The organism is Chloroflexota bacterium (assembly GCA_013152435.1).
Classification (GTDB): domain Bacteria; phylum Chloroflexota; class Anaerolineae; order DUEN01; family DUEN01; genus DUEN01.
Window position 1 is genome coordinate 1 of record JAADGJ010000018.1, and the last position, 56,115, is coordinate 56,115.

The 56,115-nt window shown below is 64.9% G+C and carries 51 protein-coding genes; 27 read left to right on the forward strand and 24 right to left on the reverse strand.

The genetic code is table 11. The features are described 5' to 3' along the window. The 3 genes from GXP39_02430 to GXP39_02440 all read left to right on the forward strand — a co-directional run. Window positions 1–158, forward strand: a 158-nt coding sequence (locus tag GXP39_02430; protein NOZ26892.1) for a hypothetical protein, incomplete at its 5' end; no start/stop codon positions are given. Window positions 159–542: 384 nt separating this feature from the next. Further along, the gene (locus tag GXP39_02435) at window positions 543–1,784 is read left to right on the forward strand and encodes a tetratricopeptide repeat protein (GenBank protein ID NOZ26893.1); all 1,242 of its coding nucleotides are present in this window, start codon (window positions 543–545) and stop codon (window positions 1,782–1,784) included. Between the two features lie 8 nt (window positions 1,785–1,792). Continuing rightward, a complete protein-coding gene (locus GXP39_02440; GenBank protein NOZ26894.1) occupies window positions 1,793–2,572 on the forward strand; it encodes a hypothetical protein in 780 nt (259 codons plus the stop codon). A gap of 25 nt (window positions 2,573–2,597) precedes the next feature. On the opposite strand, the gene GXP39_02445 is transcribed toward GXP39_02440, so the two are convergent. From GXP39_02445 to rpsB, 7 genes are all read right to left on the reverse strand, one after another. Beyond that, window positions 2,598–3,866: an MFS transporter gene (locus GXP39_02445; protein NOZ26895.1), complete on the reverse strand. Its 1,269-nt coding sequence runs from the start codon at window positions 3,864–3,866 to the stop codon at window positions 2,598–2,600. A gap of 145 nt (window positions 3,867–4,011) precedes the next feature. Then, entirely contained in the window at window positions 4,012–4,797 is a 786-nt protein-coding gene (locus GXP39_02450; protein ID NOZ26896.1) for a phosphatidate cytidylyltransferase, read from the reverse strand. A 24-nt stretch (window positions 4,798–4,821) separates the two neighbouring features. Next, complete coding sequence (locus GXP39_02455; protein ID NOZ26897.1) at window positions 4,822–5,610, reverse strand: isoprenyl transferase; 789 nt, start codon at window positions 5,608–5,610, stop codon at window positions 4,822–4,824. 218 nt (window positions 5,611–5,828) lie between these two features. After that, window positions 5,829–6,386 carry a ribosome recycling factor gene (gene frr / locus GXP39_02460; GenBank protein NOZ26898.1) on the reverse strand — a complete coding sequence of 186 codons (558 nt, stop codon included), beginning with the start codon at window positions 6,384–6,386 and terminating at the stop codon, window positions 5,829–5,831. 144 nt (window positions 6,387–6,530) lie between these two features. Further along, window positions 6,531–7,244, reverse strand: coding sequence for a UMP kinase (locus GXP39_02465; GenBank protein ID NOZ26899.1), 714 nt, complete (start codon window positions 7,242–7,244; stop codon window positions 6,531–6,533). A 23-nt stretch (window positions 7,245–7,267) separates the two neighbouring features. Further along, on the reverse strand, window positions 7,268–7,864 hold the full coding sequence (tsf, locus tag GXP39_02470; GenBank protein NOZ26900.1) for a translation elongation factor Ts: 597 nt from the start codon (window positions 7,862–7,864) through the stop codon (window positions 7,268–7,270). Window positions 7,865–7,935: 71 nt separating this feature from the next. After that, window positions 7,936–9,000 carry a 30S ribosomal protein S2 gene (rpsB, locus tag GXP39_02475; GenBank protein NOZ26901.1) on the reverse strand — a complete coding sequence of 355 codons (1,065 nt, stop codon included), beginning with the start codon at window positions 8,998–9,000 and terminating at the stop codon, window positions 7,936–7,938. 562 nt (window positions 9,001–9,562) lie between these two features. Here rpsB and GXP39_02480 point away from each other — a divergent pair. Beyond that, window positions 9,563–9,808, forward strand: a complete 246-nt coding sequence (locus GXP39_02480) for a Trm112 family protein (GenBank protein NOZ26902.1) — start codon at window positions 9,563–9,565, stop codon at window positions 9,806–9,808. 101 nt (window positions 9,809–9,909) lie between these two features. Here GXP39_02480 and GXP39_02485 read toward each other — a convergent pair whose 3' ends face one another. Both GXP39_02485 and GXP39_02490 read right to left on the reverse strand, forming a co-directional pair. Then, window positions 9,910–10,872 (reverse strand): ribonuclease Z, encoded by a 963-nt coding sequence (locus GXP39_02485; GenBank protein NOZ26903.1) that lies wholly within the window; start codon window positions 10,870–10,872, stop codon window positions 9,910–9,912. Then, window positions 10,860–11,900, reverse strand: coding sequence for an RNA 3'-terminal phosphate cyclase (locus GXP39_02490; GenBank protein ID NOZ26904.1), 1,041 nt, complete (start codon window positions 11,898–11,900; stop codon window positions 10,860–10,862). The genes GXP39_02485 and GXP39_02490 overlap by 13 nt, the downstream gene beginning before the upstream one ends. A gap of 603 nt (window positions 11,901–12,503) precedes the next feature. Here GXP39_02490 and GXP39_02495 point away from each other — a divergent pair. The 10 genes from GXP39_02495 (at window position 12,504) to GXP39_02540 (ending at window position 23,449) form a co-directional block, all read left to right on the forward strand. Further along, window positions 12,504–13,064, forward strand: coding sequence for a Rieske 2Fe-2S domain-containing protein (locus tag GXP39_02495; GenBank protein ID NOZ26905.1), 561 nt, complete (start codon window positions 12,504–12,506; stop codon window positions 13,062–13,064). A 34-nt stretch (window positions 13,065–13,098) separates the two neighbouring features. Next, a complete protein-coding gene (locus tag GXP39_02500) occupies window positions 13,099–14,658 on the forward strand; it encodes a cytochrome bc complex cytochrome b subunit (protein ID NOZ26906.1) in 1,560 nt (519 codons plus the stop codon). 33 nt (window positions 14,659–14,691) lie between these two features. Continuing rightward, window positions 14,692–15,498 carry a c-type cytochrome gene (locus tag GXP39_02505; protein NOZ26907.1) on the forward strand — a complete coding sequence of 269 codons (807 nt, stop codon included), beginning with the start codon at window positions 14,692–14,694 and terminating at the stop codon, window positions 15,496–15,498. Window positions 15,499–15,507: 9 nt separating this feature from the next. Next, entirely contained in the window at window positions 15,508–15,816 is a 309-nt protein-coding gene (locus GXP39_02510; GenBank protein NOZ26908.1) for a c-type cytochrome, read from the forward strand. Continuing rightward, window positions 15,758–16,129, forward strand: coding sequence for a c-type cytochrome (locus tag GXP39_02515; protein NOZ26909.1), 372 nt, complete (start codon window positions 15,758–15,760; stop codon window positions 16,127–16,129). Before GXP39_02510 ends, GXP39_02515 begins: the two co-directional genes overlap by 59 nt. Continuing rightward, the gene (locus GXP39_02520) at window positions 16,093–16,314 is read left to right on the forward strand and encodes a hypothetical protein (GenBank protein ID NOZ26910.1); all 222 of its coding nucleotides are present in this window, start codon (window positions 16,093–16,095) and stop codon (window positions 16,312–16,314) included. The genes GXP39_02515 and GXP39_02520 overlap by 37 nt, the downstream gene beginning before the upstream one ends. A 717-nt stretch (window positions 16,315–17,031) precedes the next feature. Then, entirely contained in the window at window positions 17,032–18,489 is a 1,458-nt protein-coding gene (locus GXP39_02525) for a CAP domain-containing protein (GenBank protein ID NOZ26911.1), read from the forward strand. A gap of 497 nt (window positions 18,490–18,986) precedes the next feature. Continuing rightward, window positions 18,987–21,707 carry a hypothetical protein gene (locus GXP39_02530; protein ID NOZ26912.1) on the forward strand — a complete coding sequence of 907 codons (2,721 nt, stop codon included), beginning with the start codon at window positions 18,987–18,989 and terminating at the stop codon, window positions 21,705–21,707. 138 nt (window positions 21,708–21,845) lie between these two features. Continuing rightward, window positions 21,846–22,625, forward strand: a complete 780-nt coding sequence (locus tag GXP39_02535; GenBank protein ID NOZ26913.1) for an alpha/beta fold hydrolase — start codon at window positions 21,846–21,848, stop codon at window positions 22,623–22,625. Next, window positions 22,622–23,449, forward strand: coding sequence for a hypothetical protein (locus tag GXP39_02540; protein NOZ26914.1), 828 nt, complete (start codon window positions 22,622–22,624; stop codon window positions 23,447–23,449). The genes GXP39_02535 and GXP39_02540 overlap by 4 nt, the downstream gene beginning before the upstream one ends. A gap of 95 nt (window positions 23,450–23,544) precedes the next feature. Here GXP39_02540 and tatA read toward each other — a convergent pair whose 3' ends face one another. From tatA to GXP39_02615, 15 genes are all read right to left on the reverse strand, one after another. Continuing rightward, complete coding sequence (gene tatA / locus GXP39_02545) at window positions 23,545–23,754, reverse strand: twin-arginine translocase TatA/TatE family subunit (protein NOZ26915.1); 210 nt, start codon at window positions 23,752–23,754, stop codon at window positions 23,545–23,547. Between the two features lie 740 nt (window positions 23,755–24,494). Beyond that, entirely contained in the window at window positions 24,495–25,307 is an 813-nt protein-coding gene (locus tag GXP39_02550) for a nucleoside/nucleotide kinase family protein (GenBank protein NOZ26916.1), read from the reverse strand. 8 nt (window positions 25,308–25,315) lie between these two features. Then, a complete protein-coding gene (locus GXP39_02555) occupies window positions 25,316–27,247 on the reverse strand; it encodes a glycoside hydrolase (GenBank protein ID NOZ26917.1) in 1,932 nt (643 codons plus the stop codon). Window positions 27,248–27,301: 54 nt separating this feature from the next. After that, window positions 27,302–28,711 (reverse strand): hypothetical protein, encoded by a 1,410-nt coding sequence (locus GXP39_02560; GenBank protein ID NOZ26918.1) that lies wholly within the window; start codon window positions 28,709–28,711, stop codon window positions 27,302–27,304. 624 nt (window positions 28,712–29,335) lie between these two features. Beyond that, a complete protein-coding gene (locus GXP39_02565; protein NOZ26919.1) occupies window positions 29,336–31,606 on the reverse strand; it encodes a hypothetical protein in 2,271 nt (756 codons plus the stop codon). After that, window positions 31,603–32,364: a TIM barrel protein gene (locus GXP39_02570; GenBank protein ID NOZ26920.1), complete on the reverse strand. Its 762-nt coding sequence runs from the start codon at window positions 32,362–32,364 to the stop codon at window positions 31,603–31,605. Before GXP39_02570 ends, GXP39_02565 begins: the two co-directional genes overlap by 4 nt. A gap of 38 nt (window positions 32,365–32,402) precedes the next feature. Continuing rightward, window positions 32,403–32,891, reverse strand: coding sequence for an NUDIX domain-containing protein (locus GXP39_02575; protein NOZ26921.1), 489 nt, complete (start codon window positions 32,889–32,891; stop codon window positions 32,403–32,405). A 472-nt stretch (window positions 32,892–33,363) separates the two neighbouring features. Further along, complete coding sequence (locus tag GXP39_02580; protein ID NOZ26922.1) at window positions 33,364–34,263, reverse strand: GNAT family N-acetyltransferase; 900 nt, start codon at window positions 34,261–34,263, stop codon at window positions 33,364–33,366. 252 nt (window positions 34,264–34,515) lie between these two features. Then, window positions 34,516–34,911: a Neelaredoxin gene (locus GXP39_02585; protein ID NOZ26923.1), complete on the reverse strand. Its 396-nt coding sequence runs from the start codon at window positions 34,909–34,911 to the stop codon at window positions 34,516–34,518. Window positions 34,912–34,993: 82 nt separating this feature from the next. Next, on the reverse strand, window positions 34,994–35,881 hold the full coding sequence (locus GXP39_02590; protein ID NOZ26924.1) for a carbon-nitrogen hydrolase family protein: 888 nt from the start codon (window positions 35,879–35,881) through the stop codon (window positions 34,994–34,996). Between the two features lie 120 nt (window positions 35,882–36,001). Then, window positions 36,002–37,069, reverse strand: coding sequence for a hypothetical protein (locus GXP39_02595; protein ID NOZ26925.1), 1,068 nt, complete (start codon window positions 37,067–37,069; stop codon window positions 36,002–36,004). Next, window positions 37,066–38,004, reverse strand: coding sequence for an ROK family protein (locus GXP39_02600; GenBank protein NOZ26926.1), 939 nt, complete (start codon window positions 38,002–38,004; stop codon window positions 37,066–37,068). The genes GXP39_02595 and GXP39_02600 overlap by 4 nt, the downstream gene beginning before the upstream one ends. A gap of 239 nt (window positions 38,005–38,243) precedes the next feature. After that, window positions 38,244–38,990 (reverse strand): hypothetical protein, encoded by a 747-nt coding sequence (locus tag GXP39_02605; GenBank protein ID NOZ26927.1) that lies wholly within the window; start codon window positions 38,988–38,990, stop codon window positions 38,244–38,246. 79 nt (window positions 38,991–39,069) lie between these two features. Continuing rightward, window positions 39,070–40,020, reverse strand: coding sequence for a prolyl oligopeptidase family serine peptidase (locus GXP39_02610; GenBank protein NOZ26928.1), 951 nt, complete (start codon window positions 40,018–40,020; stop codon window positions 39,070–39,072). A 31-nt stretch (window positions 40,021–40,051) separates the two neighbouring features. After that, the gene (locus GXP39_02615; protein NOZ26929.1) at window positions 40,052–40,843 is read right to left on the reverse strand and encodes a TIM barrel protein; all 792 of its coding nucleotides are present in this window, start codon (window positions 40,841–40,843) and stop codon (window positions 40,052–40,054) included. Window positions 40,844–41,776: 933 nt separating this feature from the next. On the opposite strand from GXP39_02615, the gene GXP39_02620 reads away from it, so the two are divergent. The 13 genes from GXP39_02620 (at window position 41,777) to GXP39_02680 (ending at window position 55,732) form a co-directional block, all read left to right on the forward strand. After that, window positions 41,777–42,973: a methyltransferase gene (locus tag GXP39_02620; GenBank protein ID NOZ26930.1), complete on the forward strand. Its 1,197-nt coding sequence runs from the start codon at window positions 41,777–41,779 to the stop codon at window positions 42,971–42,973. Between the two features lie 113 nt (window positions 42,974–43,086). Further along, a complete protein-coding gene (xylB, locus tag GXP39_02625; protein ID NOZ26931.1) occupies window positions 43,087–44,631 on the forward strand; it encodes a xylulokinase in 1,545 nt (514 codons plus the stop codon). 63 nt (window positions 44,632–44,694) lie between these two features. Next, window positions 44,695–45,597, forward strand: a complete 903-nt coding sequence (locus GXP39_02630; protein ID NOZ26932.1) for a sugar phosphate isomerase/epimerase — start codon at window positions 44,695–44,697, stop codon at window positions 45,595–45,597. Window positions 45,598–45,627: 30 nt separating this feature from the next. After that, the gene (locus tag GXP39_02635; protein ID NOZ26933.1) at window positions 45,628–46,770 is read left to right on the forward strand and encodes a hypothetical protein; all 1,143 of its coding nucleotides are present in this window, start codon (window positions 45,628–45,630) and stop codon (window positions 46,768–46,770) included. 85 nt (window positions 46,771–46,855) lie between these two features. Further along, window positions 46,856–47,503, forward strand: a complete 648-nt coding sequence (locus GXP39_02640; protein NOZ26934.1) for a cobalamin-binding protein — start codon at window positions 46,856–46,858, stop codon at window positions 47,501–47,503. Further along, window positions 47,496–48,881 carry a galactokinase gene (gene galK / locus GXP39_02645; GenBank protein NOZ26935.1) on the forward strand — a complete coding sequence of 462 codons (1,386 nt, stop codon included), beginning with the start codon at window positions 47,496–47,498 and terminating at the stop codon, window positions 48,879–48,881. Before GXP39_02640 ends, galK begins: the two co-directional genes overlap by 8 nt. Beyond that, a complete protein-coding gene (locus GXP39_02650) occupies window positions 48,875–49,945 on the forward strand; it encodes a Gfo/Idh/MocA family oxidoreductase (GenBank protein ID NOZ26936.1) in 1,071 nt (356 codons plus the stop codon). Before galK ends, GXP39_02650 begins: the two co-directional genes overlap by 7 nt. A 9-nt stretch (window positions 49,946–49,954) precedes the next feature. Continuing rightward, window positions 49,955–50,746: an SDR family oxidoreductase gene (locus GXP39_02655; GenBank protein ID NOZ26937.1), complete on the forward strand. Its 792-nt coding sequence runs from the start codon at window positions 49,955–49,957 to the stop codon at window positions 50,744–50,746. A gap of 54 nt (window positions 50,747–50,800) precedes the next feature. Next, the gene (locus GXP39_02660) at window positions 50,801–51,673 is read left to right on the forward strand and encodes a sugar phosphate isomerase/epimerase (GenBank protein NOZ26938.1); all 873 of its coding nucleotides are present in this window, start codon (window positions 50,801–50,803) and stop codon (window positions 51,671–51,673) included. A gap of 70 nt (window positions 51,674–51,743) precedes the next feature. Continuing rightward, entirely contained in the window at window positions 51,744–52,583 is an 840-nt protein-coding gene (locus tag GXP39_02665; protein NOZ26939.1) for a sugar phosphate isomerase/epimerase, read from the forward strand. A gap of 10 nt (window positions 52,584–52,593) precedes the next feature. Further along, complete coding sequence (locus GXP39_02670; protein NOZ26940.1) at window positions 52,594–53,274, forward strand: D-arabino 3-hexulose 6-phosphate aldehyde lyase; 681 nt, start codon at window positions 52,594–52,596, stop codon at window positions 53,272–53,274. Between the two features lie 18 nt (window positions 53,275–53,292). After that, the gene (locus GXP39_02675; protein NOZ26941.1) at window positions 53,293–54,327 is read left to right on the forward strand and encodes an alcohol dehydrogenase catalytic domain-containing protein; all 1,035 of its coding nucleotides are present in this window, start codon (window positions 53,293–53,295) and stop codon (window positions 54,325–54,327) included. A gap of 100 nt (window positions 54,328–54,427) precedes the next feature. Next, window positions 54,428–55,732: a DUF2088 domain-containing protein gene (locus GXP39_02680; protein NOZ26942.1), complete on the forward strand. Its 1,305-nt coding sequence runs from the start codon at window positions 54,428–54,430 to the stop codon at window positions 55,730–55,732. Window positions 55,733–56,115 lie beyond the last annotated feature (383 nt).

Genomic DNA, 56,115 nt, shown 5'->3' on the forward strand with positions numbered 1-56,115 from the left:
TGCTGTTGGAGCAGTGGAGCACGCCGACGGGCGGCTTCATCCTGTCCGACTACGGCGACGGCCAGGCGATCGGCGTGCCACTGGAGAAGAAGGAGGCCATGCTCCGGGCCTTCCTGGACGCGGACGCCGCGCTGCGCCGAGAACGCGCGTCGGCCTGACGCCCATAGTAGACACAGCGCAAGGAACACGTCATCTCGGGAAGGGGGGACATCGCCGTCTCCTACCTTCCTTTTCCACCCATGAAGCCCACGCCGATCCCCCAACTCCCCCACGAATTCGCCTCTCGATCCACCGGGATCCCCCGCCCGAAGGCGGGAGACCAACGCTCGGCGCAACGGCTAGGCCATCCGGACACTGGTAAAGCGCGAGAAAACGAGCTAAATTGAAAGCAATGGGGCACGTATGGACGCGCCCCCCGAAAGGTCGTTCGGCCGCCAGCAACCAGCCGATAAACCACCGGGGGGACAAGAGGGCTCGGCAGAAGCCCGCCCAAGGCACGGCTGCCGCGCTACATGAGCGATATGGGCTGTCAGATGAGCGAGATGGACACCCTACTGACACAAGGGGTCGCCGCGGCTCAGGCCGGCGACCTGCAGAGGGCCAGGAGCCTGTTTGAAGCGATCCTGGAGAAAGATCCCCACAACGAGGAGGCCTGGCTGTGGCTCAGCGCGATCACGGATGACGTGGAGGAGCGAAAGGCCTACCTCCGCCGCGTGCTGGAGCTTGATTATGACAACGAAAAGGCCTGGCGGCAGTTCAACGCCCTGACCCTCTCTCCCCCAAAGCCAGAGGCGGCTTCTCCTATCCACACGGAAGCTCGGGATTTCACCTGTCCCGGCTGTGGATCGGACGTGCGCTACGATCCCAGACAGGAAGCCCTGGTCTGCCCCCACTGCGGCCAGGCGCAGGACATCCCCAGGGACACTGGCTCCCCGGAGAGCATGCCGCTGGGACACGTATCCACCACGCGGGCGGCACAGGAGGAGTGGATCGGCCAGCGAGTATACCACTGTCAGGACTGCGGGGCCACCACGACCATCTCGGCCCGGCAGGGGAGCCTGCAATGCCCATTCTGCGGCTCGACCTTCGTCCTGGAGCCGCAACCCAATGCTCCCCTCATCGCTCCCCAGGCGATCCTGCCCTTCCGGCTGGACGAGCAAGAGGCGGAGGAGGCGCTTCGACACTGGCTGTCCAGCGATCGGTTATGGCCGGATGAGCTCGGCCGCCAGGTGACCATCGAGCGGCTCCGCGGGGTGTACATCCCCTTCTGGATATTCGACGGCCTGGCCCGATTCCGACGCCGGGACCCGGACAACGCCGACTATCTCTCAAGCCGCGTATACGCGAACGTGCCGGTCTGCGGATCGCTCAGCCTGAAGGAGGAGATGGCACAGGGCATAGAGCCCTTCGACCTGGAGGCGCTGAAACGATACCGGCCGGAGTACACGGCGGGATGGCCGGTGGAGATTTACCAGACCACCCTGGCCGAGGCCTCTATCCAGGCCCGGGCGCGCGTCCGGGAGGACATCGAGGATCGATACGGCCCCACGGATTTCGTCCATTTCACGGACGTCTATTGGAAGCTGGCCCTCCTGCCGGTATACCTGGGGACATACCGATATCGGAACAAGCTCTACCTGTTCGCCGTCAACGGCCAGACGGGCAAGGTATTCGCCCAGGCCCCACGCGATCCGATCTGGATCACCCTGATCGCGATCACCGGGGTGTTCCTCATCGCCCTGGTGGCCATCCTGATCCTGACATCCGCCCATCTGATGAGGTGACGCGCACCGTGATACCCCGGCGATGGACGGCCCTGGCGGGATGGATTCCCCTGCTGGCGCTGCTCTACCTGCCCATCACAGCACCCTCCACGGCACAGCGCATCTATCTACCCTTCATGGCAGCAGCCCCCCAGGCATGTCAGCCCATCCCCGAAGAACAGTACGGGACACTCTCCGTGAATCCCCCGCCCACCGACCGACCGGCCGAGCGCCACGCCGACCTCAACCTATCCCTGCGCGGCTACAAGCCTACCAGCGCTTACAAGGGGCTGGTCGACTACGCGGGCGGCCACGATCCCAACGCGCCCCGGCTGTCCGGCCTTTTCTTGGACGGCCGCGCGGCGACCTTTCGCTCCGTGTACCAGGTTTACGACTGGGATTGGACGTGCAACTGCCGCGGCTCCCCGATCCCCAGTCCGCCAGTGACCCTGGCCGGGTTGGCTACCACCCCGGGCGAGCCCATTCGCGTGCCGGACTCCGGATACACCATCGGCAGCGGCTACGAGGTGCTGGTCCTCTACGCCGACGCGCATCGCATCACCCTGAAGTACACGCGGGACGACAACGTGGTCCACGGGTACACGTTGCACCTGGAGCACATCTGCGTGGACCCGGCGTTGCTCGCCCTCTACGACGCGTGGAACGAGGCCGGACGGGCGCGCCTGCCCGCCCTTCGAGCTGGGCAGGCCCTGGGCCGGGCCCGCGGCGCCGAGATCGGCGTCGCCATCCGAGACAGCGGCACCTTCATGGATCCCCGCTCACGCAAGGACTGGTGGCAGAGCCCGTAAATGAGGAGAGGGGAGGCCCCGGATGCTACAACAGGTCCGGCGCCCACTCGCGAGGATGATCGTCCACGCCCTGGAGGATCACGAAAGCGATGACGATGAAGACCAGCAGGGAGATGATGGCAGCCGGGCGGCCAAACCCCAGCGTATCCACGATGAAGCCCCACATGAACGGCCCGATGATGCTGGCGAAGCGCCCCACCATGGAATACAGCCCATAGAACTCCCCGATGTAGCGGGGAGGGCTCAACCGCAGCATGTACGGCCGATCCGAGCTCCACGTGCCGCCCAACGCTATGCCGGCCGTCAGGCTCACCAGCCAGAAGAGCGACGGTGGCAGATCGAGCACGGCGATGAACACGGCCAGAGCCAACGCCGCCATCCACATGATCAGCACGATGTTCAGGCTGCGCTTGGGCCCGATGCGATCCACCACGACGCCCCACGCCAGCCCGCCCAACACGGCCGAGGCGATGGAGACCAACAGCACGATTTGGGCCTGGGTGGCGGTGAACCCCACCTCGTTGGTGACGTAAATCCCCATGAAGACGATGACCGTGTTGACCGGATCGGTGTAGAAGATCCGGCCGATCAAGAAGCGGATCAGGCCCGGGAACTGCCGGGCGTGTCGCACGGTCTGGCTCACCTGCCGCAGCGCGTTCACCAACATCGTCCGGGTGATGCGCATCTTCCCCGCAGGACGGGGCTCCTTCACGAACAGGAAGCAGGGAAGGGCGAACAGCAGGAAGAGCGCCGCGCTGAGCCGGAACACCCCCACATAGCCGATGCGATCCAGCAACAGCAACCCGCTGCCCACCCCGATGAACGAGCCCAGATACCCCAGGCCGATCCCCAATCCACCGACCCGGCCGCGATTTTCCTCCGTGCTCACCACGGGCAACAACGAGTCATAGAAGATCAACCCGGCCTGAAACATGTAGTTGGCGAGGACGAAGAAGGCCAACGAGAGCACCAGCCCCCCCATGCCCAGCAGCGCCGTAAAGAACACACACAGGAGGGTAGAGACGACCAGGAATGGCACGCGACGCGCTGTCTGATCGGAGAGCGCGCCGAGGATCGGAGCGGACAGGAACATCAGGAACATGGAGAGGCTGTTGGCGTACCCGTAGGCGGCGTCGGATCCCCCCATGACGTTGACCACCCACAGGGAGAAGTACAGGGAGACGATATTCATGGAGAAGATGGTGTTCGCCAGGTCGTAGAGCGCCCAGGAGAGGACGACTTTCCAATTCGTGGCACGCGCCGCCGGTGAGGAAAGCGCCGCGGTGTTGGCCATGCTCGCCTCCTTCCACCCTCACATCGCATGGAGAGGAAAGAATCCTCAGAAAGGGGGACCACACCTTTCGCCGCGCAACAGCCCCGGCCGCCGGGAATGAGGCATCCCGTCGGGCGAGATCGGGAGGGTCAAGCCAGTCCAGCCCTCACCCCAGCAGCAGGGAGGCGTAGTACGTGGCAGGGACGATGAACAACAGGCTATCCAGCCGGTCTAACACGCCCCCATGCCCGGGGATCAGCCGGCTGGAATCCTTGACGCCAACCTGGCGTTTGATCATGGATTCGGCCAGATCGCCGAACGGGGCCAACAGGCAGAGGATGGCGGCCAACACCACCGCCTGCAGCGGCGGAAGCCCCACCAGCCACACCCCTAGCGCGGCCCCGCCCAGGACGCCGATCAGCCAGCCGCCAACGGCGCCCTCCCAGGTCTTCTTGGGGCTGAGCCGCGGGGACAACTTGTGTCGGCCCACGGTGACGCCGACGAAATACGCGCCGGAATCGGTGACCCAGGTCGTAAGGACCGCCAGCGCCAGCCAGAGCAGCCCATTGGGACGCATGCGCAGCGCCACAAAGGGGGCGAGGAGCACACCCAGGTAAACGGCTCCTGCGGCGGTCCACGCCCAATCCGTCGCCGGATGCGATTCCACCCGGAACAGCGCCAGCGTCAGCGTGACCATCAGCCCGCTCCCCAGCACCAGGCCGACCGGCAACGCCCGGGGCCAAAAGCCGCTGGCGATCAACGCCAACGTCCACGCTACCCCCGCCCAGGCGTGCGGCTGGTACCCGCCATGCTGCAGCAGGCGAAACAACTCGATGCTGGCCAGCGCGCCCGCCAGAGCCACGGCCGCCAGCCACCAGTACCCGCCAGCGTAAGCCAGCCCGGCCACCAGGGGGATCAAGACAACAGCGCTGAGCACACGGTCACGCAGCAAGGCAAGCCTCGGGGTATATGATGTTCAGGACTGGGACGAAGGGACCTTACCAAAGCGCCGTTCACGCCGGGCGTATTCCACCAGCGCCTTGCGCAATTCCTCTTTGTCGAAGTCAGGCCAATAGGTGGGAGTGGCGTAATATTCCGCGTAGGCCGCCTGCCAGAGCAGGAAGTTGCTCAGCCGATACTCCCCTCCCGTGCGGATGATCAGATCTGGATCCGGGAGATCGCCCGTATACAGATAACGGCCGAACAACTCCTCCGTCAGCTCATCCGGCTGCACGCCATCCTCCATCAGGCGACGGACGGCATCCAGGATCTCCGCGCGGCCGCCGTAGTTGAACGCCACGTTCAGGATGATCCGATCGTTGTGCTTGGTGAGCTCCACTGCCGCCCGGATCTGCTCCTGAAGGCGTGGGTCCACGCCGGTCAGCCGGCCGCTGTGCCGGATCTGCACCCCTTTCTCGTGAAGCTCCGGGAGCTGGCGCCGGATGTTCTCGCGCAGCAGGCGCATCAATCCCTGCACTTCCTCAGGTGGCCGCGCCCAGTTCTCCGTGGAAAAGGCGTAGACGGTCAGCACTTTGACACCGAACTCGACGCACCCCTCCAGGACGCGCCGGATGTTCTCCGTGCCCGCGCGGTGCCCCATCAGGCGAGGCAGCCCTCGCCTCTGAGCCCACCGGCCGTTCCCATCCATGATAATGCCGATGTGATAAGGGACACGCGTCAGCTCGCTATCGCTCACCTTTCCATTCCTCTCGCGGCACTCCCCAGAGGGTACAAGCTCCCTCCCATGCGAAGGCGAAGAACGCATCCGGGGAAGGAGATCGTTGTGGCCCTCCCTCCCCGAATCGTAAGTGAAGCGTGGGGGTTACCACTGCCGATTTCGTCCACCGCGACTGCGCCAGGTTCCCCTATAGGGGTCCCCGGATCGCCCGCGAAAACGCACGAAATGGGCCTCGAAGCAAAAGGAGGGAGCAAGCCGTGTCTTCCCGCACGGCCCGCCCCCCCTCGCATCGGTATCACCGCACTTCAGATCTCCATGATCTCCGTTTCTTTGGCCTTGCCGACCTCATCCACCTGCTCGATGTAACGGTCGGTTAGCTTCTGCACCTCGTCCAGCGCGCGGTGAAGCTCATCCTCGGAGATGAGCTTCTCCCTCTCGAACTCACGGAGATCGTTGATGGTATCCCGCCGGATGTTGCGGACCGCTACACGCCCTTCCTCCACCCGCCGGGCGACCAGCTTGACCAGCTCACGTCGTCGTTCCTCGGTCAGGCGAGGGATGACCAGCCGAATCAGCTTGCCGTCGTTCGACGGCGTCAACCCCAGGTCCGACTTCAGGATCGCCTTCTCGATCAGGCCGATATCGCCGGGGTTGAACGGCCGAATGGTCAGCAAGCGCGGCTCCGGAACCGCGATGGTGGCCAGCTGCTGCAGGGGGGTCGGCACCCCGTAATAATCCACCATCACCCGCTCCACCAACGCGGGTGAAGCCCGCCCGGTGCGAACCCCGCGCAGGTCGTTTTGTAAGGCCTCCACGGCCTTTTTCATCCGGTCTTCGGCATCTCGCAGCGCGTCGTCGATCATTCCCTTCACTCCTGGCTGCAGCTACAAGGTCCAACACGGGAGGTCATGAAACGGGGCCGTTCGTCCTCGCAGACGACGCCCACCGCCCTCCACGATCCTATCCCTGCCGGGCAGAGACCGCCGAGGGCGCGCTGGGGAGGGCAGCTATGAGATCACCGTGCCGATGGATTCCCCACGCACTACCCGCTCCAGGCTATCCGGAGCCCACAGGTCGACCACATAGATGGGCAGGCCGTTGTCCATGCACAGCGTGATCGCCGTGCTGTCCATGATGCCCACCCGCATGTTCAACGCATCGATGTAACTCAGCCGGTCGAAACGCCGCGCGTCCGGATTCAAAAGAGGGTCCTGATCGTACACCGCATCCACCTTGGTGGCCTTGATGAGCACCTCAGCGCCAACCTCCATGGCCCGCAGAGCGGCCGCGGTATCCGTCGTGAAATACGGGTTCCCGGTTCCGGCCCCCAGGATCACCACATACCCCTTCTCGAGCTGATGGATGGCCCGCCGCCGGATGTACGGCTCGGCGATCTGCCGCATCTCGATAGCCGTCTGAACCCGGGTGATCACGCCCAGGCGCTCCAGGGCATCCTGCAAGGCCAGCGCGTTCATGACCGTGGCCAACATCCCCATGTGGTCGGCCGTAGCACGATCCATGCCGTGCTCCAGCCCCTCCTTGCCACGCCATATGTTGCCGGCCCCCAGGACGACGGCGATCTCCACCCCCAGGTCCTTGACCTTGCGGACCTTGGTGGCGACCTCTTCCGCCCGGTCGGGATCGATCCCGAAGCCGCTCTCGCCGGCCAGCGCCTCGCCGCCCAACTTCAACACGATGCGGTGATACTTCAAGTCGGTCATCGCCTATCAGCCCTTCCCGGGGATCATTCCTCCCCCAGCTCATACCGGATGAACCGGCGCACGACGATATTCTCGCCTAGCCTCGCGATGGCATCGGTGATCAGGTCCTGCACCGTCATGCCCTCATCCCGGATGAACGGCTGACGCAGCAAACAGGTTTCATCGTAGAACTTCTCGAGCTTGCCCTCCACGATGCGCTCAATGATGTGCTCCGGCTTGCCGGAGTCCGCCATCTGAGCACGATAGGTCTCCTTCTCCCGCTCGATCACCTCGGCGGGCACGTCCTCGGGGCTCACGTACAGAGGACGGGTGGCCACGACCTGCATGGCCAGGTCCTTGGCCAGCTGCTGGAACTCGGGCGTGCGGGCGACGAAGTCCGTCTCGCAATTCAGCTCCACCAGGGCGGCCACCTTGGCCCCCATATGCACGTAAGAGCCGATGATCCCCTCTCGGGCCTCGCGCCCGGCCTTCTTAGCGGCCACCGCGATCCCCTTCTGGCGCAACAGCTCCGTCGCCTTGTCCAGATCCCCGCCCGTCTCCTGCAACGCGTTGCGGCAATCCAGCACTCCCGCGCCGGTCCTTGCGCGTAACTCCTTGATCATCTCTGTCGTGACTTGCAACGTTCCCACTCCTCTTCCAAATGGTTTGACATGTAAAGGAGGCCGAACCTTCCGGCCTCCTCCTGATCCCTTTAAGCCTCATCCGCTTCGAGGCTTGCTTCCTCCTCGGCCACGGCCTCCGGCTGGGAATCTCCCGTCTCCTCGGCCGTCTCAGCCACCGCCTCAACGGCCTCGCCCTCTTCCTCAGCCTCTTCGGCCTCTTCTTCCTCGCCTACCTCTTCCTCCTCGGCCTCAAAGACCTCGGTGGCAGCCATCTCTTCCTCTTCATCCAGCTCCAATACGGCTTCCTCAGGCTCCTCTTCCTCCAGCTCCAACTCCTCCTCAAACTCGACCAGCTCCTCTTCCTCTAGCTCCTCCAAGACCCCAGCGCGGATCTTAGCCAACGTGGAGGGCCCCAACAGTTGCTCCTCCTCGGCCTCCTCCGCAGCCTCCTCCTCGGCGATGGTCGCCGCTCGGATCTGCTGCCCCTCGATCACCGCGTCCGCGATCTTGGACGTGATCAGCTTGATGGCCCGAATGGCGTCATCATTCGAGGGGATCACATAATCGATGGGGTCCGGGTCGCAATTGGTATCCACCATGGCGATGATGGGGATCCCCAGGCGGTTGGCCTCCCGCACCGCGATGTCCTCCCGGCGGATATCGACCAGGAAGAGCAGGTCCGGTATCCGGGTCATGCTGCGCAGGCCGCCCAGCCGGCGGTTCAGCTTGGCGATCTCCCGAGTCAGAAGGAGCGCCTCCTTCTTGGGCAGCGCCTCCAACTCGCCGTTATCCCGGCGCTGCTCCAACTCGATCATGTACTCCACGCGCTGCCGGATGGTGCGGAAGTTGGTCAGCGTTCCGCCGAGCCAACGCTGGTTGACATAGGGCATCCCACACCGCTCGGCCTCGACGCGAATCGTCTCCTGCGCCTGCTTCTTGGTGCCCGCGAACAGGACCATCCCCCCCTCGGCCACCGTGTCCCGTACCACATTGTAGGCCTGATCCAGACGGGCGATGGTCTGCTGCAGATCGATGATGTGGATCCCGTTACGCTCGGTGAAGATGTACTGCTTCATCTTCGGGTGCCATCGCCGCGTGCGATGCCCGAAGTGAACACCTGCCTCCAAAAGCTGTTTCAAAGATACGATCGGCACGACTGTTTCCTCCTTTTCGTTTTGTTCCTCCACTCCCCGAACCTGCGCCAGACCGCTCGATCGGCATGAGCGGCACGATGACGGCAGTTTCCCTGATGAAACGGGACGGGAAGTGTGTGTTTTAGGCGTCTATCGCCCGGCGAGCAAGTATAGCACAAAGTTGAGGGCATGTCCAACCTATGCTATACTGGATCCGTGTACCCCTTTTGGTGGGTCGTGTATCCAAAATGGTGGAGACTTCGCGAGGCCCATCGCAAGCCCACATGGGAGGTGCAAAGCCCCCCCCTCCGCCAAAGTCTCCTCCTTTCCCGCCTTGTATCCGCCCTTTCCCGGCCTGATTCGGGTGGGCGGGGCAGGCGAGGGGAGGATGGATTGAGGGGGATGGCTCCCAGAACGTCTGGGCGAGCGTTCCGCGAGGTGGCAGACCACCCGATCGTTTCACGAGCCTTCTACGACCGAACGCGGCCGGCTCGCCAGACCCTGACACGGCAGGAGACACGGGCAGAACGGGCGCCAGGGGCCCGGACAGATCCGAGCCCGGGACACGAACGGAGGAGAGGACATGGCGATCGATCCGGAACTGCTGGAGATTCTACGCTGTCCGGCGTGTGTAAGCGGCCCCACCCGACGTGAAGGCCCCGATCCAGGCCGACTGCAACTGGTCAAGGATGTCTGGCTCGTGTGCCAGGAAGAGGGGTGCGGCCGGAAATACCCCATCAAGGACGACATCCCGGTGATGTTGATCGAGGAAGGCGATAAGTGGATCAACACGCCGGTGGACGAACTGCCCGTTCCCGTGCCTGAATAGACGACAGCCCGCCGACGGCGGGCTGTTTGCAATCCACATCCCTCAAACCCCACCCAAGGAGTATCCTCCGCCTCTCCAGCGCCCATCCGAACATCCCGGGCTCAGGCCTCCTCATCCACATCCTGCTCCTGATGAAGATAAACATTCGGCCCATCTTTGAGGATACGGAAACGATCGAAGTCGTTGGCGACCACCGTCTCAGGGAAGATGGGCTGCGCTTCGGCCAGGACGCGCCGGGCGCCGTACCGGCGGGAGATGTGCGTCAGGATCAGCTGCTTGACCTCCGCATCCCGGGCCAGCCGGGCAGCCTGGGCCGCCGTGAGATGGCCGAATTGACGTGCCATCTCCGCCTCCTCCTCGCAATACGTGGCCTCGATCACCAGCGCGTCCGCCCGATGGACGAACTCAATCAGGCCCTCCGTGCGGCCGGCATCCCCCACGAAGGCGAGGTGAGCGCCGCGCACCTCCGGCCCCAGGACGTCGTCCGGGTGGATCACCCGCCCATCCTCCAACGTCACCGTCTGTCCCTGCACCAACTGGCGACGTACCGGGCCGGCCGGAACCCCCAACGCCTCCGCCCGCTCGGGCAGGAACGGTCGACGCGGCTTCTCCATGAAGGAGAAGCCGAAGCAGTCCGGCCCCCGATGATCGACCGGGAAGGCGCTCAGCGTGAAGGTGTCGTCCTCGAAGATGACGCCGGGCTCGATCTCATGGTACACGATGTGCAACGGCATACGCCCGGGGCCGAACACGACGTTCATCAACCCCTTCACCCGCTGCAACGCCCACTTCCCGCCATACAGATCCATCTGATCGATCATCTCCCACCGGCCGAAGGTGGAGGCCAACCCTCCCAGGCCGAGGATGTGATCCAGATGCCCGTGCGTCAACAGGATTCGATCCAGGCGCCGAAATCCCAGACCACTACGCAACAGCTGACGCTGCGTCCCCTCCCCACAATCGATCATGAACCGATACTGCTTGTAGAGCACCACAGCGGAGGACAGACCGCGCCTCACCGAGGGGGCGGAGGCCGAAGTGCCCAGGAAGATCAATTCAAACATTGAAGCCGTCCCTCTGTCCCTTCCTCACCTTCCCACTCAAAGCGCCGTCCCAAGAATCGCTCTACAACCCAAACGTTCGTTATCAAGTGGCGCGTGACCTGCGTGGTGGTCAGCGCTCCCCCCGCCAGCGCCAGGGGCAACACCAGCTGATCGGCCAGGTGTGGATCTACCGCACCGCTCCCGGCCTCGTACGCCAGCAACGAGTCCACGGCCGCGTCGGCCACCTGCTCGGCGGGAAGCCCGCGCCGCCCGTAAGCGGAGAACCCGGCGGTGATCCTCTCGTGCTCCGCGCAGAGGAATACACAAGTCCCCGGCCCAATCGATGGGGCATCCACCTCCTGGATCTCGACGACGAACCCCTCCGCCGCCAGCCGGGCCTGCGCCTGCCGCGCCTGCCGCTGACGCACGTGCTTCGGCAGACGTGATGCCGCCGAGATGCCCCACAGTCGAAGGAGATCGCCACGCTCGACAAACTCATGAGGACGCAATCGCGCCCGGCCGGGGATATGGGCCGTCATCTCGCCGCCCCCCCGAGGATACCACCCCCAACGCCCCAGCCGCACATCGGCCGTAATGCCCAGCTTCGCCAGGGCGGGCAGATACACATGGGCCAGGTAATGAAAGGGAGGGCTCCAGGCGACATGGGTACCGCCGCGCAGCTCCACATGGGAGGGACCATCCGCCAATGCCAGCGGCAGCAATACGGTCTGAAAGACCAAGCTCACCGCGCCAGCCGACCCGGCCCCGGCGACCTGGCTCACATCGAAGGCATAGTGCCCAGGGCGCGGCGGATGTCCCGGCTGGAACGTCAACTGACCCGATCCCACGTGATCCCCTGACAGCGTGGCGCCGCACACGGCAGCGGCAGCCCGCACGGCGGTGAGATGTTGGGGCCGCAGCCCCGGCTGCGGTCGCCCGGCTCGGATCCGCTCGATCCGGACGGGGCGCTGAAGGACGGCCGCCAGGCTCAGCGCCGTGCGCAGGATCTGGCCTCCCCCCTCGCCATAAGAGCCGTCGATGACCAACATGGGATCCCCTTCCATACGCGCTCACAGCGGGCGGCATTATACCTCACCCTATCGTTGCGCGCCAAGGGAACGCCGCCCCGGCTCAGGGCTTTTCAAAGCTCAAACACCTCCCCCTGAAATCCTACCGTAGAGATGCCCCTTGCGGGCGCCTGAGGCAGCCACAAGGGGGTCCTTCCCTCCACGGAAATCCCACCTTTCCGGCCTGTACCTGCCTCTCCCGGCCCTTTCCGCGGAACCCAGACCGAGGCCGGGCAGGTCGAAGGGGCTTCCCCTCCGAGCCGCCTCATGCCCCGTGCGGGCCCACAGGGGCCATGCGCACAAAGAGGGAGCAATCGATATACAAACCGCCTCCACGCGTTTGCTTTTCCCCTCTTTACGTGATATATTTCTCCTACAAATGGTTCTTTTAGCAGGAATCACATTTCCCCCGCACACATCGGTAGCCGTGCACGGAACCGTGGGCCTGGAGCGTGCCTGTACGCTGACAGATCTTCAGACACTCTCCAAGGGGCTATCCCCTCTCGCCCCGGTTACGTGTCCGGGCTATCGTATTTCTCGTGCTCCCTGTAGCACAGGATTCTCAAGTGAAGGAGGCAAAGGGATATGGCTGAGGCGGCACTTCCATCAGCGGACAAGGGAGCAAAGATCTCACGCCGCGAATGGCTGAACTACGCATGGCTGGCCTCGCTGGGCATCCTGCTGGTCGACCTGGCGGGCATCGGATACCTTTTCTCCATGCCCCGCTTCAAGGAAGGGGAGTTCGGCGGCGTCTTCTCCCTGGGTCAGGTATCCAACTTACCTCCAAAGAAGACCCCTCCTGTCAATTTCCCGAAGGGGAGATTCTGGCTCGTCCACACGGAACAGGGCGTGCTGGCCCTGTACAAGGTCTGCACACATCTGGGGTGCCTGTATGGTTGGAACGACCAGGAGGGCAAGTTCATCTGCCCATGCCACGGCTCCCAATTCCAATACGACGGCACCTACATCCGGGGGCCAGCCCCGCGTTCGCTGGACCGTTTCGTAGTGCAGGTGCTCGATCAGGACGGCAACGTGCTGGCCGAGACGGATCCTGAGACCGGAGATCCCGTACCCCTCCCCGACGACCCTAACGTCATCGTAAAGGTGGACACCGGCCGCAAGATCCTCGGAGAGCCGAACGCGTGATCAGCAGGACATCGGGTTGTCTGCAGGAGGGACCATGATCAAATCACTGAACATGCAGGATGTACGAGAGAAGGCGCTCACCCTGCTGGATCAGCGTGTGCGCATCATCACGGCAGGGTTGGGGCTCAAGGAGCTGCGAGCCGTGTTGCGCGGCGATCCCCCCACCGAGCGCCCGAACCCTCGATACCGGGTCCATACGACCAGCTTTCTCTTCCATATCCGTCCCAGATACTATCAGGAAGCCAGCACCTGGTTCACCCACACTTTCCGCCTGGGATTTTTCTCCACATTCTTCTTTCTCGTCGAGGTGATCACCGGCATCATCCTGATGGTCTACTACGTGCCTTCCCCCAGCGAGGCCTACCAGTCGATCCTGAAGCTGGAGAGCGAGGTCCCCTTCGGATCGCTCCTGCGGGACATCCACAGGCTGGGCGCGGAGGGCATGGTCATCTTCGTCGCCTTACACATGCTTCGCACATTCCTGACCGGCTCCTACAAAAAGGAACGATCCTTCACCTGGCTGACCGGGGTGGTGCTGCTGCTGATCACCCTCTTCCTGAGCTTCAGCGGTTACCTCCTCCCGTGGGATCAGCTGGCCTACTGGGCGGTGACCATCGGCACCTCAATGGCCGACAAAGCGCCGCTGATCGGCACGGAGCTCAACCTGCTCCTGCGCGGCGCTCCCGACATCGGCGCCGACGGATTGCTGCGCTTCTATCTGCTCCATGTCGTCTTCCTGCCCTTCCTCGCCATCCTGGTCATCAGCATCCATTACTATAAGGTATCCCGCGAGCATGGCCTCTCCCTGCCCGCCCGGGTGGAGGAGGGCGACCTGCCTCCGGAGGAGAAGAAGAAGCTCACCCGGCGCGTCGACTTCATCCCGGACCTCCTGACCCACGAGGTGTTCCTGGTCTGCCTGGGCATTTTCATCCTGGTGTTCGCGTCGGCGACCTTCTACGACGCGCCGCTGGAACACCACTCCGACCCGCAACGAACGCCCCTGGACACCGAGGCGCCCTGGTACTTCCTGTGGCTCCAGGGCCTGCTCAAGCTCGGCGATCCGGTGCTGATGGGCATCATCGTTCCCACGATCTTCTTCGCCCTCCTCTTCGCCGTCCCTTACATCGATCGGAACCCTCACCGGCTGGCCCGCAAGAGGCCCGTCGCCATCTTCCTGGGTCTGGTCACCACCGTCGTGCTCGTCATCCTGAGCTACATGGGCACCCCGGGTTACGGCATCGAGACGCCCGCTGCGACGCGAATCCTCCAGGACCTGGCCCCGGAGGAGGGCATCGGGCCCCTCCGCTCGATCCCCTACGACGAGCTCGTCCCGGGGGTCTACGAGGTGAACCAAACGGATCCTAAGACGTTACCTCCTCGGTTGGGGCGCGTCTTCGCGGAGTTCAGCGAGCGGATCAACAAGGCGGCAGAGCAGGGCAAGCTGCCGGAGGTTCAGGCCGTGCTGGTCATCGAGGAATGGCAAGCCGATCTGAAGAAGGTGACCCCGCGAATCATATGGACGGATCCGGAGAGCGGGGAGCGGAAGACCTACGAGCGGCACATCTTCCTGCATCAAAACCGCCCTCGGGAATAACCCGGATAGCCATTTAGGAGGCTGATGATCGCCATGACTCGCACACAGACGCAAATCTCCATCGGGATCCTTCTGACCCTGCTCACGGCCGCGCTCATCATCTACGTAGGCTTCACCGAGGAAAAGCGCATGAGCAGCTACGCAGCCGCCCAGCAGGCGGAGGCGATCGAGGTCGGAGCGGACCTGTTCGAGATCAATTGCAGCGGCTGCCATGGGTTGAAAGCCCAGGGCATTCCCGGCCTTGCACCGCCCCTCAACGACCGCTACTTCTTCACCCAGCGGCTGGAGGAGGTCGGTTGGGAGGGGTCGCTGGAGGACTACATCATCGCGACCATCTCCACAGGACGTCCTGTATCCACCCGGCCGGATCAATATCCGGGCGGCGGGAGCCCGGCCATGCCCGCCTGGTCCGAGGAGTACGGCGGCCCCCTGCGGGAGGACCAGATCCGCAACATCGCCGCCTTCATCATGAACTGGAAGCCGATCGCGTTGGGGCAGGCGGAGATCGCCGAGCTGCCCACGCCGACCCCACGCCCCGAAGAGGCCGATAACCCGATCGCTCGCGGGCAGCGGGTGTTCACCGAACGGGGCTGCGGCGGCTGTCACACCATCCAGGGATTGAGCGCGGGCACCCTGGCGCCTAACCTCACCCAGATCGGCAAGGTCGCTGCATCCCGTAAGCCGGACCTCTCGGCGGAGGAGTACATTCGCGAATCCATCCTGACTCCCACCGCCTTCGTCGTCGAGGGATACCAACCCATCATGCCGCAGAATTATGGGGAGCAGCTCAGCCAGCAAGAACTGGATGACCTGGTGGCCTTCCTGCTGGCCCAAAAGTAGGAGGATGCCATGCGACGCTCACTCATCCGCCTGACCGCCCTTGGGATCGCCCTCCTGGCGATCCTGGCGGCTCTGCAGCCCGGAGGTGCGCCCTCCCGGGCCCAAGGCCCCCCGCAGGCTGAGCTGGAGCTGGGCGCCCGGCTTTACGCCGAGAACTGCGCCGTCTGCCACGGGCCGAATGGGGAGGGCCGCGTCGGCGCCACGCTGGCCAAGAACTGGCCGTCCATCCGCGCCGATCTCCGCCACCATCGAGGAGGGGGTGCCCGGCTCCCCGATGCTCGCCTGGAGCAAGAAGTACGGAGGCCCCCTCACCGATGAGGAAATCGACGCCCTGGTGCTGTATATCCTGAGCTGGGAAACCGGGGGAATCCCTCCCCTGACGCCCACGGCGACCTTCACCCCTCGCCCGCCTATCACACCGATCCCCGGCGTCGAGGGGGATCCGAACCGAGGCGCCGTGCTGTATCAGGAGAACTGCGCCGTCTGCCACGGGCCGAATGGGGAGGGCCGCGTCGGCGCCACGCTGGCCAAGAACTGGCCGTCCATCCGCGCCGATCTCCGGCCACCATCGAGGAGGGGGTGCCCGGCTCTCCCATGCCCGCCTGGAGTCAGGAACACGGCGGGCCGCTGACCGACCAGGACATCAACGACATCGTGGCCTTTATCCTGAGCTGGAAGCCCGCGGCAGCCCCGGAGGGCTCCATGGCCCCCTTCCCGGCGATCACGCCGGAGCAATACATCGGCGTACTCGCCGTCCTGCTGATCTCCATCCTGATCATCGCTGGCGGCGTGACCTGGTATTCGCGTAGAGGGTGATCCCTCCTTGCATTTCATTCCTCACCGACGGCGGCGCACTACTCGATGCGCCGCCGTCCTTTTTTCCCCCTCGCCGACACGAGTATAATGCCCTTTGCGCCGGATATGGGATGGGCTCATCTCCCGGAACCCTCGCCTTTCAGCCGGCATCCGCCCCCTCGGCCCCTTCCGCAGGGATCCGGGCCAAGGCCCGGCAGAGCAGGGTCTGTAGAGAGGGCCTTTCCGGAGAGGCCTCGCCCCTCTGAGCCCCCATGGCGGAAGCAACAGGACCTTCAGACACATCCCCAGCAAGATACCTCCCCACTCGCCGCACGAAACTCGCCTTGAGCGTCCACGAGTACCATTGTCCAACGCCCCGGTGCCACTTAGACTAGAAAGGGATGCTCTGTTATGCAAGTACGATGGACAGAGCGCCCTTTCCGGCAGCTTACGCTGCCCTCGGCCGGGCCCGGAGCCCGGCCCGCAACACGACGAATTTCGTCTGCGACACCGACCTCACAAGAGGAGGTGGCGCTACACGTAACCGGGGCCACGGGGGAAGACTCTCCCTCAGGAAACCGGAGGCGGATCGATGACGACCGCAGCATCCTTTCCACAGCCCACGACTCCGTGCAACGCCACCCGCAGGAGAGAGTACGGTGATTATTATGAGATCTCGAGAGAACGTTTCGGGAAGAGGAAAAAGCAATGAGACGGGCACGTCTGACAAGATGGACAGTGAGATGGAGCATCATTTGGATTCTCATATGGCTTAGCGGGACGGTCGCGGGGGCGCAAACGCCGATCACATCGACGCCTCCGACGACCCACGGGCAGAATCCGATAGAGGTAAGCACACCCCAACCCATTCAGACGCAGGGCGTGCGGGTCGACCCCAACGATGTGGTCGATCCCACCCTGCTGGAGCACGAAGTCGTCGTGCTGACGAACCGAATCCGGGTGGAGGCCGGGCTGGCGCCCCTCAAGCTGCACGAGGCGCTGCGCACCGCGGCCCGCCAACATGCGCAGGATATGGCGGAGAACAACTTCTTCGATCACATCGGATCGGACGGCTCCACCCTGGTGGATCGTATCAACCGCGTGAACTATCCCAACTGGCTATACGCCGCCGAGAACATCGCAGCGGGTTTCGCCCGCCCGGCCGACGTCGTGCAGGCATGGCTGGATAGCCCTTACCACCGGGCCAACCTGCTGCATCCCGATCTGAAAGAGATCGGCGTAGGATACGCCTACGATCCGAACGATCAGGCCAACGTCCGATTATGGGATGGGAGCATCGGAGGCCCCTACTACCACTACTGGGTCCAGGACTTCGGCACCCGGATCGGGGCCTACCCCGTGCTCATCAACCTGGACGCGTACAGCACCCTCTCGCCCGAGGTCGATCTGTACATCTACGGCGAGGGCTGGGCAAAGCAGATGCGGGTGTCCAATTACCCGGACTTCCGCGACGCGCGATGGCAACCCTTCCGCAGCACGATGACCTGGACCCTGCTGCCCGGCTCGGGCACGCGCACGGTCTACGTGCAGCTGAAGGATGCCATAGGCATCACCATCAACAGCAGCGACTCGATCGAGCTGCTGCCACCACCCGATCCGTCCAGCTATGGGCTGGAGATCAACGGGGGAGCGGCCTACACGAATCAACGGGATCTCAGCGTCCACATCAAGGCGCCTAGCGGCACGGAGCGGATGCGGTTGTCTTTCTCTTCGGACCTCTCCTCCGCGCCCTGGCAGCCCTACACGCCGGATATCCGCATGTCGATCCCGGAGCGTCGTGAGGGGCGCGTGACCATTTACGGTCAGATCCAGACGCAAGAAGGCTGGGAGTCCCCGGTCTTCTCCGACAGCATCACGGTGGATCTGTCCCCGCCGGCCGGGGAGGTCATCATCCGCGAGCGACAGCCGCGGCAGTTGAAGGTGCTGGTCATGGCGGAGGACCCCATCAGCGGCGTCTCCGAGATGCAGGTGGGGCTCGACCCCGAGCTGGCGAACGTGACCTGGCAACCCTATACGCCCCAGGTGGTCGTCCCGCTCTCGGGCGATGCCGGGGCCAATCAGACGGCGAAGGTGTACGCCCGCTTCCGGGATCGCGCCGGCAACGAATCGCCTATCTACCCAGCCACCGAGCTGACCCTGGATCAGCGCACGTTCCTCCCGTTCGTCACCCACTGATCCCGGCGCCGATCGCTACAACAGGCCCCCATGCCACACCCTGGCATGGGGGCTTTTCACTTGCGAGAGCGCTCTCCCCTCTCCTTCTTCCCCGACGACCGATCACCGCCCCGATCCAACAGGGATTTCGTCAAATATTTCATATTGACTTCTTGGCCACAGTGTGGTAGATTTCCCCTGGGAGGGCTTCTCACATCATCTGAGAAAGGCTTTGCACACGGGGTTCCACTGCAAGGTCGGCGAAGGACCGGGCATTTCGACGGACCGCTTCCGAGGTTGGTCCATAGCCCTTCTCGTTCTCATCCAGGCGGGGTACGCACGACATCTCTCGGAGAGGACCGCATGTACCTCCCATTTCCTCAAACGATGACCCTTTCCCCCGCCCCCGACGAGCCTTACGCGCCTGAGGGCAATCCCGTCCAAGGCACAGGTATCCCGCCCATCGTTTCCTGGACACGATCGTTGATCGCTGGACTGAAGGAGGGATGATGAAACGCATGTATAAGCCTCTCGGATTGATGTGCCTGATCCTGCTGTTGGTCGGGAGCGGCGTGTTCGCGGCCTCTCTGAGCAACTGGCAGGACGGAGGACCTCCCGGCGCGGCCTGGCGGTTGGCTGCCAGTCCCAGATACGAGACCGATGGCACGATCTTCGTCGCCACAAGCACCGGGATCTATCGATCCACCGACCGCGGGGCCAACTGGACCCAGATCCAGAATCTCCCCGATGCCAAGTGGATCCTGGTCAGTCCCGGCTATCCCGACGATCCCACGCTGTTCAGCTCCACCGGGGCCAGCCTGTACCGCTCCACCGACGGTGGTGAGCATTGGGACCAGCTTCCAACGGCCCCCGCCCACGAGGCGCTGGCCATCTCTCCGAACTTCGTCGCCGACGGGACGCTATTCGCCGCGGGCGATCAGGGGTACGTCTATCGATCCACCGATCGCGGCGAGACCTGGACGCTGAGCAACACGGGGATCGCCTCCACGTTCATCGCCTTCGAGTTCGCCATCTCGCCCGACTTCGCGCGTGACCGCACGATATTCCTGGCCGGCTTCGGCCCGTTATACCGCTCCACGGACGGCGGCAACACGTGGACGGCGCTGAACGGCAGCCACGGGCCCAACTACGGCGTGGCCGTCTCCCCCAACTATCGGAACGATCGCACCGTGATCGTGACCTACCGGGAGATCGAGGCCTCCGGCGTGGTGCCGGAGAGCGGGGTCTTCCGCTCCACGGACGGCGGCAACACGTGGACCTACACCGGGCTGGGGCTGCCCGGCTACTACGCCCCGTTCCCCGGGCCGGTGGCCTTCTCCCCCGAGTACAACACTGATCACACCGTCTACGTGGCCGACATGGGCACGAACTTCATGGGGCCGCGCAGGATCTATCGCTCCGTGGATGGCGGGGAGACATGGGCCCCCATGCCGGATCCGCCGACCGACGCGGCCGCCCACGACCTCTTGGCCACCATCGGCTTTGACACCGTGTACCTGGCCAGCGATGCAGGCGTCTGGCGCAACACCGACGTCTGTCGGGAGTACGCCCAGAACGGCGGAGCGGAGTACGACTTCGGCTGGAAGTTCGGGGGCAAGCAGCCCGCCGCCTACTCCACGAAACAGGCGTACCAGGGCACGCGCAGCATCCGCACGGGAATTCTCAGCGGGACCCCCAAGGCCAGTTATTCGGAGGCCTGGCAGACCATCACGATCCCCAAGGACGCCACCTCCGTCACGCTGCGGTTCTGGCGATACGCACAGAGCGAGGAGCTCGCGACCGGCACGGCCCAATCCATCCCTGAATCCGCCCTGCCGCAACGGCTGGTGAATGGGAAGATCCCCTTCTCGCCCACGTCCCTTGACCTGCAGTACGCGCTGGTGATCCGCCCCAACGGATCCCTGCACTGGCTCCTGCGAGAGAAGTCGAATGCGCAGGAGTGGCAGCTCGCCGAATACGATCTCACGGCCTACCGCGGCCAACGGATCACCATCGACTTCGGCACGTACAACGACAGCCGCGATGGGGTGACGGCCATGTTCGTGGACAACGTCTCGCTGGAGGTGTGCTTCGCCGAGACGCCCACGCCGACGCCCACGTCGGCCGCGACGGAAACGCCCACCCCCACAGCGACGAACACGCCGACCCCCACGCCCACGGCGACCATGACGGTCACGGTCAGCCCCACCCACACCCCCACACCCACGCCGACGGCGACCGTGGGGAAGCCGCTCGCCTACGTGCCGTTCATCCTCCACGGCGTCACATGGCCGCCCACACCGACGCCCACGCCGCCTTCGAACATCTCGGTGCTGGCCGTGATCTTCCTGCCCCCCGAGTCTTACCCGCACGGCATCGACGTCGATGAGGAGGGGAACCGGGTGTTCGTCGGCCACAATGGCCCGAGGCATACCGGCCACCAGATGAGCGTGATCGACGGCGAGAAGCTGGAGGTCACCAAGATCATCGACCTGGACGAGGAAAAGGCTCGAGGGCCCAACGGCGTCCTCTACCTGCCTGATTCGGGCCGGGTCTACGTGACGAACCGGGAAACGCACAACGTCGCCGTGGTCGACCCGACGGCCGGCACCGTGCTCGACTACATCCCGGTGGGCAACCACCCGAACGGGATCACGAGGCTGGGCGACCGCCTGTACGTCGCCAACTTCGGCAGTGACAGCGTCTCCGTCATCGATCCCATCAGCAACACGGTGGTGTCCACCATCAAGCCGGCAGGTCGCTACCCATCCATGGTCGCGGCGGACGAGGAGCGCGGCTTTGTGTACCTGACGGCGTTCGGCTCCAACGAGGTGCACTACCTGCGCGACGGAGGCGTGTACAACACGCGGCCGGATGTGCCTCTGCCATACGGCCTGGCATATGACTCGGCCCGCCGTCTGCTCTACGTCGCCAACCGGGAGAACAACCGGACGGTGACCATCATCAACACCGAGAGCAACCAGATCGTGGGGACGATCGACGTCGGCGAGGAGCCCTTCGTCATAGGCTTCAACCCCAATACCCAGCACCTGTTCGTCGTGTGCGGCAACAAGGTGAAGGTGTACGACACGACCGACAACCGCCTGGTGACGACGATTCCTCTGCCTCGGGAATCCGAGGAGGGGATCGCGGTGGATACGCGGCGCAACCGAGTGTATATCACCAGCCGCTTCGACAACGCCGTTACCGTGCTCTACGATCCTCCTCCCACACCATGACGGAAGCGCCGCACTCGCGACGAGGGCGAGCCCGACTGGGCTCGCCCTCGTCTTTCATTGACACCAGGTCTGGGGACGGTTACAATGCCCGCCAAACCATCCCATTCCCACCACAGCAGTCAAACAGGAGATACATCTATGCTGGAGGAACTGATCCATTTCACCAACGAGGGTCTGAGGCTGTATGGGATGCTTCACCGCCCCGAGGGGGCGGGCCCCCATCCCGCCGTGATGATCCTGCACGGGTTCACCGGACAGAGGATCGAGCCTCACCGCCTCTTCGTCAAGCTCGCGCGGCAGCTGACGGCAGCGGGAGTCGCGGCGCTACGCTTCGACTTCCGCGGCTCCGGCGAGAGCGAGGGTGAGTTCGCCGATATGACCATCCTGGGCGAGGTGAGCGACGCGCTGGCCGGGCTAGACTGGTTGGCGGCACAGTCCGGGATCGATCCGGATCGGCTGGGAGTCCTGGGGCTCAGCCTCGGGGGATGCGTGGCCGCCATCACCGCAGGGCGCAGGCCGGAGCAGGTCCGGGCGCTGACGCTGTGGTCGGCGGTCGCCCGGCCGGAGCGCATCTTCCGACGACGGATGGATGATTTCCCCGCAGAGCAGCGGCCCATACGGGTAGAGAGAGGGTACGACATCGGAGGGAACATCCTGGGCGACGCATTTCTGGCCGAGCTGCCGCAGGTGCAGCCGCTGGCCGAGGTGGCGCGCTATGCAGGCCCGGCGCTCATCGTCCACGGGGCCCAGGACGACGTGGTGCCGCCGACCGACGCCGACGCGTATGAGGCCGCGCTGCCAGGGAGGGTCACCAAACACATCGTGGCCCACGCGGATCACACCTACAACCGGGCGTCCTGGGAGCGAGAGGTACTCCAGGTGAGCGTGGATTTCTTCCGGAGTGAGTTGCAGAGATGAAGCTGCGCGTGCTGACGTACAACATCCATCACTGGGAGGGAACCGACGGACGGGTAGATATCGCCCGGGTGGCCGAGGTGATCCGGGCGACCGAGGCGGATATCGTGGGGCTGAATGAGGTGTACCACCCGGCGCGAGTCCCCGGCCTGGAGCGCCCGGCCCTGGACGCGATGGCGCAGATGTTGGAGATGGAGGCCGTCTTCGGTCAAGCGACGGAGATCCCCTGGCCCAAGGGAGCCGACCCCATCGGATACGGCAACGCCTGCCTCAGCCGATGGCCCATTCAGGCTTACGCGGCTCACCGGCTGGCGCCCGTGCCCGATCGGGAGCAGCGAGGCCTCCTCGAGGCGCGCATCACCCTGCCGAACGGGGAGACGCTGACCGTGTACATCACACACCTGGATCAGAAGTTCGAGGCCGCGCGCATGAAACAGCTTCAGTCCCTGCTCCAGTGGGTATCCCGCGATCGGGATCGCCCCCACTTGCTGATGGGCGATTTCAACGCGCTATCGCCGATGGACTACCCGGAACCGGGGCAGTGGGAGGAGGCCGTGGCCCTGGCCGCGGCGGAGGGGTTCACCTTAGAGGAGCCCCGGGTGATCCCGCGCCTGCTACAGGCGGGATACACGGACAGCTTCGCCCAGGCGGGGCAGGGAGAGCGGCTGACCAGTCCGACCACGAGACCGCGCGTGCGCATCGATTACATCTTCGCGCCCCCCACGCTGGCACCAGCGCTCCGTTGGTGTCGCCGCTGGGATGCTCCTCCCGCCGCCCTCGCCTCCGATCACTTTCCCGTCCTGGCGGAATTCATCCTGCCTGGATGACAACGAGGCCCTGAGGAGTTCCCCCAGGGCCTCGTCCAACACGCACCCAACGAATCATCAGAGCGCCGCGATCTCCTCCGCCAAAAGAGACCTTTTTACGCGCTCTCGTCCTTCTGGCTCTCCGCGTCCTCTTTGGCCATCTCCTCGAGCTCCTTCTTCGCCTCCTCCCCTTCCTGGGTGGCCTTGCGGAACTCGCGGATGCCCTTGCCCAACGCGCCTCCGACCTCCGGTAGACGGCCGACGCCGAAGATGATGATGATGATCACCAGGATGATGATCAACTCCATGGGGCCGAGATTAGGCATCTGTCTTCACCTCCTAAAGCGCACAAGCGCCGACTGTTGCGATTATAGCACGGTTCCGCCCGACCCACAAGTGAACGCCGAAAGGGATCAGGGCTTTTCAAAAATCTAACGGAGACTCCCCCCGGGCACCTCAAACCAGCCTCGCCTCACTTGGGAAAGGGCGTTGTAGAGACGCAACGGCGTTGCGCCCCTACCAAATACGCCTCTAAGAGTGTGTCTGAGGGTCTCCTTCAACGACCATCTCTACAGGGGGAGGCGTGGAGGGGAGATCCCCTCCATGGAAACCTCTTTTTCCTGCCTGCACCTGCCTTTCTCGGCCCCTTCCGAAGGGCCCAGGCCGAGGCCAGGCAGGTTGAAGGCAGAAGAAGGGCTTTTTCCGGAGGGGCGGAGGAGGGGCGGAGCCCCTCCGGGCCTCCCCACGGCAGAAGCAACGGCATTTCTCAGGCACGCTCTAAGGGATCGAGCGTTACTTTAGATCTTGTAGAGGCAGCCCTTGTGGCTACCTCAGGCGCCCACAAGGGGCGCCCCTACGGTAGGATTTCAGGGGCAGGTGTTTGAGCTTTGAAAAGCCCTGGAGAGGGGTCAGGGCTTTTTCAAAGTCAGTGAAAGAAGTTTCTTTTGGGAAGCTGCACCCCTCAAAGCTCCTCGCCGTATTACCCGAAAAGATACATTGCGCCAAGAGGGTCGTGGGTCCTCTAAGGCGGCTTCGACATGGAAGCCCCTCACCTGCCCCGCGGGGCTTATCCTTCGAACTCCAAAGATCCCTCCACCGTCACGAGGGCCATCCCATCGGCCGAGCGCAAAAGCCGGGCATGCGCGTATCGGGCGCTGGGAGCGATCAGGGCCGCGTTGCGCTGATCGACCGACCGAATCTGTCGGTCCACCTCCTCGGGCGATTTCCCCCCACGCAGATGACGCTCTCGCAGATTACGCAGCCGGGCGGCCTCCGGCGTCTCCACGAACAGCCGCACGTCAAACAACTCACGCACCGCGGGCCACGGAGGCGTGTCCAAGAACAGGTAGTTCCCCTCGAACACGACGATGCGATGGGCCGCCGTCACCTGCACAGCGTCGGGAACGGGGTCATGCAGCGCGCGACTGTACACGGGGAAACGCACGACCTCGTCACCCTCCCGGACACGACGCAGAAGCCGCGCGGCCGCCTCGGCATCGAAGGTGTTGGGAGCCCCCTTGATCCGCCGCAGAATCACCACCCGGCCATCGTGATCACGCCCCGTGTGCGATTCCAGCCACGCGTTTGGATAGTGGAACCCGTCCAGGCTGAGGTGGATGGCACGCTCGCCACGCCCCCGTCCGAGCGCGTCGAGCACTCGCGCCAGCGTGGCGGCCGTGACCGTCTTGCCGCCACCCGGGAGGCCGCTGATCCCCACCAGCATCCGCCTCCCCAGCGCACGCTGGCGTTCCCATAGACGCCGGGCCAATGGCAGATAGGCGTTCCGGACCTCCTCCGCCACGACGCGCAGCGGCCGGTCAAACCCATCGATGTAGATGGGCTCCGCCTGCAAAGCCTCCCATACGCCCGTGAAGTCCATTCGTGTGCCTACGCCTCGCGATGAAAGAGCGGCAACCGATCCAGCGGGGCAACATAATCGCGGATCAGCGTCGGCCCCTCCCACTGCCGATCCGTCCAATGATCGCGCCACACGCCCGGCGGCAACAACACGTCTCGCGAGCGCGCCCCCGGCTTCACCACCGGCGCCACACAGTGCGTGTCCCCCAACAGAAACTGATCCGCACACAGATACGCGAGCTCGTTGTCCCAGCGCCAACATAGCGGCCGAACCATGGGAGCGCCCACGCTCGTAGCCTCACGAGCAGCCCGATCGACAGCCGACGCGAGCTCTCCGTGGAGCCGGGCATAGCGACGACAGATCTCCACCGTCTCCTCATCGAACTCCCACGGGGCGATGGAGAACTGCATGGCCGGCAGCGCTGCGCACAGCTCCGCCCAGCGGATCAGCAGTTCCTTGTCCGCCCGCAGGCTCCCGTAGTTGTTTCCACCGATCATGTCGGCGAACACAAACGGGTAACCGGCCATCCCCAGGTGCAACGTCTGCGGGATAATGGAACGCAACCCGTTCTCCTCGCCCCAATGGCTGAACTTGTCCCACAGCCGGAAGAGCAGTGGAGCTCTTTGAGAGCGCCAGCCGGTGCGGACCTCACACCACCGGAAGTGCTCGGCTGCCCAGGCCACATAGGCATCGCTATAGCCGTTCCGCCCGATGTCCCGCGCGGAAACGCCGTCGGCGGGGACGAAGTTGCCTTCGCCGGCGTCAAACTTGAAGCCATCCACGCCATAGCGATCCTGCAACATCCGCAGCTTGCCCAGCCACCAATCGGCCGCCTCCGGGTTGCTGAAATCCACCAGGGCGCCCTCGCCCCGCCACCATCGGACGAGATAGGGTTCGTCACGGTCCGGGTGACGGATGAAATATTCCCTTCGGCTTCCCTCCACAAAGTTGGCGGCATCCGGGTTGATGAACGGCGTCACCCATAGCGTGACCAGAAACCCCATGTCCTGGAGCATGGTAATGAGCTCGCGGGGGTTGGGGAACCGCTCCGAATCGAACTCCGTGTCGCCGTAGTGAACCTGCCAGCGATCGTCGATGCCGAACAGACCGGCCGGGAAGCCGTGTTCCAGGATCTCCTGGGCAAACCGCAGCACGGTGGCCTGATCGATCTGCTCCTTGAACTGCGCCCAGGTCGTCCACTGGGGCACGCGCAACAGCTCAGAGGCGGGCGGATGGCCCGGGATGCCCAGCCGGCGGGCATGCCGCCGGTGGACGGAGGCGAGATCCCGTCCGACCGTGATCCGATAGGCCAGATAGCGCTGACGACGCACCGCCACCGACCACAGGCCATCGCCCTGGCCGCCGGGATCCGGCAGAGGGCGATGTGCGAACTCATCGACCCCGGGCTCGCGCGGCCGGTTCAGACCGATCGCGATGTCCCGATCGTTCTCCAGGATCACGCCGACGCCTTTGCTGGTGATCCAGACGCCCGCCTGAACGCAAAGCAGGCCGTCCGGCCCATGATCGTAGGTGATGAACGGATCCGCGTGAATCATCCCTTGCTCCAGCGGGTACACGCCGCGGAACAGCTCCCCCTGGCCATACCAGTGCCCGGCCGGCGCCAGGTAGGCGCTATCCTGCCACTCGTCGGGGGCAGGGTCCGCATGCCAGTGCACTGTGATCCCTTCCTCATCGACGGCCAGGATCAGGGACAGAGGGCGATCCGGATCGTCCGTAACCGCCGTCATGCGCACGCCCTCGCCGGTCAGCCGCACCTCGTCCAAGGAACGCGGCGCCAGCCACGTATCACCATAACGGGCCCGACCGAACGCGGGCCCACTCCTCCAGATCTCGTCCCCATCCCGCAGCACACGCAGCAGAGGGGGCCGACGCTCCACTTGCACGCGAAACATGTCGGCCTCGACGGTGATCCGGTCATCGGTGATCTGAAAGGCAGGCACGAGCACCTCCCGTGTTTCGCCAGCGGCGGTCCCTCATAAACGGAGCACAGGACGTCAGCCTGCGAGCACGGCCGGCTTCAGGCTCCAGCTTTGCAGCCGGGTGTGCAGCGCTAACGTATCCAGCTCGAGATCGAGGGGATGGGGAGGCCACCCGGGCAGGCGGCGATAGATCCCCTCCTCGACCAGTCGGGCGGCGATCTCCGGCTCCTCCGCCCCCGGCGAGATCGTCACCTGCTCGGGCACCTGACCGTGATCCAGGTCCAGGAAGAGCGTGCCCAGCAAGCGCAGCATGGGGCCAGGCCCTGCAAAGGTGTCGTCAACCGCCAGCGTGGCGGGCAGATGCCCGGTCGCGTCGATGTGGTCCACCAGATCGCGAGCGAGGGTCAAGGCGGTCCGTACGGGGACGGTCGCCGGCCGCTCTAAAGAGGGCGGCGGGTTGATCGGCCCCAGGACGTCTCTCAGGATCAGCTCATCCGGCCGCGGATCCTCCTCAGCCAGATATAGGGCCGCCCGGGCGAGCACATCCAGCGCCTGCGCAGGCGACGCCAGGGGGATATCCGTCCGGATCGTCTCGCTCTCCGCGATCGCCCGCGCCAGTTGGCGCACCTCATCCCATCCGATCGGGCCGGCGCCCGCGGCGAAGCGGTCGTTCAGAGCGCGCACGGGGACGATCTCCACGCCCGGCAGGTCGCGCACGGCCTGGACCATGCGCCGCAGATTGCGCAGGCCGGTCGCATAAGTCGCATCGTCCCGCCGGGGGGCCAGGCGATAATCGGCCGGATCGGTGTTCTGCCCACGGGCAAAGTTCAGCGCATCCCAGAAGACGGTGTAGCGCAGCCGCGTGGGGTGCGCGGCGAACAGGCCCAGGCAGGAGAATCCCCGCCTGCGCATATCATCGATCTTCTGAAGCAGAGAGGGCAAAGCGGAAGCGAAGGCGGTATCATCACAACAGGCATCCTCTCCGCCAGGCAGGCTCACATACTCGGAATAGCAGAGTTGTCCGGCGAACCAGCAGGCGCCCGTCTCCCCAGAGCGCGCGTGGGAATAGATGTTGGACGGGATGCCCAGCCGACGCGTGGCAGCCGGGATCTGGGGGCCCCAGCTAGAGCCGGGCGTGCCCCAGGTAGAGGGGGCGGCGCCAAAGATGCGAGCGAGATCACGCGCTCCCGGCCCCTCCTGACGCATGGCCTCCATCACTCCGTCCTCCCACCCCTTATCGGCCAGATATTCGGCGACGGCCGGGTGGACGGAGTGACGATTCGTGTGGAGGCCTACGTCGTGTTTCCCGACGGCCGCGATCACATCGTCGCGGCCGCGTTGCTCCCACAGTCGCGCCTTCTCGCCCACCACGCACATCATCGCTGTGATGCCGTCCTCGGTCAGCACCTCGGCGATGTCCAACGCCACATCGTCCGAGTCAGGATGGACGAGGTCCTCCACATCGAAGCAGACATAGACGTACATGCATCCCCCTTCGCAAGGCGATGAAACAGGCGCAGATGATAATGCGGTAGCTACTGTGTTCTTAGAAATGCCGTTGCTTCTGCCGTGGGGAGGCCCGGAGGGGCTCCGCCCCTCCTCCGCCCCTCCGGAAAAAGCCATTCTTCCGCCTTCGACCTGCCCGGCCCCGGCCCAGATTCCTGCGGAAAGGGCCGAGAAAGGCAGGTGCAGGCCGGAAAAGTGGGATTTCCGTGGAGGGGAGGTCCCCTCCACACCTCCCCCTGTGGAGCTGGTAGCTGAGGGAGACCCTCAGACACCTTACCGGTAAATGTTCAGGCACGCTCCCAGTTCTTCACCACAGTGATCCCTGCAGGATGTCCCGCCTCCCCCACCCGCCGGCCCCCGCCTCTCCCGAACCGGAGGAGGCGGGGGTGAAAACGGTGAAATCGTGAAGGCTTCTGAGGCCCGATCAATCAGCGAATACACTATGGTCGAGTACTAGTGTACGCCCAAATGGCCGACCCGACAAGCGATGGAGCACCGCAAGGCTTCACCCAAGACCGTGTATTCAGTCCTTTTCCACTTTACACCAACTCTTTTCCGGCCTGATTGGAGTGGACCAAGACGGACGGTGTCCGCCTGGTTGCTCTACTCCACGCGGACGGTAACCGGGGTGGCCGCGTTCGCCCGCAGGGAGACCCCCTGGTGCCGGCCGTCGTCGGTGACCAACGTCACCTGTCGGTTGCGCCCCAATTGCTCCTGTACCTCAAAGTGCAGTCCACCATCCCGCCGCTCGACCTGGGTGATCCGACAGCCATCGATGCCAAAGGCCTGCCCTCGCGCCAGGTCCACGTAGATGCCGCCGTAGCGGTTCTCCACCCACGCGGCAGCCGCCAGCGCGCCCCCGGCCCCCCAGCCGAAGTCGGACCGGCCGTGGATGCCGTTGACCCCGCTGTGGGCGAAGTTCTCAGGGCTGAGCCCCACGGGGTAGGCGCCCCAGGTATGCGGGCTGACCTCCTTGTTCTCCGGCACAGCCATCAGCGCAAAGGACGCCCGCAGCGCTGCCACCCCCCGCTGAAAATACTCCGCCTCGCCGGTGACGCGATATGCCTCCAGGTACAGCGGCGCGAACACGGCCTGTCGCGAATCGTTCCATTCCCCGTCCGTGTTCATGACGCCGAAGCCGCCGAAGGTGTACAGATCCAGCCAGGGCGGGTTCCAGAGCTGCTGATAGAGGTTCAGGACGTCCAGAGCCTCCAGGCTGCCCCGCAGATAGCGCGCATCCTGCGTGAGATCATAGGCGCGCAGCAGGGCGTGAGCAGCCCAGTAGGTCGAATAATTGTTGTGTGGCAGGATACCGGTATGGGGATCCGTCATGTCCAACGGCTTCCACGAACAGGACCAGAACGTCTCGAAGTCCCAATACTTCATCTGGGGGATCACCTCGGCCAGCAGGAAATCGCAGGCGCGCAACAGCGCCTCTCGATATGAGGTCTCCCCCGTCCGCAGCGCCAACTCGCCCAGGAACAGTGCGGCCCCGCCCGTCTCCGCCGACTCCCGCAGCGTCTCTACAGGCCAGGGAACTCCCTCTCCATCGTCTGGGAGATCGAACCAGGCGGGGATGGCGCCGGAGGGAAGCTGAGCCTCCACCAGGAAGTCGCCCAGGTTGCGTGCATACTCCACGGCGGCTCGATCCCGTTGCAGATCCCGATCCCACCACAGCAGCCAGGTGGCCGTCCAGGCTGCGCTGGACGTATGTACCCGATGACGGCCGCCGTTGAGGCGCGGCGGGGATCCCCACCATTCGTCGTCCTCATAGGCGTACACGGCCGGGAACAACCCAGCCACCTGCGGGGCCTTCAGCGTCCACATCTTCACGCGCCGGGCACGCTGTTGCCACTCCTTCCGTCCCAGGCGACGTCCGAAGTGCCACATGCCATACGCGCTGCGCAGGCCATTAAACCACACCTGGTTCCAGACGATCGGCTGAGGAGTGCGGAAGTAGCCGTTATGGCTCAACGCCTTGAACCCGCCGACGACCTCCCCCTCGATCTTGAACTCCACGTACTCGCCCACCTGCTGCACGCTAGGGTACGTATAATCCGCGTAGTCACGGAAGGGGATGGTCTGCGGCAGCGCCTTCTCCAGATATGGAGTTGCGTAACGTCGCCACTGATAGGCGGTGACGGTCCGCAGCACGTTCGGCCGCTCCGCCTCAGCTCCCACCATGATCTCATACGCGAAGGTGATCGGCCCGGCCGGCGGCGTGCTCAACATGGACGGGGCATGACGGTAGTACGTATGATGGATCGGCTCGTATGACTTCAGCCCATAGCCGAAGACGGGATGCACGCGATCCTTCACGTCCAGCTCCAGACAGGTGAGGCGCGCCCGCTTCAGGGCGGCCAGCGCGTCCAGGTCGGGCAGGAGCGCGGCCCAGCGGCCGTCCTTGAGCAGGATCACCGCGGGCGCGCGGAAGACGTGATCGCCGATGACCATGTCGTCCCCCGGCCGCAGGTTCGGGGCCCAGGCGTAATCCAAGGGGCCGCCCGCCAGGAACGTCCACACATCTTGGAACCACTCCACCAGCTCGTCGCCGCGCAGATCCAGGCGAGCGGTGACGTGCACGCGAGCTTCCTCGAGATCCACCTTCACCGTGCGGGTCAGCGAACGGCCACCCCAATCGGCCGAGAGACGCAAGGTACGCTCATCCGGCTGCTCGACCGTCCATGCGGGCGGCTCGTCCGGCAACGGGAATTGCGTGGGAAATAGCCGGGCGCCCGTCAACGCGAGGCCGCTCAGGTCACAGATCTCCACCCAACCGGCATCGGCCGTCCCGGCCAGCAGGATCAACCGGGGCGCGGGAGTATCCTCCCAGACGACCTGCACCCTCTCGTTGCCGATCATCCATCGACTCATAAGCCCTCCACCATCTGATTGATGTCCTGCACGATCTGCATGATGGGCTGAAGCGCCTCCAGCGTGGGCTTCCGCGGGCGGAACTCCAGGCCGATGAATCCATCATAGCCGGCCTTCGCTAACTGCTCCAACACGAAGCGATAGCGGATCTCGCCGGTGCCCGGCTCATGACGGCCCGGCACATCGGCGACGTGGATATGGCCGATCTGGTCCACATGAGCGGTCAAGCGGGCGGTCAGATAGCCCTCCGTGATCTGCTGGTGGTAGATGTCGAACAGGAGCTTGACGGCCGGGCTGCCCACCCGGTCCAGAATGGCGAATCCCTCGTCGGCATGGTTCAACAGATAGCCCTGGTGGTCCACCAGCGGATTCAGCGGCTCCAACGCCAGCGTCATGCCCGACCGCTCGGCGATGGGGGCTGCCTGGCGCAACGCGTCCACTACGGCGTCGATCTGCTCCGATCGGGGGACGCCAGGCCGCTCGTTTCCGGTGAGGACGATCAACGTCTTGCATCCCAGCTTGCGAGCGGCGGCAAAGGAAGGCTCCAGCCCGGCCAGGAAGGCCTCGTGCTGGGCCGGATCGCAGAGAATGTTATTGGGCTCGACGGAGAAGACGGAGACCGCCAGCCCCCGGGCCCGCTGACGCTGCGCAATGGCCTCCAGGTCCTTGTCGCGCCAGCCCCAGAACTCGAAGGCGGTCAGCCCGGCATCGGCCGCGGCGTCGATCCGATCCAGAAACGGCAACTCGGGGAACAGCATCTCGATACAGGCGGACAAGGTCAACATGATTCTCTCCTTTATAAGAAAGCAAGCCTCGGATGGTAGGGATGCTCGCTGGTCGGCGGGATGAGACGACACTGCCCGCCTAACACACGTCGCACGAGCCACCCGCACCAGGGCTCAAACGGCTCATCCAGAGCGTCCATTTCCGCCAGAGAGAGGTAAGCGGCCCGATCTGTCTCTACTCCGTCCGGCGTCGGCTCACCGTCAATGTGGCGGCACAGGAAGACGATGCCGATCCCGCCATCCTCGGATAGATTCTGGATGCCCAGCAAGCCTTTCACCTCGGCGACGACGTTCGCCTCCTCCCGAGTCTCTCGCAGCGCGGCGATCTCCGGCGCCTCACCCGGGTCGAGGAACCCCCAGGGGATGCTCCACTGTCCCGACAAGGATTGTCCCGGCGCCTGACGAATCCAGAGAGCACGATCGCCTTTAAGGACGACGGCTCCCACGCACACGATCGTCTTGGGCGGCCAATCCATTTTGCGGCTCTCCCTATCAGCCATGCGACCTCCCGATTCTCGCCCTTTACCTGCCTGGTTGGGACTTTGGCCGGTGGCCTCCATCCCCACGGGGCAGGTGAGGGGCTGAAAATAGATTTCTTCGGAGGGGTGGCCGCCCCTCCGAGTCACCCCAGAGATGCGGAGCCGCGCTTCCGTATCGCTCAACTTGATACCAATGGGATAGGTACGGATTGACCCCTACGCCTCCCAGCCACCTTAGAGCGTGCCTGAAAATTCCCGGCAAGGTGTCTGAGGGTTTCCCTCAACGACAAGCTCCACAGGGGGAGGTGTGGAGGGGACCTTCCCTCCACGGAAAACCCGGCTTTTCCGGCCTGCACCTGCCTCTCTCGGCCCCTTCCGAAGGACTCGGGCCGGGGCCAGGCAGGTCGAAGGCGGGAGAAAGGCTTTTTCCGGAGGGGCTCCGCCCCTCCGGGCCTCCCCACAGCAGAAGCAACGGCATCTCTCAGACACCCTCTTAGAGCTCCTTCTCCATCCACCAGAACACACGGTGTATGCGGGCATCGGCCACGCGAGCGTAGAAGGCGATGGGCCCCACCCAGCAGATATCGGCGGTCCGATGGCCCAGCGCCCTCATATCCCGCATACAGTGCCAGAAGAGCACCCGGCCGATCCCCCGGCCGCGCAGGTCCGGCTCCGTGCCCATGGGCCCGAAGCCGTTCTCGAACATGGTCACGTTGTAAGAGGCGAACGCGCAGATACGATCCTCGCGCGTGGCCACGAAGGTGGAAATGGGATCATTCTCATAAGAGGAGAGGGCCTCATAATGCCATACGGGGCTCCACCGCTCTTGCAGCCACGCGCTGAAGGTCTCCCGATCCTCCGGCCGCAATCGTCGAATGGTATATCCCTCCCGGGCCAGGCGCGCCTCCTCCTCACGTGTATCCCAATCGTGCGCGAGGAGGTCCACCTCCATATCCACCGCCTCGCCGAAGCGGTAGAAACCGTGGCGCTCGAAGAAACAATAGGCCGAGGTGTAGCGCACATCCAGGCCGGGCCAGAAGTAATTGGGCGCGCTATTGCCCAGCCGCAGCCGGGTGAGCCCATCGGCGCGCAGGCGCCCCTCCAGCTCCCCCAACAACTGAGAGGCGACGCCCCGCCGGCGATAGGCGGGCTCGACCGTGATCAGGCGCACCCAGGCCATCCTCCCCTCGTCCATCTGACGGACGCCGCCCAGGATCGCCCCCACCAACCGATCATCCGCCCAGGCAAGCAACTGATAAGCCGGGTCCCGACCGGGCTCCTCCAGAACGCGACGGCGCAACAGGGTCGGCGTGAACACATCCAGGGGAAGCGTACGTTGACACAAGTCCAGCAAGGCGGGTAAGTCAGCCTCGGCCAATTCACGGATTTCCATAAAAGAGGCCCCCTATCATCAAAAGCTTATCCACAGTCGGCTTCCTTCACACTTCAGAGCCCAGAAGCGCTTCAGCCGATATCTTTCAGACACACTCTGAGCCTCCAGCGGAGTTCCAAGAGATATCAAGAGGATGCCTCCCTCTTCAAAAGGTGGGGGTTCAGCGTGCTGAACCCCCACCCTTCCGGAGACATCCCCTACTTCCCCTCAGTCCACCACCATACGGCTCCCCAATCCATCATAGAGCTTGACTCAGGCTATCCGGATCTCCTTGCTGCTCTCCCATAATCCGTGGATGTTGCACAGAGCCAAGGCGTACAGGGTGCCGGGCTTGGTCACCTTCAATGTAACCGTCACCGCGTGGTGCGTGTACACCGGGCCCTGGTTGGGGCCAGCCACCGCCTCACCATGAGCGGTGAACTCGAAATGCCCCACCTGATGGGTAAACGGCTCCCCCTCCGGGTGGAAGTAAAGGGAGATCCAACTGATATGATGTTCCGTGGTGTTGGGATGTCCCACCTCCTTCCCCAGGCTGACCGTCACCTGGAACATCTCGTCGGCCTTCACCTCGTCCGGGCACTCGATGACCGGCACGTGTTTTTCCTTCTTCCAATCAGCTTCCTGAATGCGTTCGCTCAGCTTGGTCATGGCTTCTCCTCCTTGCCTTATACCGGCGTGAAAATCGACGACCTCCCAGAGAGCCGACGCCCTTTGGGAGGGAACAGCCCCTTTACCTTCGATCCTCCGCCCTGACGAAGGGCGGCCTCACCTCAAGGGATGTCAGCAGGCCATAGCAACGGGGCTTCCGAAACGCGTTCCCCCACGTCTCACGCTCCCGATACGCCCGGATCCGATCCATATGGAAGACGGCCAGGTAGACGCTCTCCTCCTCGCCCGCCTCGATCACCAGGGTATCCCTCGCGTTCCCCCTCTCGTCGAAGGCGATGGGATCAAAGGCGATGGAGTGTCCGTTGTTCTGCGGCGCGGCATAGTTGGTCATCGCCACCCCTACCATGTTCTCAAAGGCCCTCGCCCTGAACTGGCCGATGCGATGCGCCTCCAGCTCGCAGGCGTTGGGCGTCAGGATGATCTCCGCCCCCTTCAACATCAGAATGCGAGCGCTCTCCGGGAACTCCCGATCGTAGCAGATCATGGCCCCCACCCTGACCGTCCCTTCCTCCGTCTCCAGATCGCACACGTAGAAATCGTCTCCAGGGGTCAGGGCGATCTCCCGATCGAAATCGCAGGTATGCACCTTGGCGTACGTCATCACGACCTCGCCGCGTCGGTCGATCAGGGAAACGGAGTTACGCGGCGCGCCCTCCCATCTCTCCAGATAGGTCAGGGCGATGGCCATCCCCAGCTCCTTCGCCAGCGCCCTGAAGTGCATGACGAAGGCATCATCCCGGCCGATCGCCTGCGCCCGCCACTCCTCCTGCGCGCCCGGCCGACCCGGATCGTAAAAGGTGTACCCGATGTTCCACATCTCCGGGAAGAGCGCGAGGTCCGCTCCCAACTCCCTCGCACGCCGGCAGAACGCCTCCCCCTTGGCGAGGTTCGCCTCCTGATCGTCCCCACAGGCTACCATCTGCAACAGAGCGATCCGGAACAGGCTCATAGGCCCTCTTTCCCCTCGAGGAGGGATCCCTTTCCACAGAAGCCCTGCTTTCCCGGCCCTTCTCGCAGAGACTCAGGCCGAGGCCAGGCAGATCAGGGGCGGGATTCTTCAGACACACTCTTACAGAAACGGGATCGGGCGGGAGAGCGGCGGGGGCGTATACGCCTCCCGGTAGTACGCGGCCACCCGGCGCAGGACCGCATCGCGTATCGCGCGCAATTCCTCCGCGGCCGGGCCCAACGTCATCATCCGGCTGGCGGCCACGTGATTGTCCAGGATGCCCTGGGCCACGTCGATGGGCACATCCAGCCGGCAGAAGATCCAGGCGATCACCCCGCTATACCAGCGCAGGCGCGCCTCCTCCCCAGCGCGGAAGGTGGATGTGGGCTGGCCGTCGAACGTCATGCGCCGCACCTCGCCCAGCGTGGCGCCGCCCAACACGCCGTGGATGATGGAGATCGTCTCCGCGCCGCATCGCCAGAACTCGTCCGCCCCCAGGCAACGCATCTCCGCGCCCGGGTCGGCGAAGATGACCTGTGCGGCGGCGCGGGTGTACAGCTTGTAGCCGGAGTTGAAGTCGGGCACGTCCTCCGGGCTCGCACAGAAGCGCAGATCCAACACGCGACCCTGCCGCGCCAGGTGATAGCGCAGAGCATCCAACAACACCCGATCCTGCAACAACTCCAGCTCACCGCGCAGCCAACCCATCGGTCGATGCAGGCTGCCCCGCCGCCCGATCACCAGCACGCGATCGTTGGCCGTCTCCCGGGCGATATGGACCGCCGCCCGCGCCAGATTGGGCAGATCGTTGATGAAGTGATCGGCGTCAGCATCGCGCACGCACAGCAGGTCGGCGTCCGGCCTCTCGCTCAGCAGCCAGCGCATCCCCTGTGTGACCGCGTGCTCCTTGCCGCGATTCTCGTCCTCTATGATCAGCGCCGGGGCGACGCCCTCCCGCCGCAGGAGCCGATCCCTCTCGACCCGGGCCACCCGGGCGATACGCGGGCTTCCGTCCACCACCAGCACGATCTGATCCCAGGGCATGAACAGCCCGCAGTCGGCCAGGGTCAAACGCAGCAGATCGGCGATGGCCTCATCGGACTCCTGGGGGTTATACCAGACCGGCACCACCATCCCCAGCCGGGGATGCAGGTCGGCGATGGTGGCGTAGTGCTCGTGAGTGCTCACGCCGCGCCCCTCTCCGCTGCCAGTCTCAGCCGGGCCAGCACGCCCGCACCGATCACGCCCGCCTGCGGCCCCAAAGCGGCCTTCCAGACCGGCGTCGATCGAGCCGTGGGCAACGCGTGCCGGGCGATGCAGGAGCGAATGGCCTGGAAAAACGGCTCGCCGGCCTCGGCCACCCCTCCGCCGATGATGATCGCGTCCGGCGCCATCACGTTCACCAGCGAGGTCAACGCGAACCCCAACCAGCGGCCGGCCTCCTGCACGGCGAAGCGCGCCAGCTGATCCCCAGCCCGCATCGCCTCCACCACCTCCCGTCCTGTGGGAGCGCTGGGTAGCCCGCGCAGGCGGCGGTAATGCTCGGCGATGGCTGGACCCGAGGCGTACTGTTCCACACAGCCGCGGTCGCCGCAGGTGCACGGCCGGCCGTCCCGGACCACTTTGACATGCCCTACCGCGCCGGCCAGCCCGGCGCGGCCCGGGTGCAAACGCCCGTTCAGCACCCAGCCGCCGCCGATCCCGGTGCCCACCGCCACATACAGCCCGTTCCGCACCCCCCGGCCGGCACCGTACGTCGCCTCGCCCAGCGCCATGGCGTGCACATCGTTGTCCATCCAGACGGGCACCCCCAGCGCCGCCCCCAACTCCCGGCGAAGGGGCACGCCGGTCCAGCCGGGGATCAGATCCGTGGCATAGACGATCTCCCCGGTGCCCGGATCCACCTGGCCGCCCGTGCCCACGCCGATCGCCGCCGGGGGACGCTCCGCCGCGGCCGCCACCTCTCGCGCCAGTTGCACGACCCGACGCAACACGGCCTCGCTTCCCTCGTGCACCGCCGTGGGAACGGAGCGTGCATGGTACAGTGTGCCATCCGGGGCGACCATCGCGGCGGCGATCTTGGTCCCGCCGATATCGATCCCCAACGTCCACGCCTCTTCCATACCGCCTCCTGTGCGACGGGCACGCCACCCTCAATCACAAGCCCCACAGGGGGATATGGGGGAACCCCCCTCCACGGAAAATACCGCTTTCCCGGCCTGCACCTGCTTCTCTCGGCCCCTTCCGCAAGGGTCTGGGCCGGGCCCCGGCAGGTCAAGGGCGGAAGAAAATTCTTTCTGGAGGAGCAAGGCCCCTCCAGGCCTCCCCATAACAGGAGCAACAGGACTTCTCAGGCACGCTCTTAGAAGGGCGGCTCCTTATGCAGTTCCTCGATCAACTGCAAGGCGGCCTCAATCTGCTCCGCCGTCCCCTGGAGCAGCAGGCGCACGGCCCCCTCGGCACCGAAGATGCCGCCGGAGCCGACATGACGAACCTGAACGCCGCAGAGCAGGTGGAACGCCTCGATCTCGGTGATGATCTCACCGGTGATGGGGAAAAGCGGATGGACGTGATTGGCCGCCTCCTCGCCCTGTCCCAACACGCGCGCCGTCTCCAGGATATCATGCGTCACCAACTTCTCCAGGCCCACCGGGATCACCAGCGTAACCCGCCGTCCGATGATCGGTCCCAACGCGCCCCCCACGGTTCCACCGTTGGGGTCCCCGATGCACACCCCGGCCACCTTCTTCTCGTAATTGAGCGCGTTGGCCCCCTTGATGAAGACATCGCCGGGGCCCATCTGGCGCGCCGCCTCAAAGCGATTCATCCCCTGCACCGGCTGCCCGTCATGCAGGATCACATCGGGCAGGTTCTTGGGCGCCAGGCGGGTCTTGCTGTCAAAGCCCGGCGGGACCACATGCCCGGTCACGTACGCATACCGGTCGATGGGCTTCCCCAGGACCTCCTCGACGACGTAGCCATCCGTGGTACCGGTCGAGATGACCATCCACCCCTGTCGTCGGGCGCGCTGCACGGCGGGATGAGCTGCTACCCCCTTGGCGATCAGACGTTTCGACTGCGAGACGGTGAGAACGACCTCAGCTAGCATGGTAAGGCACCTCCGAGGGACAAACGTTCTAAAACGTAAAGAGCAAAACGTAATAAACGTGAAGCGTGAGGGGATATGGTCACCCCTCGCTCAACCAGCGATCCAGGAACGCGTACGCCTCCGCCTTCACCTCGTCGGGGAAGCTGTGGCCTCCGGGGAAGAGGATCGCCTGGAACCGATCGGCCACCCCGGCCTCCGCATAGGCGGCCCGCGCCTTCTCGGCGATCTCCCGCACGCCGTCGATGGGGAAGATGCGATCCTCCTCGCCCGCCGTGAGCAAGAAAGCCCGCGGGGCGATGTCCGCCACCAGGGCATCCAGATCGCACAGCTCCAGCAGGCCCGGCACATACATGGCCCGGTTATGATTGATCCCATCGCGCAGGATCGTGCGGATCAGGCCAAACCCACACGAGGAGACGGCTGCCCGAACGCGCTCGTCGTACCAGGCCAGCCAGAGGGTCTCCTGGCCACCCAGCGAATGACCGATAGCCCCCAACCGCCCTGGATCAACATCGGGCAACCCGGCCAGCACGTCCAGCGCACATACCAGATCATGCAGATACTTGGTCTGCAGACAGGAGCCGAGCAGGATACGCCGCGTGAACTCGAACCCCTCATACTCCCGATCCTTGAGATGGGGGTTCTCCATGCGTACGTACTCGGGCGGCCGTCGGTCCTCAAAGCAGAGGTGATCCGGGCACAGCACGACGTACCCACGCCGGCACAGATCAAGCCCATAGTGATACATGCGGTTGGCGCTCAGCCCGGCCGGCTCCGACTTACCCAGGTAATACTGCCCCGCGTGCTGGTGGATGGCCAGGATGCCGGGCCGTCCGGACGCGGGCGAGGATCCCTTGGGGCGCAGCAGCCAGGCGGTGACGCGCTCGCCCGGCTCGACGGCGTAGGAGACCGACACGCGAACGTGATCGCCCAGATCCACCTCCGGGCCGAAGGCGACATCCGGCGGCACACGCTCGGGGAATCGCCCCAACCGCTCGATGATCGCTTGACGCAACGCCGGGTTGCCCACTCTTCCCTCCTCGTGAGAAGGCAAGGCCTTCCTACGCCAGGCTACGCTCGATCAGCGCCTTGGACTTGAGGATGCCCTCATGGTCGTCGCTCTTCCCCTCGAACTCGATGCCGTAGGAACCCGTGTAGCCGGACTTCTCCAGGATCTGGATACAGCGCGGGATATCGATGTTGGGATCATTGCCGGTCGCGTCGAACTCACGCGCTTTGGCATGGACAGCCACGGCGTAGGGAGCCAGCTTCTCCAGCGCGGCGAAGCGATCCACCTCCGGAGGGAAGTTCCCAAAGTCCGGCAGCGTCCCAATCCAGGGGCTGTTCACGGAGCGGATCACCCGCAGGATGTTCTCCGGATCGGCCGATACGCCGCCGTGGTTCTCGATGAGGATCTTAATCCCCATCTGCCCGCCGACCTCGGCGAGGACGCCGAAGCTCTCGATCAGACGCTCGATCCGCCCGGCCACGTCGGGATCATGATGTCCGCCCATGTTGGCACGAATGGCGTTGCACCCCAGGGCGGCCGCGATCTCAAACCAACGCGTGTGATTGGACACCGCCATCATGCGCTCCAGGCGATCGGGCGCTCCCAGATCCCCCTGCCGGTCGATCGCGATGTTCAGCATGCGCACGCCCTGGCTATTGGCCGCCGCGCGCAGCATGTTCAGGTAGCCGTTATCCTGCCGCTCGAAGAAGGGCTCATTGAGCTCGATCTGATCGATGCCGAACTCCTCACGCGCCACGCGAGGGAACTCCAGGAGCGTAAGAGGATGCTCCTCTCGCCGGAAACGACGCACGAGACTCCAGCCGGCCAATGACACTCGGGACATAGTGACTCTCCTGTTGATCATGATGGCGGCGACGGAAGTCGCCTTTGATGTGAAACCCGATGATGCTGAGATCGAGGCCCGCCGTTCCTCCGAGAGGATCAACGAAAGGTGCCACGACTCTCGCCGAGGCCATATCCTGGTGAACGGACAAGCCCACACGAGGCATTATAATACGAGCCCCCCCGGATTACAACAGCGAAAACCGCAACGGGACTGCCCACAAACCTCGAGGCTCAAAAACCAGGTCCGTCCCCCTCAAGAGGCGACCGCTGAGCCCGGGCAGGGGGTGGCTCGAAGGGGCGTCAGCCCCTCCGAAGAAACCTATTTTCAGGCCCTCACCTGCCCCGTGGGGCCGGAGGCCACCGGCTAAAGCCCCAACCAGGCAGGTAAAAGCGAGAAAAAGAGTTTTCCTGCGGAGGGGAAGCCCCTCCGCACCTCCCCTTTCAGGTGCGACCGCCCATGGAGGGAAAAAGCGACAGGCGGGGGCCTCGCCCATGCTGTTCAGTTGATGCGAATAGGGCGACCGCTGAGCCCGGGACTCCCAGGATCAGACGAAAGGCACGGAACCGCGAATATGCCGCTCATGGGCGATGTCGCCCGGGACTGACAGCTTGCTTGCCAGGGCAATTCTATGACACGTGACGTGACAAAAGGTCTAGACAACGCCCCCAAAGCATGGTATACTCGCGCCAGGTCAACCGATCCGAAGATGGATCTACAGGCGGTGGGGCGTCCATCCCGGCTGGGCGAAGGCCGCGCTTTACCCTCCAATCCTCGCACGGACATGTTTCCCCCATCGCCTATCCTAGTGTATGCTTGCGATCACATAGGCGATCGTCTGACCAGAGCCACCGGGGGGAAGCCACCAGCCTCCGGGGCCAAAGGTGGCGAACGGCCCTGATCCCGATCCCACGACAACACAGGTGCAAAGGAATCATGAAACCTCGCGAACGCGTTCTGACCGCCCTGGCCCACAAGGAGCCTGATCGGGTGCCCATCGACTTCGGCGGGATGCGCTCCACGGGCATCATGGCCCTGGCCTACGCCCCGCTCAAACGGTCCCTCGGCATAGAGGATGGCAGCATCGACGTCTATGACGTTGGCCAGCAACTGGCGCTGGTGGAAGAACCTGTCCGGCAACGATTCGGGGTGGACGTGGTCCCGCTGGACTTCGACGCATTGGGCCCGTGGCAGCCATACACGCTGCCGGATGGGACCCCCGCGCGGGTCCCCGCTCACTACCGGATCGAAAGGGCGGAGGACGGGACCCTCTACATCCTCAACGACGAGGGACGCCGGGTGGCGGCCATGCCGCCCGATGGATACTACTTCGACTCCATCTACCACCCGCTGGCCGACGCCCAAACCGTGGACGACCTGAAAGCCTTCTCATGGAGCGGCCGCTCCGATGAGGACCTGGCCCGGCTGCGAGAGGAGGCCCGTCGGCTGTACAACGAGACGGACTACGCCATCATGGGGGCATTCGGGGGCAACATCCTGGAGTCGGGCCAGGGCCTGCGTGGATGGGAGCAATTCATGCTCGACCTGGCCTACGGCGGTCCCTTCCTGGAGACGTTCCTGGAGCTGCTGACGGAGAACCACCTGCGGAATCTGGAGCGTTATCTGGGCGCCGTCGGCGAGTACATCCAGATCATCCAGATGGGCGATGACCTCGGCACCCAGCGAGGCCCCCAGATCTCCGTGGATATGTATCGCCGCTGGATCAAGCCGTACCATAAACGCATCTACGGCTGGGTACACGACCACTATCCCGACATCTACGTCTTCCTGCACTGCTGCGGCGGCGTCTATGACCTGATCCCGGACCTGATCGACGCCGGCGTGGATATCCTGAACCCGGTGCAAACCTCCGCCCATGGCATGGACCCGGTTCGCCTGAAGCGAGAGTTCGGCCGCGACCTGGTCTTCTGGGGCGGCGGCTGCGAGACCCAGAGCACGCTTCCGCACGGCACGCCGGAGGAAGTACGCCAGCAGGTGAAGGAGCGGCTGGAGATCTTCGCGCCGGACGGCGGCTATGTGTTCAACCAGATTCACAACATCCAGCACGGCGTCCCGCCGGAGAACATCACCGCCATGTTCGAGGCCGCGCTGGCTCATGGCTCCTATTAGCCAGCGACCTCACCGTCGAATGGATCCCACGGGACCCATGTAACCCTGTGCGCTCGGAGACGCTGGCGTCTCCGAATCCCGCATCACCGCGACCCACGGCGAGGAGGATGGATATGGGGTATCTGATGGGTATTGATGTCGGCACAACCGGCACGCGAGCGATCATCGTAGACCCCGCCACGGGCGACGTGGTCGCCGGAGCCACCGAGGAATATCCCCTCTACACCCCGCAACCCCAATGGGCGGAGCAGGACCCGGCCGATTGGTGGCAGGCCACCTGCGACGCCATTCGAGCCGCCATTTCCCAGGCCAACATCCGACCGGATGATATCCAGGGCATCGGCCTCACCGGCCAGATGCACGGCATCGTGCTCCTGGATGAGAACGACCAGGTCCTGCGTCCATCCATCATCTGGTGCGATCAGCGCAGCCAGGCCCAATGCGATTGGATCACCGAGCGCGTGGGGGCGGAACGACTCATCGAGCTGACCAGCAACCCCGCCCTGACCGGCTTCAGCGCCCCGAAACTGCTGTGGATTCGCGACCACCAGCCGGACCTGTACGCCCGGGCGCGGACGTTCCTGCTGCCCAAAGATTTCATCCGCTTCAAACTCACGGGCGAACGGGCCAGTGAGGTATCCGACGCCTCCGGGACGCTCCTCTTCGATGTGACGAACCGGCGCTGGTCCCAGGAGATGCTCGACGCGCTGGGGATCGATCCATCGCTGCTGCCCAAGGTGTACGAGTCGCCGGAGGTGACGGGCCATATCACCGCGGAGGCCGCTCAGATCACGGGGCTGAAGGAGGGCACGCCGGTGGTGGGCGGCGGCGGCGACCAGGCGGCCGGGGCGGTGGGCAACGGCGTCGTGCGACCCGGCATCGTGTCCTGCACGGTAGGCAGCTCGGGCGTGGTATTCGCGTACATGGACCAGCCCAAGCTCGACCCGAAGGGCCGCGTGCACACCTTCTGCCACGCGGTGCCCGGCGCCTGGCACGTGATGGGCGTCACCCAGGGGGCGGGGCTCTCCCTGCGCTGGTTCCGCGACCGATTCGGCGGGATGGAGCGGGCGCTGGCCCCCGAGCTGGGCGTCGATCCCTACGACATCCTGGTCGATGAGGCTCGGCGCGCCCCCGCCGGATGCGAGGGATTGATCTTCCTGCCCTACCTGATGGGCGAACGCACGCCGCACCTGGATCCGGACGCCAAGGGCGTCTTCTTCGGGCTGACGGCGCGCCACACCCGCGGCGACGTGATCCGCTCGATCCTGGAGGGCGTGGCTTACAGCCTGCGGGACTCCTTCGAGATCCTGCGGGAGATGGAGGTGCCCATCGAGCAGGTGCGCGCCTCCGGCGGCGGGGCACGCTCCGACCTATGGCGCCAGATCCAGGCGGATGTGTACGACACGGAGTTGGTCACCATCAACGCCACGGAGGGGCCCGCCTACGGCGCCGCTCTCCTGGCCGGCGTGGGTACCGGCGTGTGGCCCACAGTCCCCGCGGCATGCGACGCCACCATCAAGATCACGGGCCGGACGGCGCCGGACGCCGATCGGGTGAAGGTCTACGATGCGTACTACGCCATCTACCGTAGCCTATATGGTATGCTAAAGCCCGCCTACGACCGGGTGGCTGAAGTCATCCGAACATATGCCGGCTGAGCCGGCACAGCGGAGGGGGAAGCCCCTTCGCGAACTCCGTGAAATGCAAAGGAGATAGGAACGATGAAACTCGGCTTTCTGACCGCCTGCCTGCGAGGCCTCTCGGTGGAAGAGATCGTGACCTGGGCTGCGAAGAACGGATTCCAGGCGTTGGAGCTGGCGTGCTGGCCCATGCAGAACGAGCGAGACTACTCCGCCAGCACGCTGGACGTGGCCAATCTGACGCCTGCAAAGGCGGATGAGATCAAAGCCCTGTTCTCCAAGCACGAGATGGAGATCTCCTGCCTGACCTATTGCGATAACAACCTGGCGCCGGATCCCGACGTCCGCCAGCATCACCTGGGCCATCTGGATAAGGTCATCGAGGCCGCCCAGCTTCTGGGTGTGCAGAACGTCAGCACCTTCATCGGACGCGATCCCCGACTGACGGAGGCGGAGAACCTGGAGGAGGCGATCAAGGTCTTCACGCCCATCGTGGAGCGCGCGGCGGAGCGAGGCGTGCGCATCGCCATCGAGAACTGCCCCATGCCCGGCTGGCAGTTCGAGGGATTGGCCGGCAACATCGCATACAGCCCCAAGCTGTGGGACGCGCTGTTCGAGCGCTTGCCAGCGGATCACTTCGGCCTGAACTTCGATCCCTCCCATCTCTGGTGGCTGGGGATTGATCCCATCAAAGCCGTGCGGGACTACGCCGATCGGATCTTCCACGTCCACGCGAAGGACACGGAGATCCTTTCGGAGAACACCTACCGGGTAGGCATCCTGCTCGGCCGAGGATGGTGGCGCTATCGCATGCCCGGCCTGGGCGAGATCCCCTGGGCTCGCTTCATCTCCACGCTCAACGAGATGGGGTACGATTACGTGCTGAGCACGGAGCACGAGGATCCCGTGTGGGAGGGCAGCCACGAGAAGGTGAAGCAGGGGTTGATCCTGGGGCAACGCTTCCTCTCCCAGTTCGTCATCTAAGCTGGGGCATCCCAGCAAGGAGGGATCTCCATGAACGATCGTGAGCGCTGGCTGGCAACCCTGCACTACGAGCCGGTAGATCATATCCCGGACGAGGAGTTCGGCTATTGGGACGAGACCTTCACGGTCTGGCACAAGCAGGGCCTGCCGCGCGAGGTCAAGGACAACGCCATCGCGGATCGCTTCTTCTGCTTCGCCCCTCGGGAGACGGTGCCCGTCAACGTGGGGCTGCTGCCTCACTTCCGCCGCCGCGTGATCCGAGAAGACGAGCGACACCAGGTCATCATCACCGAGGAGGGGGCAGAAGCGGTCATCCATAAGGACGGCAGTTCGTCCATTCCCCACTTCGTGCGATTTCCACTCCAGACCCGAGCGGACTGGGAGGAGTTTAAGCGACGATTGGATCCCAATGATCCGCGACGATATCCCGTCGATTGGGAGTGGTGGGTGCGTCTATGGAAGGAGCGCACCTACCCGCTGGGCATCCACGTGGGGAGCCTGTTCGGATGGTTGCGCAACTGGATGGGCTTCGAGCACATCGCCGTCACCATTCACGACGATCCGGATTGGATCCACGAGATGATGGAGCACCTGACGGAACTCACCCTCAAAACCATCCGACGGGCGCTCCAGGACGTACAACTGGATTTCGCCGCCTTCTGGGAGGATATGGCGTTCCGAAGCGGGCCGATGATCTCTCCCAAGATGTTCCGGGAGTTCATGGTACCTCGCTACAAGCGGATCACGGACCTGCTGCGAGAGCACGGCGTGGACATCGTGTACGTGGACTGCGACGGGGACATCACCGAGCTGGTGGAGCTCTGGCTGGAGGCAGGGGTGAACACGATGTTCCCGCTGGAGGTGCGCGGCGGTTCGGATCCGGTGCTGATCCGCAAGCGATTCGGCAAGGCCGTCCGGCTGTTGGGCGGCGTGGATAAGACCAAATTGATCGAGGGAAAGGAGGCGATACGCAAGGAGATCGCTCGGCTGGAGCCGTTGGTCGCGGATGGCGGGTACATTCCGCACGTCGATCACCGGGTGCCACCCGACGTCACGTACGAGAACTACCTGTACTACCTGAAGGTGAAGCGAGAGGCCTTCGGGATTCCGCACCCGCAATGTTGGGAGGAGCAGATGGCGGCGGCACGAGCGCGTCGAAAGCAGGCCGCCTGAGTCTTCAATATTGAGCCAGAATCATGTCACGAGCGATCCCGCACTACACCGTCATATCCTGAAACCCACAGGAGGAGGTTCTCTCATGTTCGATTTGACTCCACTCACCGAGGCCGTGATCACGGGCAATGCTCCCCAGGCGAAGGAGCTGACCCAGAAAGCCCTGGACGCCGGCGTGACCCCGGGCACCATCCTGCAGGAAGGGCTGATCCCGGGCATGGCCGAGGTAGGGCGTCGCTTTGAGGCCCGTGAGTTCTACGTGCCGGAGCTGCTGATCGCCGCCCGCGCCATGCACGCCGCGCTGGACATCCTGCGCCCGCTACTGGCGGAAAGCGAAGAGGTCGAGCCGCTGGGCAAAGTCGTCATCGGCACGGTGCGCGGCGACCTGCACGACATCGGCAAGAATCTGGTCACCATGATGCTGGAGGGCTCCGGCTTCGAGGTCCAGGACCTGGGCATCGACGTGGCACCCGAGAAGTTCGTGGACGCCATCAAGGAGGGCGAGTACGACATCCTGGCGATGTCGGCCCTTCTGACCACCACCATGCCCAGCATGAAGGCCACCATCGACGCGCTGACCGAGGCGGGATTGCGGGACAAGGTGAAGGTCATGATCGGTGGCGCGCCGATCACCCAGGAGTACGCGGACCAGATCGGCGCCGACGGATACGGAGAGGACGCCAATCAGGCCGTCCGAGTGGCCAAGCAATTACTGGGATTGCCGAGTGACTGAGCGTATGCACAGCATGGGTTCTCAATGGGCGGCGCGGCTGGCGGAGGTGTACGGGGAAGAGGCCGTAGAAACACAGCAGGCCCGCTATCAGGAGGCCCTTGCCGCCTTCCGCACCGCCTATGGACCCGGCCCGGTAGCCATCTGCCGCTGCCCAGGCCGGGTCAACTTAATCGGTGAACACACGGACTATAACTACGGGTTCTGCCTACCGGCTCCCCTGGACCGGGATCTCCTGCTGCTGGTGCGCCCCCGCCAGGATGCCGTCGTATCCCTGGCCAACATCGAGGCGGACCTCTTCCCCCCTCGACGGTTCACGCTCAGCGCGGATATCCCCTCCGGCCCGCCGGGGGATTGGGGCAACTACTCGCGCGGCGCGGGCCAGAAGCTATGGCAGGTCTTCGGGCCGCTGCGCGGCTTCGACGGCCTGGTCGTGAGCCGGCCGCCCCACGGCGTGCCGCGCGGCGCCGGCGTCAGCTCCTCGACCGCGCTCACCGTGGCCTCGGCCATCGCGCTCGTCCACGTCAACTCGCTGGAAGTGCCCACCGATCGCCTCGCCCAGCTCTGCAGCGAGGCGGAGTGGTACGTGGGCACCCGGGGCGGCATCCTCGACCAGTTCGCCACCATGTTGGGACGCCGAGGCCACGCGCTGTTCCTGGACTGCCTGCCGCGCACGGCGGAGGACGGCACCCGATACTACCACACCGAGCTGGTTCCTCTGCTGGACGGGTACACGCTCGTGCTGGCGGATAGCCGGGCCCGTCACACGCACACGACCGGCGGATACAACGTGCGCGTGGCCGAATGCCGCCTGGGAGCCGCCTGCCTGGCCCGCCATTATCCCAACGTCCGAACGCTGCGCGACGTCCAATCGGAGCCATGGGAGGCGCTGGCCCCCCACCTGCCTGAGGAGGCCACGATCGATGAGCTGGCTGCCACGGGGATCGACGTGGACGCCTGGCTGGGAGATCTCCAGGTGCCTCGGGACACGCGGCTGAAGCTGAGGGCGCGATGCCGCCATGTACACAGCGAGAACCGCCGCGTGTTGGACAGCATAGCGGCCTGGAGGCGGGGGGATGCCATCGCAGTGGGACGGTTGCTCAACGAGGCTCACGAGAGCCTCCGAGACGACTACGAGGTCAGCTGCCCCGAGATCGAGACCCTGCGCGGCCTGATCCTGACGGTGGACGGGGTGCTGGGAGCCCGCATGGTGGGCGGAGGTTGGGGCGGCTGCGTCGTGGCCCTGGTCCAGGCCGGTCACGAAAGCGGATTCTTCTCTCAGGTCGCGCCCGCCTATGAGGAGGCCACCGGCCATCCGCCGGACCTCTTCGTCTGCCAGACCTCAGAGGGCGCGGGTGTGGTGATGGAAACGGAATGCTGAGGAGCGAGTGTATGACAGGGGAGATCGGCATCGCTTTGATCGGGGCGGGGAACATCGGCAAGATTCAGGCCCGTGCCATCGCGGACATACCGGAGGCCCGCCTGCGCGTGGTGTGCACTACCCGGCCGGAGACGGCGCGAGCGCTGGCCCAGGAGTACGGAGCGGATTGGACAACAGACCTGGAAGCGGCCGTGACCCGGGACGACGTCCAGCTCGTATCCGTATGCACCCCCAGCGGGCGGCACCTGGAGCCCGCCGTGGCGGCCGCCCAGGCCGGCAAGCATGTTCTGGTGGAGAAGCCCCTGGAGATCACGTTGGCCCGCGTCGATCAGATCATCCGGGCCTGCCGGGAGGCTGGCGTCCTGCTGGGCTGCATCTTCCAGAGCCGCTACAAGGAAGGCGTCCGCTATGCCCGAGAGGCGCTCCAGGCGGGACGCCTGGGCCGCCTCACCCTGGCCGATGCCTATGTCAAGTGGCACCGGCCGGCCTCCTACTACCTGCAGGGTGGCTGGCGCGGCACCTGGGCCCTGGACGGTGGCGGCGCTCTCATGAATCAGTCCATCCACACCGTGGATCTGCTGCAGTATCTGGTCGGCCCTGTGGCCCGGGTCTACGCCCGCACGGGCACGCTGGTGCATAACATCGAGACGGAGGACACAGCCGTGGCCGTCCTCTCCTATGCCAGCGGCGCCATGGGCGTCATCGAGGGGACGACCACCGCCTATCCCGGCACGCCCGCGCGCGTGGAACTCCACGGCGACAAGGGAACCATTGTGCTGACGGAGGGCCAGGTTACCTGCTGGGACCTGGCCGACGCTACCGAGGAGGAGAAGGCGAAGGTCATGGGCGTCGCGGTGGGGGGCACGGGCGCGGCCGATCCCACCGCCATCGGCCACGAGGGCCATCGACGTCAGATTGCCGACATGGTGGAGGCCATCCAGACCGGTCGGCCCCCGCTCATCGACGGGGCCGAGGGGCGCAAGGCCGTGGAGATCATCCGGGCGATCTATCGGTCCTCCCAGGCGGACGCCCCGGTGGATCTGCCGCTGGTCGAGGACGCATAAGAGGCGGCCATGGATCTGGGTCTACAGGGAAAGACGGCTCTCGTCGCGGCCGCCAGCCAGGGGATGGGACGGGCGGTGGCCCTGGGACTGGCGAGGGAGGGCGCCCGGGTGGCCATCTGCGCCCGAGGCCGGGAGGCGTTAGAGGCGACGGCCGAGGACATTCGACGGGAGACCGGGGCCGAGGTGTTCGCCCAGGTGGCCGACGTCAGCCGGGCCGACGACATCGCACGGCTGGTGCACGCGGCACGGGACCGCTTCGGCGCTGTCGACATCCTGGTGTGCAACGCGGGCGGCCCACCCCCGGGCGACTTCCTGGATTTCGATGACGAGGCCTGGCGGGCCGCCTTCGAACTGAATCTGGAGAGCGCCATACGCCTGTGTCGGGCCGTGATCCCGGATATGAAGGTCCGAGGATGGGGACGCATCATCACCATCACCTCCATGTCGGTCAAGCAGCCCATCCCGGGCCTGATCCTCTCCAACGTCATGCGCGCCGGGGTGAACGGCCTGACCAAGACGCTGGCCGATGAGCTGGCACCCTACGGGATCACCGTGAACAACGTGCTGCCGGGCATGATCCTGACGCAGCGCATCACCTCCCTGGCGGAACGCCGGGCGGCAGCGGAGGGCATCCCTGTGGAGGATGCCCTGGAACGCATGGCCCAGGAGATCCCCATGAAGCGCATCGGGACCCCCGAGGAATTCGCCAATGTGGTGGTGTTCCTGGCGTCGGAGCGAGCCAGTTACGTAACCGGGACGGCCATCCAGGTGGATGGCGGGCGTATCCGCTCCGCCTGGTAGGAAGTGCACGCCGTAGACCGGGACACAACTTTTGAGGTCGTAGGAGCATGAGCCATGTGGAAGCTCGCCATTATTAACGATGAACTCACGCACGATTTCAACAAGGCGCTGGATTGGATTCAGGAGCAGGGCCTGCGCTGGGTGGAACTGCGCTCCATCAACCGCCGCAACATCGTGGACCTGACGGACGATGAGATGCGAGCGGTGAAGCAAGACCTGGACGCTCGCGGCCTGAAGACCATCTGCATCGCCTCGCCCTACCTGAAATGCTCGCTATACGCTCGCCCGCCGGCCCAGCGCGGGGATACGTTCTTCAGCCAGGCCGACGATTACGAAGGGCATCGCCAGGTCCTGCGCCGTGCGATCGCCGCGGCCCACATCTTCGGCACGGACCTGATCCGGGTCTTCAGCTTCTGGAAGGAGCCGGAGCAGACCCCAGAGATGTGGGATCTCGTCGTCGAGCGGCTGAAGGAGTCGGCCGAGATCGCCGCCCAGGAGGGGGTCACGCTGGCGCTGGAGACGGAGCACGCGGTGAACACGGCCACGGGCAAGCAGGTGCGGGAGGTGATCGACCGGGTGGGCTCCCCCGCGCTGCGCGCCATCTGGGATCCCGGAAACGTGGTCTGGGCCGGGGAGGACGCCATCGCCGATTACCCCAACCTGCGCGGCCAGATCGTGCACGTCCATCTGAAGGACACCCTCCTCACGCCAGAAGGCTACACCAAGGCCGCCATCCTGGGCGATGGCAGGGTCGGATATCCCAAGCCGCTGGAGCTGCTCAAGGCCGACGGCTGGGAGGGAGGGCTCTCGCTGGAGCCGCACATGGGCACCATCTACCCGGAGGAGGAGCAATGGGCCGAGGGGTGCCGCCAGTGCCTGGTGAATCTGCGCGGCTGGCTGGATGAGCTGGGGGTGGAGTACGAGTAAAGCATAAAACGTAATAGAACGTAATAGAGCAAAGCGTGAAACGTAAAGAGCAGACGGGGAAGGTGAGAGCATGCGATTCAGCGCGGTGCCCATGATCTTCTTCAAGCCCATGGTTCTGGACCGCACCATGACGCTGGAGGCGTGGTTCCCCATCGCGGCCTCGCTGGGCCTGGACGGCACGGAGATCCACGACCGGTCGCTGGCGTCGTTCGATCCGGAGTACCTCGACCACATCGGCCAGGAGCTATCCGACCACGGCCTGGTGGTCTCGCAACTGGTCGGGGCGTCCGACTTCACCCATCCGGACCCCAACGTGCGGGAGCGGGAGATCGCCATCACCAAGCGGAACATCGACGCAGCAGCCCAGCTGGGGGCCACGTGCGTCCGCGTGACCGCGGGGCAGGCTCATCCCGGCGTCTCCCGAGAACAGGGCATCGCCTGGGCGGTGGCGGGCCTGCGAGAGGCCGTGGAATACGCGGAGTCTCGGGGCGTCTGGGCCGCCTACGAGGATCATTACAAGGACTACTTCTGGGAGCGCCCCGACTTTTCCCAACGGGGCGAGATCTTCCTGGAGATCCTCGATCGCCTGCGGGACACCCCGCTCAAGGTCAACTTCGACTTCGGGAACCCGGTGATGATCGGGGAGGATCCGCTGGCCCTGCTGCGCGAGGTGGTCGACCGGGTCGTGCACGTCCACTGCAGCGACCGACATCAAGGCGAGTATCCCCACCAGATCGCCGGCGAAGGATCAGTGGACTTCCCGGCCGGCTTCCGCATCCTGCATGACGCGGGATATGACGGCTGGCTATCCAGCGAGTACAACGGCACCCAGGGGCTCGAAGGGCTGAAGCGATCGCTGGAGTACCTGCGCAGCACCTGGGCCGAGGTGGCCACGAGCTCCTCCACATAGGGGGTATCCCATGCAACCCATCGTTCAGGTCTCCCTGGATGTGACGTCCATCGAGGAGGCCCTACATCTGGCCGAGATCGCGGTGCGCGCCGGGGTGGACTGGCTGGAGGCGGGCACGCCGCTGATCCTGGCCGAGGGCCTCCACGCCGTGCGGGCGCTCAAGCAGCGCTTCCCGGACAAGCCCCTGGTGGCCGATCTGAAGACCATGGACGGCGGCTACCTGGAGGCGGAGATGATGGCCAAGGCCGGCGCCGATATGGTCGTGGTGATGGGCGTGGCCACGCCGGCCACCGTGCGCGCCGTCGTGCGCGCCGCGCGGGATTACGGCATCCGGGTCATGGGCGACATCATGGGCGCGCCGGACAAGGTCGCCTGCGCCCGTTTCCTGGAATCACAGGGGGTGGATTACATCATCGTCCACACCGGCTACGACGAACGACATGAGGATCCCTCCCTCTCGCCGCTGGATGATCTGCCGGCGATCGTGGAGGCGGTGAACATCCCCGTGCAGGCAGTGGGCGGCCTCACCCTGGACCAGATCGTGCAACTGCCGAAGATGGGCGCGCCCCTGGTGGTCGTCGGGGCACCCCTGGCCATCGCCGATGAGGCCTTCCGGGCGGCGGACGAGGACGCGGCCCTGGAAGCCGTGCTGAGAGACGTGGTGCGCAAGGTGCGCGCCGCCGCCCAGTAGCCTCCTCAGGAGAATCCCATGCAAGCGCTCGTCAACTACAGCGACCGTCCTGGCAGCGTGGAGCTGCGCGAGGTGCCTGAGCCAAAGCCCGGGCGAGGGCAGGTGCTCATCCGCGTGCGAGCCGTCGGGGTGTGCGGCAGCGATCTTCACCAGTGGCATGGCCCCGTGAGCTGGCAGGTGAACTATCCCGTGATCCTGGGCCACGAGTTCGCCGGGACCATCGCGGCGGTGGGGGAGGACGTACACGATTGGCAGGTGGGCGACCGGGTGGCCTGTGAGACCGCCGCCGAGATCTGCGGCAAGTGCATCTACTGCCACACCGGGCAGTACAATGTGTGCCCCGAGCGCAAGGGGTTCGGCTATGGGGTGGACGGCGCCATGGCCACCTACGTCGTCGCCCGGCAGGAGCTGTTACATCGCATCCCCGACGGCGTCTCATTCGAGGAGGCCGCTCTGACCGAGCCCGCCTCGGTGGCCTTCAACGCCATCGTGGAGAAATCGCGTCCCCGTCCCGGCGACCTGGTGGTGATCCTGGGGCCGGGCCCCATCGGGCTCATGGCCCTGCAGGTGATCCGGCTGTTCAGCCCGGCGCACGTCCTGATGGTCGGCCTGGCCAGGGACGAGGCGCGATTGGCCCTGGCCGAGAAGCTGGGCGCCGATCAGATCATCGTGGCCGACCGCGAGGATCCGGTGCCCGCGGTGCGCAGCCTGGGCGACGGCCTGGGGGCGGACCTGGTGATCGACGCCGTGGGCGTTCGCGAGACGCTGAGGCAAAGCCTGGAGATGGTGCGTCCCAACGGACAGATCACGAAGATCGGCTGGGGACGGGAGCCGGTGAATTTCAGCCTGGATCCGTTGATCGCCAAGGCGGCCACATTGCAGGGCACCTTCAGCCACACCTGGCCCACGTGGGAGCGGGTGTTGGGGCTGATGGCGCACGGTCAGATTGATGCTCGCTCGATCAGCGAAACCTTCCCCCTGGCCGACTGGCACGCCGCCTTCCAGCGCATGGACAGCCTGGCCATCGCGAAGGCGGTGTTGATTCCGGGATAAACCCTACGCAATACGCAACACGCAATACGTAACACGTAGCATGTCAACCTGTTCCGTATTCCGTATTGCGTGATGATGTAATGGTCCAAGGAGTTTACCCATGCCTTTCGATCCCGTCCTCCGCGAGAGATTCGATCATATCCCCCTTCCGGTGATGTACCCAGCGCGAGTGCAATTCCCGGCACCCAGAGTGCAAGACCTGGAGGGAGCGGTTCGCGAGGCGCTGCGGACCGGAGGCATCCTGGATCGAGTGCAGCCTGGCATGCGAGTGGCCATCGGAGCCGGCAGCCGGGGAGTAGCCCGACTTCCAGAGATCGTCCGCGCCGTGGTGGAGGCCGTGCGAGCCGCCGGCGCGGAGCCGTTTGTTATCCCGGCCATGGGCAGCCACGGCGGCGCCACGGCCGAGGGACAACGGGAGGTGCTCGCCAGCCTGGGCGTGACCGAGGCGACCGTTCAGGCGCCCATCGTGTCCAGCATGGAGGTCGTGGAGCTGGGACGGCTCTCCGATGATGTGCCGGTGTGCATGGATCGCAACGCATACGAGGCCGATGGCACCATCTTGATCAACCGCATCAAGCCACACACCGACTTCCGTGGCCCCATCGAGAGCGGGCTGGCCAAGATGTGCGTCATCGGATTGGGCAAGCGACGCACCGCCGAGGCGATCCACGCGTACGGTCCCAACGGCCTGCGCGATCTGATCCCGCGGGCCGCGCCCATCGTCGTGGAACGCGGCCGCGTCCTCGGCGGCATCGCCACCGTCGAGAACGCCTACCATGATGTGGCCGACGTCGTAGGCGTCCCGCCCGACGAGATCGGTGGATCGATCGAGCAGGCACTCCTGATGCGAGCCTGGGAGCTGATGCCCTCTCTGCCATTCGATCACCTGGATGTGCTCGTGATCGACGAGATGGGGAAGGACATCAGCGGGACGGGTATGGATACCAACATCATCGGCCGGATGTTGCTGCCGGGCGTGCCCGAGCCCGACCGCCCGCAGGTCAACGTCATCACCCTGCTGGGGCTCACCGAGGCGACGCACGGGAACGCGGTGGGTTACGGCCTGGCCGACGTGATCACCGAGCGATGCCTGAACCAGATCGACTGGGAGATCACGCGCGTGAACGCGCTGACGGCGGGCATCCTGAGCGCGTGGCGCGGCAAGCTCCCCTGGGTCGCCCAGGACGATGCCGCGGCTATCCGGCTGGCGCTTCGGTTCTGCGGCCGCCCGGATCCCGAAAACGCCCAGATGATGCGCATCCGGAACACGTTAGCCCTCGATTATGTCTGGATCTCCGAGGCGTTGGTGGAGGCGGCCCGGGAGATGGACAACGTGACCGTGGAGGAAGCGCCGGCGAAGTGGGCCTTCGACGCGACAGGGCGCCTGCAGCCGTTGGCCCCGTGATAGTGCCGTTGCTTCTGCTGTGGGGAGGCCTGGAGGGGCGAAGCCCCTCCGGAAAAAGCGAGGTTTCCGTGGAGGGAAGGCCCCCTCCACCCCCCTCCTTGTGGAGCTGGTAGCTAAGGGAGACCCGCAGACACCTTGCCGGTAAATTTTCAAACACGCTCTCAGACCTCCCCAGGGGGCGGGTCGATGGCGGCCGTAGCGTTCTTTTCCATACCCCGCGTTTCCACGTGACGCGATCCCGTTGACAGCCCGACGGAAGAAAGCCTATAATGGGATCACGAACACTCGATGTGCCGATGACGATGGGGAGACGGCCTCTGCATGAGAAGCGAGCGCTGAGTTGAAAGCGGCGGTGAAGGGAATTATCTTCGATTTCAAGCGGT

What these genes read in the sequence shown, in the direction of transcription:
- GXP39_02435 (NOZ26893.1), top strand. Translation starts at nt 543, where the DNA reads ATGGACACCCTACTGACACAAGGGGTCGCCGCGGCTCAGGCCGGCGAC.
- GXP39_02445 (NOZ26895.1), bottom strand. Translation starts at nt 3,866, where the DNA reads ATGGCCAACACCGCGGCGCTTTCCTCACCGGCGGCGCGTGCCACGAAT.
- GXP39_02455 (NOZ26897.1), bottom strand. Translation starts at nt 5,610, where the DNA reads ATGCGTTCTTCGCCTTCGCATGGGAGGGAGCTTGTACCCTCTGGGGAG.
- frr (NOZ26898.1), bottom strand. Translation starts at nt 6,386, where the DNA reads ATGATCGACGACGCGCTGCGAGATGCCGAAGACCGGATGAAAAAGGCC.
- GXP39_02465 (NOZ26899.1), bottom strand. Translation starts at nt 7,244, where the DNA reads ATGACCGACTTGAAGTATCACCGCATCGTGTTGAAGTTGGGCGGCGAG.
- GXP39_02480 (NOZ26902.1), top strand. Translation starts at nt 9,563, where the DNA reads ATGGCGATCGATCCGGAACTGCTGGAGATTCTACGCTGTCCGGCGTGT.
- GXP39_02485 (NOZ26903.1), bottom strand. Translation starts at nt 10,872, where the DNA reads ATGTTTGAATTGATCTTCCTGGGCACTTCGGCCTCCGCCCCCTCGGTG.
- GXP39_02490 (NOZ26904.1), bottom strand. Translation starts at nt 11,900, where the DNA reads ATGTTGGTCATCGACGGCTCTTATGGCGAGGGGGGAGGCCAGATCCTG.
- GXP39_02495 (NOZ26905.1), top strand. Translation starts at nt 12,504, where the DNA reads ATGGCTGAGGCGGCACTTCCATCAGCGGACAAGGGAGCAAAGATCTCA.
- GXP39_02500 (NOZ26906.1), top strand. Translation starts at nt 13,099, where the DNA reads ATGATCAAATCACTGAACATGCAGGATGTACGAGAGAAGGCGCTCACC.
- GXP39_02505 (NOZ26907.1), top strand. Translation starts at nt 14,692, where the DNA reads ATGACTCGCACACAGACGCAAATCTCCATCGGGATCCTTCTGACCCTG.
- GXP39_02510 (NOZ26908.1), top strand. Translation starts at nt 15,508, where the DNA reads ATGCGACGCTCACTCATCCGCCTGACCGCCCTTGGGATCGCCCTCCTG.
- GXP39_02520 (NOZ26910.1), top strand. Translation starts at nt 16,093, where the DNA reads ATGCCCGCCTGGAGTCAGGAACACGGCGGGCCGCTGACCGACCAGGAC.
- GXP39_02530 (NOZ26912.1), top strand. Translation starts at nt 18,987, where the DNA reads ATGTATAAGCCTCTCGGATTGATGTGCCTGATCCTGCTGTTGGTCGGG.
- GXP39_02535 (NOZ26913.1), top strand. Translation starts at nt 21,846, where the DNA reads ATGCTGGAGGAACTGATCCATTTCACCAACGAGGGTCTGAGGCTGTAT.
- GXP39_02540 (NOZ26914.1), top strand. Translation starts at nt 22,622, where the DNA reads ATGAAGCTGCGCGTGCTGACGTACAACATCCATCACTGGGAGGGAACC.
- tatA (NOZ26915.1), bottom strand. Translation starts at nt 23,754, where the DNA reads ATGCCTAATCTCGGCCCCATGGAGTTGATCATCATCCTGGTGATCATC.
- GXP39_02550 (NOZ26916.1), bottom strand. Translation starts at nt 25,307, where the DNA reads ATGGACTTCACGGGCGTATGGGAGGCTTTGCAGGCGGAGCCCATCTAC.
- GXP39_02560 (NOZ26918.1), bottom strand. Translation starts at nt 28,711, where the DNA reads ATGTACGTCTATGTCTGCTTCGATGTGGAGGACCTCGTCCATCCTGAC.
- GXP39_02565 (NOZ26919.1), bottom strand. Translation starts at nt 31,606, where the DNA reads ATGAGTCGATGGATGATCGGCAACGAGAGGGTGCAGGTCGTCTGGGAG.
- GXP39_02570 (NOZ26920.1), bottom strand. Translation starts at nt 32,364, where the DNA reads ATGCTGTTCCCCGAGTTGCCGTTTCTGGATCGGATCGACGCCGCGGCC.
- GXP39_02575 (NOZ26921.1), bottom strand. Translation starts at nt 32,891, where the DNA reads ATGGCTGATAGGGAGAGCCGCAAAATGGATTGGCCGCCCAAGACGATC.
- GXP39_02580 (NOZ26922.1), bottom strand. Translation starts at nt 34,263, where the DNA reads ATGGAAATCCGTGAATTGGCCGAGGCTGACTTACCCGCCTTGCTGGAC.
- GXP39_02585 (NOZ26923.1), bottom strand. Translation starts at nt 34,911, where the DNA reads ATGACCAAGCTGAGCGAACGCATTCAGGAAGCTGATTGGAAGAAGGAA.
- GXP39_02590 (NOZ26924.1), bottom strand. Translation starts at nt 35,881, where the DNA reads ATGAGCCTGTTCCGGATCGCTCTGTTGCAGATGGTAGCCTGTGGGGAC.
- GXP39_02600 (NOZ26926.1), bottom strand. Translation starts at nt 38,004, where the DNA reads ATGGAAGAGGCGTGGACGTTGGGGATCGATATCGGCGGGACCAAGATC.
- GXP39_02605 (NOZ26927.1), bottom strand. Translation starts at nt 38,990, where the DNA reads ATGCTAGCTGAGGTCGTTCTCACCGTCTCGCAGTCGAAACGTCTGATC.
- GXP39_02615 (NOZ26929.1), bottom strand. Translation starts at nt 40,843, where the DNA reads ATGTCCCGAGTGTCATTGGCCGGCTGGAGTCTCGTGCGTCGTTTCCGG.
- xylB (NOZ26931.1), top strand. Translation starts at nt 43,087, where the DNA reads ATGGGGTATCTGATGGGTATTGATGTCGGCACAACCGGCACGCGAGCG.
- GXP39_02630 (NOZ26932.1), top strand. Translation starts at nt 44,695, where the DNA reads ATGAAACTCGGCTTTCTGACCGCCTGCCTGCGAGGCCTCTCGGTGGAA.
- GXP39_02635 (NOZ26933.1), top strand. Translation starts at nt 45,628, where the DNA reads ATGAACGATCGTGAGCGCTGGCTGGCAACCCTGCACTACGAGCCGGTA.
- GXP39_02640 (NOZ26934.1), top strand. Translation starts at nt 46,856, where the DNA reads ATGTTCGATTTGACTCCACTCACCGAGGCCGTGATCACGGGCAATGCT.
- GXP39_02650 (NOZ26936.1), top strand. Translation starts at nt 48,875, where the DNA reads ATGCTGAGGAGCGAGTGTATGACAGGGGAGATCGGCATCGCTTTGATC.
- GXP39_02655 (NOZ26937.1), top strand. Translation starts at nt 49,955, where the DNA reads ATGGATCTGGGTCTACAGGGAAAGACGGCTCTCGTCGCGGCCGCCAGC.
- GXP39_02660 (NOZ26938.1), top strand. Translation starts at nt 50,801, where the DNA reads ATGTGGAAGCTCGCCATTATTAACGATGAACTCACGCACGATTTCAAC.
- GXP39_02665 (NOZ26939.1), top strand. Translation starts at nt 51,744, where the DNA reads ATGCGATTCAGCGCGGTGCCCATGATCTTCTTCAAGCCCATGGTTCTG.
- GXP39_02670 (NOZ26940.1), top strand. Translation starts at nt 52,594, where the DNA reads ATGCAACCCATCGTTCAGGTCTCCCTGGATGTGACGTCCATCGAGGAG.
- GXP39_02675 (NOZ26941.1), top strand. Translation starts at nt 53,293, where the DNA reads ATGCAAGCGCTCGTCAACTACAGCGACCGTCCTGGCAGCGTGGAGCTG.
- GXP39_02680 (NOZ26942.1), top strand. Translation starts at nt 54,428, where the DNA reads ATGCCTTTCGATCCCGTCCTCCGCGAGAGATTCGATCATATCCCCCTT.